This is a genomic window from Shimazuella sp. NTD247, assembly GCF_059510415.1.
Map to the genome: position 1 here is coordinate 1 of NZ_JCAJZU010000010.1, position 56,664 is coordinate 56,664.

Below are 56,664 nucleotides of genomic sequence, written 5' to 3' on the forward strand. Positions count from 1 at the left end.
AAAATAAAAACCTACCGTTTACGGTGGGTTTTTTGATTTTAAGAAATTGTAGTTTTATCTGTTAGATGGTATGGAGCAATCCTGAGTGGACAGAAGAAACTAAATATTAATACAGTATTGATAAAGTTAAATTTAATTGATAAGTTAAAAAGAAGGCATGACTTTTTTATAGAGAAAAAAGCACACTATAAGAAGTGATCTGGTTAAGAAATGGAAGATAGATTCTCCGACAACAATAAACGGAATTCACCTCGTTTATTGTTGTGAAAATAAGATACTAATTTGTACAGTAAAACACAAAGAACAGACTATCCATTAATTTATTTGGAACATACTTGTTCGAGCATAAATAAAAAATAATAGAGATAATTAGGATCATACAGCTTATTAGACTCATATTTAATCATTTTGCATTTTTTAGAGGTTTCCTATACAATTAGTGTAGACTGAATAATCAGTCTTTTTTGGAGAGAAAGGATTTTCTCATGGCACTCGTTCCATTTTTCCCTCCAAATAATAAAAAACAAACATGGAGGGTTTGTGGAAATGATAGGATTAGATGGGGTAAACCTTCTGATCGACGATTGATCCCATCATTTTCGAGTAAATCAAAAAGTTCTTTTTACTATGCAATCCGCATCACATCAAAAAGTGTAACTGTTTATAAAGTGCTGATTAAGGGAGATGTAAAGAATGTGATCAAGGTAGTTACAGAAAGCTCTTTTCCTCCTGGTAAAAATAAAGTATTGGTTAACGAAAACAGTAATCCGAGAAGTCTTCTAATCTGCACAGTGGAACGTTTGCTTGATACTGATAGTGTTGCGAAGGGAATTGAGGAAATCTGGATTCATTCAACTACAACAGAGATAAAGAGTTAATGAAAAGTTGCCTAGATGATAATTTGTCTAGGCAACACTAACGTTTGTAATTTGAATAGAGCATATTGTATGGTTTGTTGATTTGCTCTATGAAATTGTCTACATACTAAAGAGAATATTATTAATATTCTCATATAAATAATTGATCCATTTGAAATCACTGTATATAATATATAAGAGGATGAAATTCATCCCATTTAGAAGAACAGGAACACATCATGTTTACTAGGTTTAAAAAGATCCCCCTAAAGTATTCGGTGCAGAATTTTTGGGCTCTTGAAGTAAATACAAAGATAAAGTGGGGGGGAATCAGTGCTTCTAATCTCTCTGTATCTCCCCCTCTCGGCATGTATGCTATTTGTCTTCGCGATGATTCTGTGACTGTTTATGATGAAGGATCCAGAGAACTTAAGCTCTTTGATCAGAATACACCTCTGAATCAGGAGATTGTTGTTTACCAAGACAATGATCCACAAAAGATGCCAATCTGTAAGATTAAACGGCTGGCGAATTGTTCAGTCTCTAGAAAAGGATCTTGTTGGGTGTTTGGTAAAAAGTAATCGCTTTCTTGTCTGGGCAACACCTGTTGTCCAGACACCAATGGGAATAAAATGAATGAGATTTTATTTCATATGTCAGTATGTTATGAAATACATATAAGTTAATATTTTTCAAAAGTATATTGGAATCCGCTATGTATCTTAATAAAATCTATTCCCTCTGTTAAAATTAGCATTAAATCATTATCAATTACATTTGAAGTGATGTCTTTATATGCTTCTTCATCTTTATAGTAAACTTGTACTTGCAGGTAATTTTTATTACTCTCTACTTGGTGCAGTTCTGGGGTAATGGTCATCTGTGTTAATTTCGTCACATCGGCTTTGACGACTCCAGGCAATAAAAGAACTTTTGGAACTACTTCCTCGACTAAAAACTCCATATATTCCATTAAATCCATTGAGTTTGCCTCGTTACTCACAATATGTACCACTTGTTTAAACAAATCCAAAACCCCTTTTTACTAGTTTTCGCTAATTTCTTCTATTATTTAATAAATAAACCCAGATATCAACAAAAAGTTGATCAACTAGACCTAATTTTCTAATTGTTGTTAACAGTTTAGTGAATTCTTTTGGGAAAACCTTTGTATTTTTTTAGTACATAAATGAATAGTAGTCAGTCAAATAGCTCAATAATTATTGGTATTAAAAATGGATATTATCTCCTATTTTGAATAGTTTTCGTGTGTGAAAACATATCTATCTATGGAATAAAGTGCGTTTTCACGAACATTAAAGGATCAATATCCTTTAGTCGTTCGTTTTTTTGTTTGACTTGGTTTCCAAAGGTTGATACACTAAACATGTTGTAAATGAAGCTAACACTACCTAAATAGGATAGGATTTCGCGAAGCAAAGAATAAAGCTTCTGGAATGCACTGTTTGGGTTTTTTTATGGAGGCGAATGATGGTACGTGTTGGAGTAATTATGGGCAGTACTTCGGATTGGCCAACAATGAAATTAGCTTGTGATGTACTAGAAGAATTACAAATTTCTTATGAAAAAAAAGTAGTGTCTGCACATCGTACGCCGGATGAGATGTTTAGCTATGCTGAATCTGCGATGGACAGAGGAATCAAAGTAATTATCGCTGGCGCAGGTGGTGCTGCGCATTTACCGGGAATGGTAGCAGCGAAGACCATACTGCCTGTGATTGGCGTGCCAGTAAAAAGTTCTGCATTAAGTGGGATGGATTCCCTTTTATCCATTGTGCAAATGCCTGGCGGTGTGCCAGTAGCAACCGTAGCAATAGGAAATGCAGGGGCTACCAATGCCGGATTACTAGCAGCACAGATCATTGGAACATTTAATGAAGAAGTACAACAAAAACTACAAAATAGAAGACAACAAACAAGACAAAAGGTACTTGAAGAGGGGGAACTAACATGAGTAACCTCTTACCAGGGCAAACCATCGGAGTTTTAGGTGGTGGGCAATTAGGCCGAATGGTAATCCTAGAAGGCAGAAAGATGGGTTATCGTTTTGTCACCCTAGACCCTGCGAAAGATGCTCCAGGAGTACAAGTTTCCGATCATCATATTCAAGCATCATTTGATGATTTAACAGCAGCAGACCAATTAGCTTCTTTATCAGATTTAATCATTTATGAATTTGAAAATATTGATCCGAAAGTGGTACAACGTTTAGAAGCACAGAAGCCAGTACCACAAGGCAGTAGATTATTAGAAGTAACAAGGCATCGTTTAACAGAGAAAGCCGCAATTGAGCGTGCTGGAGCGCCTGTTGCACCTTATGCCGAAGTAGCGTTTGTGGAAGAACTACAAATGGCAGTGGATAAAATTGGATTACCTGCAGTTTTAAAAACAGTTACTGGCGGCTATGACGGAAAAGGTCAATGGATTTTTCACTCCACAGATGATGTGACTGCTTGGACAAAAGAGAACAATATCGAGTCCCAAACCTATATCTTAGAAAAATTTATCCCTTTTCTAAAGGAAATTTCCGTTGTCGTGGCAAGAAGTGTTACTGGGGAAATTCAAGCATTTCCACCAGCTGTTAATTTACACCGAAATCATATTCTTCATCTTTCTATTGCACCAGCTACGGTTACAGATGAAACGCGTCAGCGAGCTGTACGTTTAGCTACACAGATCGCGGAACATATGGAGATCGTAGGACTCTTGGCAGTTGAGATGTTTTTACATGCTGATGGACATCTCTATATCAATGAATTGGCTCCACGTCCTCATAATTCAGGTCATTACACGTACGACGCTTGTAATCCTTCGCAATTTGAACAGATGATTCGAGCAGTTATTGGCTTACCACTTATTCAACCTGCACTTTATCAATCCGCTATTATGATGAACTTATTAGGCGAACATCAAGAAGCTTTTTTCCAAACGTTTGGTGACATACCCACAAATATGAAATGCCATTGGTATGGCAAAACAGAAGCAAAAAAAGGTCGAAAAATGGGTCACATCACACTTTTAACAGAAAATATTGCTGAAGGCTTGTCACAATTAGATCAATTAAACATATGTCCAGCCTTATCAGATAAAGAACAAAAAGCAGTTTGGACCAAAGAAAAGGGGTATACCGTTGATTAACCGTTATTCTCGTGAAGAAATGGCTTCCATTTGGACAGATCAAAATCGTTTTCAAGCTTGGCTAGAAGTAGAAATCTTAGCATGTGAAGCATGGGCTGAACTCGGTATTATTCCGAAAGAAGAAGTAGTGCTGATCAGAAAAAATGCTGCATTTGATGTAAACCGCATCTTGGAAATCGAACAAGAGACTCGTCATGATGTGGTTGCTTTCACACGTGCAGTATCTGAAACGTTAGGAGATGAATCCAAATGGGTTCATTATGGCTTGACTTCAACGGATGTTGTAGACACTGCACTATCTTATTTATTGCGTCAAGCTAATGAAATTTTGCTCAAAGATGTCGATCGTTTGATCGAGGTGCTTGGCAATCAAGCAAAACAATATAAATATACCGTGATGATGGGTCGTACACATGGTGTGCATGCTGAGCCTACTACTTTTGGATTGAAAATGGCTCTTTGGTATGAGGAAATGAAACGCAATCGTGAACGTTTGGTTGATGCGATCGAGACAGTGCGAGTCGGTAAAATGTCTGGCGCGGTTGGAACGTATGCAAATATTGATCCATTTGTAGAAAAATTTGTATGCGAACATCTTGGCTTGGAGACGGCATCCATATCCACACAAACCCTGCAGCGTGATCGCCATGCAAACTACATGGCAACATTAGCACTAGTTGCTACATCATTGGATAAGTTTGCTACCGAAATACGCGGCCTTCAAAAAAGTGAAACGAGAGAAGTGGAAGAACCTTTTGGCAAAGGACAAAAGGGATCTTCTGCAATGCCTCACAAACGAAATCCGATTGGCTGTGAAAATATTTCCGGATTGGCTCGTATTGTGCGTGGTCATATGGTGTCTGCTTATGAAAATGTTCCGCTGTGGCATGAACGAGATATATCTCATTCATCTGTTGAACGTGTCATTCTTCCAGATGCGACCATTTTACTAAACTATATGTTGAACCGATTTACAAATATTATTCGCGATATTCGAGTGTTCCCAGAAAATATGAAACGTAATATGGATCGTACTTTTGGACTTATTTATTCGCAACGTGTTTTACTTACGCTAATTGATAAGGGATTAACAAGAGAAAAAGCATATGATCGGGTACAAGCATTAGCGATGCAAGCATGGGAAGAACAAACTTCTTTCCGCGGTCTTGTGGAAAAAGATGAATTTATCACGGGACACCTATCAAAGGATGAAATTGCAGATTGCTTTGATTATCGACATCATTTAGCCCGAGTTGATTTCATATTTGAACGGCTTGGACTATAGGGGGACTACTGATGGGAGTGCTAATGTACGAAGGAAAAGCCAAAAAACTTTTTTCTACCAAAGATCCAAATGTATTACTCGTGCAATACAAAGATACTGCTACTGCATTTAATGGAGAAAAAAAAGAAGTATTGGACGGAAAAGGTGCATTAAACAATAAAATTACCAGCTACTTTTTCGAACTTCTCGCAGAAAACGGAGTAGAAAGTCATTTCTTAGAACGCCTCTCAACATTGGAGCAACTTGTAAAAAAAGTAACCATCATCCCTTTGGAAGTTGTTGTCCGTAATATTACTGCGGGTAGTTTTGCAAAAAGATTAGGCTTAGAAGAAGGAAAAGCCTTACCCTTTCCGATTGTAGAGTTTTATTACAAGGACGATAGTCTCGGAGATCCTTTAATTATCGAAGATCACATTTATGCGTTAAATATTGCTACAGAAGAAATTGTAAAGCAATTGAAAGAACAAGCACTTTTGATCAATAAAATTTTGTCCAAGCATATGGAAGAACGCAGAATTCGTCTCGTTGATTTTAAATTGGAGTTTGGTATCGATCAATACAATCAAGTTTTACTCGCTGATGAGATTTCCCCTGATACTTGCCGGTTTTGGGATTTAGATTCTGGTGATAAGTTGGACAAAGACCGCTTTCGGCGTGATCTAGGTAATGTGTTGGAGGCATATCAAGAAATAGATAAACGATTGGGAGGCGGGCAACATGTATAAAGCAACAATATATGTGACGTTAAAAGAGAGTGTGTTAGATCCACAAGGAGTAGCAGTAAAAGGGTCGCTTCACACGATGGGATATACCGAAGTATCTGATGTGCGGATTGGGAAGCGTTTGGAAGTATCACTAAACGCGAACGATCGAGCAGCAGCAGAAAAAGCAGTTACTGCAATGTGTGAAAAATTGTTTTCGAATCCAGTGATTGAAAACTTTCGCTTTGAACTAGAGGAGGTTTAAGCATGCGATCCGCTGTTGTAGTGTTTCCAGGTTCCAATTGTGATATGGACTTAGTACATGCAATCGAAGATGTATTAGGAGCAGAAGTTCAGCCAGTATGGCACCAAGAATCTGATTTATCTTCCTATGATGCAATATTTTTACCTGGTGGATTTTCCTATGGGGATTATTTACGCTGTGGATCACTTGCTACTTTTTCTCCTGTGATGGATGCTGTGAAAAAAGAAGCAGTGGCTGGGAAGTTAGTAGTTGGCATCTGCAATGGATTTCAAATCTTGACAGAAGCTGGATTGCTTCCTGGTGCATTGATGCGTAACGATCATTTGCAATTTCGTTGTGAAATCGAACCTCTTTCTGTAGAAAGTACAAATTCTCCATTTACCAAACATTATGTGCAAGGAGAAACAGTACAAATTCCGATTGCCCATGCAGAAGGAAACTATTTTTGTGATGAGACAACACTAAAGCAACTCGAAGAGAGTGGGCGAATTTTATTCCGTTATGCAGGGAAGAACCCAAATGGGGCAATTGCTAATATTGCTGGTATCATCAATGAAAAAGGAAATGTATTAGGAATGATGCCGCACCCGGAAAGAGCGATAGTCGATTGGATGGGTTCCGCTGATGGAGCGAAATTATTTACTTCAATGTTAGCTTACTGGAAGGAGAATCGTGCATCATGATGGAACCTACCGCTGAACAAATTCGCGATCAACAACTATATAAAGAAATGGGCTTAACTACAGAGGAATTTGAAAATATTATCGGGCACTTAGGACGTTTGCCTAATTGGACAGAAGTAGGTATTTACAGTGTGATGTGGTCCGAACACTGTAGTTATAAAAATTCGAAGCCACTCTTAAAGAAGTTTCCAACGACAGGTGAAAAAATATTGCTCGGTCCTGGTGAAGGTGCAGGAGTAATTGATATCGGCGATGAGCAAGCAGTTGTGTTTAAAATTGAAAGTCATAACCACCCTTCTGCTGTCGAACCTTTCCAAGGTGCTGCAACGGGTGTTGGGGGAATCATTCGTGATGTTTTCTCCATGGGTGCACGTCCAGTAGCATTATTGAATTCGCTGCGATTTGGAGACTTGGATTCTTCGCAAGTACGTTACCTGTTTGATAACGTTGTTGCAGGCATTGCACACTACGGCAACTGTATTGGTATTCCGACAATCGGTGGAGAAGTTGTATTTGATAACGCATATGATGGCAATCCTCTCGTAAATGCAATGTGTGTTGGTATTATCAATCATGGTGATTTACAAAAAGGTGTTGCTGTAGGTACTGGTAACCCAGTGATTTATGTGGGTGCGAGTACAGGCCGTGATGGTATTCATGGAGCAACTTTTGCATCAGAGGAGTTAAACGAAGAATCCGAAGAAAAACGTTCAGCTGTGCAAGTTGGCGATCCATTTATGGAAAAGCTCCTGTTAGAAGCATGTTTAGAAATGGTAGAACAAAACATGTTGCTTGGAATTCAAGACATGGGTGCGGCAGGTCTTACTTGTTCCAGTGCTGAAATGGCAGCAAAGGGAGGACAAGGGTTAGATTTAAATTTAGACCTTGTACCACAGCGAGAAACAGGCATGACTTCCTATGAGATCATGTTATCGGAATCCCAAGAGCGGATGCTGTTGGTTGTGGAAAAAGGTAGAGAATCAGAGGTTATAGCAATTTGTGATAAATGGGGATTACAGTCTGCAGTAATTGGTCATGTAACAGATGGCAATCAGTATCGTTTGTTCCAGCATGGTAAATTGGTAGCAGATATTCCTGTGAACACACTTGTGGATGATGCACCTATTTATGTGCGGGAAGAAAAAGTTCCAGCTTACTATATAGAAAACGAAACAGTTGACCCAGTAGCTTCCTTGCAAAATATCGATGCTCAAGAAGCATTGGTGAAAATTTTACAATCTCCAAATATGGCGAGCAAAAAATATGTATATCAGCAGTACGATTTTATGGTGCGGACAAGTACAGCAGTGCGCCCAGGATCAGATGCAGCAGTTGTAGTCATTCGTGATACTGAAAAAGCTTTGGCAATGAGTACGGATGGAAATGGACGATATGTTTACCTTGATCCAGTAAATGGTGGGCGGATTGCTGTTGCTGAATCAGCGAGAAATGTAGTCTGTTCTGGTGCACAGCCGTTGGGAATCACCGACTGCTTGAATTTTGGCAGCCCAGAAAAGCCAGAAGTTTATTGGCAGTTGTCGAAAGCAATCGACGGAATGAGTGAAATGTGCCATGAACTCCAAACACCAGTAGTTGGTGGTAATGTAAGTTTGTATAACGAAACCAAAGGACAGCCGATTTATCCTACTCCTGTCGTGGGCATGGTTGGATTAGTGGAAAAACGAGAACATATAACAACTGGGGCATTCAAGCAAGCAGATGATGTTTTACTCTTCTTAGGAGATACAGAAATAGAACTGGGTGGCAGTGAATTACAGCAGGTTTATGCAGGTGTAATCAGTGGTCGTTCCCCAAAACTCGATAGTAAAAAAGAAAAAGCTTTGCAGCAAGCAGTGCTCTCTGTAATCCGCCAAGGATTGGTGCAATCGGCACATGATGTTTCGGAAGGCGGTATTGCCTTAGCAATTGCAGAATCTTGTATAAGCGGAAATCTTGGAGCAGAAGTGCATCTAGAAACAGCAGAAGACGTATCGCATTATCTTTACAGCGAAACACAATCAAGGGTATTACTCTCTGTATCCAAAGATAAAGTATCCCAAGTAATTGCTGTGATGAAGCAGTTTGATGTGCCTGTTCAAGAAATCGGTAAAGTAACAGATGGAACCCTCACCATAAATGTAAATAAAAAGCTTGTGATTGATCATGCTGTAGCATCATTAACCAATCTTTGGGAAGAGGCGATACCATGCAAGATGACAGCATCTTCGACGAATTAAATGAAGAATGTGGCGTATTTGGCATAGTAGGTCATCATGATGCAGCTAGACTTACTTACTATGGGCTGCATGCATTACAGCATCGTGGACAAGAAAGCGCTGGTATTGTTACAACGGATGGACAGAAGTTTCATGTTCATCGTGACATGGGTTTGGTTACAGAAGTATTCAGTTCGGAACGAATTGCTGGATTAAAAGGTTCGACTGCGATTGGACATGTTCGCTATTCAACTACTGGAGCGAGTACACTAGCAAATGTTCAGCCTTTGGTGTTCAACTATGCCAAAGGGGAAATAGCAATTGCCACAAACGGAAATTTGGTTAACGGGGACAAACTGCGCAAAGAATTAGAAGCGAATGGATCTATTTTTCAAACGACTACAGACACAGAAGCAATTGCGCATTTGATTGCAAGATCGACTGCTGACACATTGGAAGATGCAGTCAAGGAAACATTAAACCAGCTTGTCGGGGCTTATGCATTATTGATTTTAACCAATGATCAATTGTTTGTTGCGCAAGATCCACATGCTTTGCGGCCGTTAGCAATTGGCAAGTTGGGCGATTCCTATGTGTTTTCTTCTGAAACATGCGCTTTCGATACAATTGGAGCAACCTTTATTCGTGAGATTGAACCAGGAGAGTTGTTAGTTATCAGCCCTGATAACGAAATGAGAGTGACAAGATTCTCGGAGCCAAAAGAAACATCTATCTGTTCCTTTGAATATATTTATTTTGCTCGTCCAGATAGCGATATTAGTGGAATCAATGTACACACTGCCCGCAAACGTCTAGGCAGACAATTAGCAAAAGAAGCATTTGTGGAAGTTGATGTCATCACAGGTGTCCCTGATTCAAGTACATCTGCTGCAATTGGTTTTTCCGAAGCAACCGGTATTCCATACGAACTTGGACTTATTAAAAATCGTTATGTTGGACGAACGTTTATTCAACCAAGCCAAGAGTTACGTGAGCAAGGTGTCAAAATGAAGTTAAGTGCTGTTCGAAAAGTAGTGGAAGGTAAGCGGGTTGTTATGGTGGATGATTCGATCGTACGGGGAACCACCTGCCGCAGAATCGTGAACTTGTTGCGGGAAGCTGGAGCTACAGAAGTACATGTGAGAATTAGTTCACCGCCTGTTAAAAATCCTTGTTTTTATGGTATTGATACAGCTGATCGTGATCAACTGATTGCCTCCAATCACACAGTGGAGGAGATCTGCGAAATAATCAATGCTGATTCGTTGGCTTTTTTAAGTGCCGAAGGAATGATAGAAGCGATTGGCAGACAATCCAATGAAAAAAATCGTGGTCATTGTTTAGCCTGTTTTACAGGAGAATATCCTACAAAGTTGTATGAAGCGACCAAAGCGGAGGAAATCGTATGAGTGAAGCATACAAACAAGCTGGTGTAGATATCGATGCAGGAAACGAAACAGTAGAACGAATTCGTGCTCACGTAAAACGAACCTATCGTCCAGAAGTATTAGGAGATATCGGCGGGTTTGGCGGTGCATTTGCACTTGGAAAATATGAAAATCCGATCTTGGTTTCTGCTACAGATGGAGTAGGAACAAAGCTGAAATTAGCTTTTGCTACTGATCTTCATGATTCTATCGGCATTGATTGTGTTGCAATGTGTGTCAATGATCTCGTAGTTCAGGGAGCAGAACCGCTATTTTTTTTGGATTATTTGGCGACGGGAAAATTGCAGCCTGCGCAGGCAGAAGCAGTGGTCAAAGGGATCGCTGATGGATGTGTGGATGCTGGATGCTCCTTGATTGGTGGAGAAACAGCTGAAATGCCAGGGATGTATGCCAAAGGAGAGTATGATATCGCTGGATTTTGTGTAGGCGTAGTGGAAAAGGATAAATTTATTGATGGTTCTAGTATAAAAGCAGGAGACGTGTTAATTGGACTTGCCTCCAATGGATTGCATAGCAATGGTTTTTCGCTGGCAAGGCATGTGTTATTTGCTGATGGAATCGATTTGGAACTTGCAAGAGAACTGTTGACACCAACACGTATTTATGTCAAAACACTGTTAGCTCTGATGAAAGAATTTACAATCAAGGGTGCTGCGCATATTACTGGTGGTGGTTTGATAGAAAACGTACCTCGCATGCTTCAGAAAGGATTAACTGCACAAATCGATCCTGTTGCTTGGGATGTTCCAGAAATATTTGGTCGAATCCAGCATTCAGGGGATATTTCTAATGAAGATATGTTTCGTACCTTTAATATGGGGATCGGTATGGTCATTTGTGTCTCAAAAGAAGAAGCAGAAAAAGTGATGATGAGGGCTTCCGAACTAGGGGAGACCGTTGATCGGCTTGGAGAGATTGTCGAAGGACAAGCTGGGTTTCAATGGGCAGGTGAAAATAACAAATGAGCATTGCTGTTTTTGCCTCAGGAAGTGGTTCCAACTTTGAAAGTATTGTTACACAGTCGAGACAAGAAAAATGGGAGCAGCCAGTATCCTTATTGATTACAGATCGAGAAGGTGCAAAAGTATTGGATCGTGCGGAGCGATTAGATGTCCCGCATTTTCTCGTATCACCAAAATCATTTCCAAATAAAGAGGCATATGAGCAAGCGATTCTCGATGTTTTGCAGGAAAAGCAAATCGAATGGATCATTTTGGCTGGTTATATGCGTTTGATTGGTTCTACACTCTTATATCAATACAAAGGGCGGATTGTTAATATTCACCCGTCATTATTACCTGCTTTCATCGGAAAAGATGCGATTGAACGTGCATTTGCATATCCCGTGAAAGTTTCCGGAGTTACGGTTCATTTTGTTGATGAAGGAATGGATACTGGACCAATTATTGCCCAAGTTCCAGTATCGATAAATCCAGAAGATACGCTTGTGACATTTACACAAAAAATTCAAGCTGTGGAACACAAACTATATCCAGAAGTAGTGAAGCAGCTTATTACTAGGAGGATATAAAATGTCTAGCGTGCGTCGTGCACTTATTAGTGTTTCTGATAAAACAGGTATTGTCGATTTAGCCAAACAACTTGCTGAGTTAGATATACAGCTTATTTCTACTGGTGGGACATATAAATTGTTGCAACAGGAAGGGCTGGCAGTAACACAAATATCTGAAGTCACCGGTTTTCCCGAAATCCTGGATGGCAGAGTGAAAACATTACATCCAAAAGTTCATGGAGGATTGCTTGCTGTTCGCGATAAATCATCTCACATGCAGGCTTGTGCAGAAAATGACATTGAAATGATTGACCTCGTTATTGTCAATTTATACCCTTTTAAAGCGACGATTAGCAAAGAAGGATTTACGTATGAAGAAGCAATTGAAAACATTGATATTGGCGGACCATCCATGCTTCGTTCCGCAGCTAAAAACCACAATGATGTGACAGTGCTTGTAGATCCTGCTGATTATAAACAAGTATTAGAGGAGATAACTGCAACTGGTGAAACAACCCTTGCTACTCGGAAACGATTAGCAGCGAAAACTTTCCGTCATACTGCTGCATATGACTCTTTAATCGCCAGTTACTTGACCGCAGAAGGCCAAGAAGATTTACCAGAACAACTTACACTTTCCTATGAGAAAGTTAGTACTTTGCGTTATGGGGAAAATCCTCATCAAGAGGCTGCTTATTATCGCGAAGCATTAACTAAACCAAATCAGTTGGTATCAGCAAAACAACTGCAAGGAAAAGAACTATCCTATAACAACATTCAAGATGCGAATGCTGCAGTTGAAATCGTCAAAGAATTTACAGAGCCAGCAGTAGTAGCAGTCAAACACATGAATCCCTGTGGAGTAGCGATTGGAGAAACTGTTTTTGAGGCATATACTCGCACCTATGAAGCAGATCCAATTTCCATCTTTGGTGGAATTATTGCTACCAATCAATCCATCGATGCAGCAACTGCTTCCGAAATGAAAAAAATCTTTTTAGAAATTATTATTGCTCCATCATTTAGCGAAGAAGCAAAACAAATTCTCAGTGAAAAGAAAAATCTACGTCTATTAGAATTACCTATTTCTCCAGATTTGGCAGAGTCCACTTGGAAAACTACGTCCATTGATGGTGGAATACTGATTCAAGAACAAGATACCAAAAAAATTACCCGGGAAATGTGTACAGTAGCAACTGATCGTACACCAACAGAAGAAGAATGGAAAGAATTGTTATTTGCTTGGAAAGTAGTGAAACACGTTAAATCCAATGCGATAGTGCTAACAAAAGATAACAAAACGATCGGAGTTGGAGCAGGGCAAATGAATCGCGTCGGATCAGCAGAGATTGCCATTCGTCAAGCAGGAGAGGCTGTGCAAGGTGCAGTTTTGGCATCGGATGCTTACTTTCCAATGCCTGACACGGTCGAAAAAGCTGCTGTTGCAGGTGTTCGTGCGATTATCCAGCCAGGTGGTTCCATTCGAGATGAGGAATCTATCGTAGAAGCAAATAAACACGGAATTGCCATGATTTTTACTGGCGTGCGCCACTTCAAACACTAGGAGGAACTTATGCGGGTATTAGTAATTGGCAATGGCGGTCGTGAACATGCGATTGTACACAAGTTGGTGCAGAGCAAACGTGTATCGAAGATTTATTGTGCTCCAGGAAATGCTGGAACGGGGTTAATAGCAGAAAATGTTGCTATTGGAGTATCTGAACAAGAAAAACTAGCCCAATTTGCAATTGAAAATAGTATCGATTTAACGGTTGTCGGTCCAGAACTACCATTATTAGAAGGACTTGTAGATACCTTTGAAGAATTGAATTTACCGATTTTTGGTCCAAATAAAGCAGCTGCGGCGATTGAAGGCAGTAAAACATTCGCCAAAGAAATGATGAAAAAGTATCATATTCCTACAGCAAAATATGAAGTATTTACCGATAGTGAGGAAGCATTAGCTTATGTAAGACAAGCGGGTGCACCGATTGTTATTAAGGCAGATGGTTTGGCTGCTGGAAAAGGCGTAGTTGTTGCGCAAACACTGGAAGAAGCGGAGTCAGCAATCATCGAAGCAATGGATAAAAAAGTTTTTGGAGATGCAGGGGACAAAGTGGTTATTGAAGAATGTTTATTTGGTCAAGAAGTTTCTTTAATGGCATTTGTAGATGGTGCGAATTTTTCTCCTATGGTGATTTCCCAAGATCACAAAGCAGTGTATAACGGTGATAAAGGGCCAAATACTGGCGGAATGGGTGCTTACTCACCAGTTCCACAGATTCCCCAAACGGTAATTGATGAAGCGATTGAAACGATTATCCAACCGATGGCAGACGCCTTTCAGCAAGAGGGTATTACATACAAAGGAGTTTTGTATGCTGGTTTGATGATCACGTCAGACGGACCCAAGGTTATTGAATTCAATGCAAGATTTGGTGATCCAGAGACACAAGTCGTCCTTCCTAGGTTGAAAACAGATTTGGTAGATGTGCTGCTTGCCGTTGTGGAAGGGAACTTGAGCAAACAAAAAATAGAATGGAAAGAACAAGCCGCTGTTTGTGTAGTAATGACTTCACCTGGTTACCCTGGGAACTATCCCAATGGGTTGGAAATTCATTTTCCTGAAAAAGGTGAAGATCATACCGTCATTATTCATGCTGGTACCAAAGAAGTTAACGGAAAAATCGTTACTGCTGGAGGCAGAGTACTAGGAATTACAGCATTAGGTGATACGATTGTTGACAGTTTAAAACTTGCCTATCATACGGTAGAATTGGTTCGTTTTGAAGGAGCACACTATCGTACAGATATTGCGAAAAAAGCAGTTCAATAAACATAAGTAGAGGCTACCACATGGGTATCCTCTTTTTTATTCAAATATAGTGATTTAAACCCTAATAGGGATTCAAACCGATGGATCACTACCATGCAATCGGCTGGCGATTGCGAAAATAACCGCCATTAGGCTCGTCTTCCTGCAAAGTTGCTAACCAAACAGCAGTATCTGCTCCCTCTGCCACGGTGCTAGGTGCATCAGCACCTCCCATATCGGTTTTTACTCTTCCTGGGCATACTGCATTCACTTTAATTCCAATATCTGCTCCCTCTTGAGCTGCTAAACACGTTAAGGCATTTAGCATTGTTTTTGAGATTCGATAAGCTGAAGTTGATCCGCCCATTTGAATAGCACCTTGCCCGCTTAAAATTTCAAAAGCTCCTAATCCAGAAGACAGATTGACGATGCGCCCGTAATTTTGTTGTTTCATAATAGGAATAACGGCCTGTATAAGCCGTAATACACCAAAAAAATTAGTCTCAAATGTTTCTTTTACTACTTCCTCCTCTACTTCTAGTACAGATACTCCTCTATCAAGGATGATGCCAGCATTATTTACAAGTACATCCAGCCTCCCGTATTCACTTTTTATTTTATTTACTATCTTTTTGATGCTTGCCGCGTTATTAACATCGATTATTTGCAGATCTGCCATTAGTCCAGTAGTTTTTATTTCTGTAACTACTAGTGCGCCTTTGTCTGCATCTCTGCTGCCGACAAGTACGTGGTAACCTTTGACCGCTAATTGGCGGCATATTTCTTTGCCAATCCCTCTATTTCCCCCTGTAACAAGGGCAACTCGAGGAGTTTGTTTATTTGTTGGATAAATCATTTTAGAATCTCCTTCACATAGTTGAGAATGGATATTTCTATCGTCTTGGTATCACCATAAACTATCACATCATGTGAAGGTCAAGCCTGATTATACGATTATATAAATTAGTTTCGCCCACACATAAATTTGTGTGGGCGAAATGATCAGGAGACTTCCTGATCTACTTCACTATGCTTCTAGACTTTCTTCCACCAATCGGAGAGTGGGACAAAACAGAGCTCGAAAAGCTTGGTAAAATCGATCGTCTTATAATTTCGAACGTGAATCGTTTCTCGCCCCTTTTTGATCTGGACACCAAATTCGAATTCTACTTTATCTTCAAAACGAATAAAGGTGCCGTCATTGGGAGTAATCAGTTGGAAAGCAGATGCATTTGGAAGCGGAGCGATTCCATTCGAGCGAACATATTTGATTTCCAAGGTAGCGCCATATACAAAAAAGTCAATCCCGCTGGCAGTTGTTTCTTTTACGTTTCCCTTGAGTTCAAAGGAATGTCCCTTATTGTACGATTCATCCGTACACAATTCGAAGGTTGCTTCCACTTTCCCTTTTTTCTGATTGTAGGAAGGGGTGGCAAGAAGGAAATTGTCGAACATCATGCTCCTTAGGATGGGAGTGTTCAAGGAAATTATATAATAGTCAGCTAATTTGTGGAATTAGTAATTTTTCGGTGCTAGTTAATAATTATGGGGAATTTTCTTATTGGCAGGAGATCAATGGATAATCTTAGTTTGGAAGTCGAAGTGTAGCATAATTACTAGCTAAGCCAAAAGAATTCCCAAACTAAAAAAAGCTATTCTTTTTTGGGGATTAAAAGGAAGGATCGCGTAGGATAATGATTGCGAACACATGCAGAAAACAGGAGATCATCCTCCTGCTTTCTTATTCATTGAAATGTTTTGCTTTTTTCTCTTGTTGGTACAACATCCAACTCACGATCAACATGTATACTACTGTTACAATGTGAACCCATGATAGTGTTTTATCTACTGCATTTTGCAATACTACAGTCGCATCAACTACAGGCATACCTGTTGCAGCTAATAAAAATACCATGGATGCTTTTCTCATCCGAAGCACCATCAAAGCTAGTAAAAATACTCCCATGAATAAATCACGGTCCGCTTTAATCCAAACAACGGATTTGTCCACGGCATCTTTCAATGGCAGGCCAAAACTTTGTATTGCCGTTTCTGGAGTAAGAAACCCTTCTACTCCTATATACAACATCAATAGTGTAACAACGCCTACCAGCCAAAACGTTACAGCCTTTGGTCCCCAATAGGATGGACTCATTTTGTCGATCTCCTTTTTCTGCTCTACTATATATTTAAAATAATTGAAATATAATGTGAAGTACCGCATTTTAAAGTACGGTACTTCTATGAAGGAATTTTTTCGTCAACGCTTATTTCGATCTACTTAATGATAGACTTCAACCGTAAAATTACATGGTGCTTCAACATAAAACGTTCATGTATGCAATTTTGTTGGAGGTATTACTGAAAATCCATCTTTTTTAAGCGTTGATTGATCTGATTCACTTGCTTTTTGCATTCTTGACCAAACCCTCATGAAAGTTATTGGAAATTGAACCGATGATTCACCCGATAGAGTGAGGTGAAGGATAAACTATTGATTCTTTTGATTGGCTCTTAACTGAGCGACATAAACATGGAATTCAGGAAGATTAGCAAAATCGAATGCTGCATACCGTTTAGACAGAGTTGCTACAACTTCATCTTTGGTTGTTTCTGCTAAAGCGAAGACAGGCGGTTTTGTTGGTATGCGAAACTGTGTATGATCATGTGGCAAAACAGTGACGATGGTTCCAAGTGGCTCATCCGTTTCATGCTCATACAATGTACTCCACATGCAGCGATACTGATCTGTTTCCTCTGGGTTTGTTCCCCATTCTCTCGAAATTTCCATATCACCAGGGAGTCGGGTAGAAACTCGCAGTCCAGCATCTTTCAACTGGGAATGGATTTTTTGGTAGAGAAAGTTTAAATAGGTTCCATACGAAGGTTCACCTACGGTTGCAAATGCATGGTCCAACTGAGCTTTCTTCTCAGTTAAGATAACATCCCAGTTTGCGGTTACATGATCTTCTAGAAATTGGCCAACAGCAAAAATCTTGGCTCTATTTTGATTTTTTTCAAGATAGGAAACAAGTGTTGCAGTCATGACACATCACTCCTGTAAGGGATTGGCGTTTCCGCCTCTTCTGTCTACCAATGAATGATAGCGACAAGAGACAGCAGGAATGAATGATAGTTATTAATCACTAACATTTCAAAGTAAAAAAAATTAGGTGATACCACGGCAATAGGTTTGCACACAATGTTGGATAAAATCTTCCTTTGAATCCGTAATAAATTGGTTTTCTAGGAATGTGAGTGAAGCAAAATATCCAAAAAAGAAAGTTAAGAAAGAGATTGCTTGTTTATCTGGGTCTTCGATTTTTACTTTCTTTTTTTCACTCATCACTTGAAAATAGTGAGCTAAGGATTGTTTTAGTTTTTTTGGATTATTTGAGACATGATGACTTAACTCTGGCATTGTCGTTCGCTCTTGGACAGAAATAAGGAAAATAGAACGGTTTGCTTCCATTTGATCCAAATAAGTCGAAGCGATGAGATACAAATCTTTTTCCAGATCCCACGTAATTTGGGTTTCAAAAAGATTTTGGAATGACGTAACAACGGAGTGTTTTTCAATTGCGGTCTCCAATAACCTTTTTTTCGTTTCAAAATACCGGAAAATCGTCATTTCGCTTACTTGTGCATTTTGTGCAATTTCTCTAATGGTAACAGCTTTAAAACCTTTGTCCTTCATCAGTTGTATGGCTGTCTGTAAAATGCGGTCTGCGGTCCTTGTTTCTGATTTCTGCATCATTCCACCACTCTTTAATGTTAGTTATTAGTAACTATCACCATCATAGCACAATATGGAAAGAAGTCAAGATATTGAATTCAATGTGGGTTCTCAGTTTGATTTTTTCAAGTGGTTATTTTTTTCATTGCACTGACATACGGCGGTATTACTACATTCATCCCATTATTCACTCAATCGATCAAAGTCAATTCAGGCACTTTCTTTTTGATATATGCGATAGCTCTGACGTTTACACGACCAGTTGCTGGGAAATTTGTAGATCAATATGGCGAAGAAATTATTATTATTCCATCTTTCTTGCTTCAGCTCAATCAACACTTTAAATAGCCATAATCAATATGGTTTCTCCTTCGAAGAGAGGAGTAGCTAATGCATCTTTTTTCACAGCATTTGATTTAGGCATTGGATTGGGTTCTATCGTATTTGGGTTGATTTCGTAATACTTCGGTTACTCCTTCCTGTTATGCGGTTTGTATTGTATCAGCAATCATTTCTTTGTTGATTTTCAGCATCTTTGTAAAGAAAAAGTTAAATACTAATAAAGATGAAACGATATATGAAATTTAGTAGTGAAATTTGATTTAATAAAGGTGGTGACAATGTGTTAGCAGTTGTTTTATAGCAGAGCTCGTTCGTGAGTTCAGTCCATAAAAATTTCTGATTGAAGTAATGCCAGGAGGCAAAACGATGGAAAGATTAAATATTGGGATTGTATTAGGAAGTACCCGTCAAGGACGTGTAAGTCCCCAAGTAGGTAATTGGGTAAAAGAAATAGCAGATAAGCGTGAAGATGCAAATTATGAGATAGTTGACATAGCAGATTATGATTTGCCATTTTTTGGGGAAGGCACTGGGGAAGAAACCGGATTAAAAGCTTGGACAGAAAAAATTTCAAGTTTGGATGGATTTGTATTTATTGTAGCAGAATACAACCATAGTATTACAGGCGTGCTAAAAAATGCGCTGGACTCTGCACGTGATGAATGGAATCATAAAGCTGCGGGCATTGTGAGCTATGGTTCAACTGGAGGTGCTCGTGCAGCTGAGCATTTACGTGGTATCTTAGGAGAATTATTGGTAGCGGATGTTCGAGTACATCCAACACTATCCTTATTCACAGACTTTGAGAATTTTACTTCGTTTAAACCAGCTGATCTACATCTTGATAATGTCAATGTTATGTTAGATCAAACAACCGCATGGAGTGAAGCATTAAAAACTTTGCGAAAAAAGTAACTTAGATTTTGCTAGTGTCCGTCTATTATCTTGATTCTATGTTCGACACCAAGTAAAATTGCATGCCTATCAAGCTATCTTGTTTTTAAACAGAGATAGCTTCTTTTTTCGATCTAGTTCTGTTTTAAGATCTAGAACAAAGTGTCCCACTTTAATATATTCAGATAATTTGAAAAGGGCAATAATAAATTATCTATATAACTTTGCATTGATTTTTCGGTTAAATACCAATACAATTTTCCAATTAAAAAAATTTGAATGTGATGGGAGAGAAAACATGCAGAGGAGAATACCGCAAAAAGAGGATAGTGCATCTTATATAAAAATGAAAATCTATTCTTGTGGATGAAAAAAAGGTGGTTAAGCACTGCATAACCTCCTTCATAAAGGGTTCCTTATAGAATTGGAAAACCAAAACGGGACAGGAGGTATGATTAAGGGTAACCTCCTAACGAAGAAAAGAACGTTTACATTTAACAAATGGTGGTCGTTTGCTTTTCTCCAGCAATACTCATTGCATGAACAGGAATCTGAAACCACCATGCGCCATCTTTTCTACGGATAGGTTGAAAGCCTGCTTTTTTAAGAGTTCGAGCAACCGTCCAACTGGCCGTATAAACGGTGGCAAGGTTTGTGGATTCATCAAACTGGATTACAGTTTCTTTTTCTTGCTCGCTTAGTGACATTATCTTTCACTCCTCCATCCGATCAGCGATCGTATGTTCTTGTTTTTCATTCACCATTATAAGCCCATTGACTCCGAATTGCCACCTTCAGAAACTAATAAATTCTTAACTGTCTTTTTCGACGAAATATGACAATATGCCTTCTTTTTTTTGAAAAAAAATTGTCTTTTTCGCCAGAAAATTTTCAGGGAACCAATTAGCTTAGAAATGCCGCCAGTTTTGAAACATGTACTTGGAGCTGAAAATTTTTGATTAAACCGATCGTTAGATTTATTAGCAACAAATATGACATATATCCTACTATCTTGAAAACTATTATACAAAAAACTCAGAAAACACGCAATAGATAAAGTTTCACATTTAAATAGTTTTTCTTAACAAAGAACAACGTGCGATCATTTGTTCTTATTAAGGTTATAACATACCAGAAAAAGTTTGGCAAGTATAAAAGATTATTAAATATTTACGAAGATTGTTTTTCGCTTTTCCTTTTAAAAAAAGCAAAAGCGAAAAACAATATCGATAATGATAAAAATTTATTTGCATACGCTTTCATTATGGACTGTGATGAAAGTTATATCAAGCTTTTAAACAGATTTCGTACATATGATTGCAAAGGTAAATGACATGATCTTTTTTACCAACGACAAAAATGATGAGGAAAGAAGTTATTTATCTTCTTCATAGAGTGCTTTTAAAGGGCAGAACCGTGTTACTCCTTCTGCTACTTTCATCGCAGACATCATCGCGATCATAATACCGATTGGCGACCAACATCTTTTACTCATTTTCGCAGTACTCCAAGCTAATCCAGTTAATCCACACGTAATACGCATAATCGCTTCTACAAGGGACAAATTTGGTTTCATCTATCTTACATCCTTTCGAGTTATTTGTCTTCTTAGTTTAGTCATAAACTATAACTTGATATGTGAGTTAACTCTTGGTAAACGAGAAATTACTTGGATTCTACAAAGCGTTTTTTCGTAAAAATGTAGAGTAATCTTCGACAAACTGTCATATGTTTGATAAAATAATGCGAGCGTAATAGCGGAATCTATGCAAGCTAGGGAGAGTTCCCCTTTGAAACATTTACATAAACGACTAATTGAGTTGTTATATTTATCTATTTTGTTATCACCATTTTTCCCTCCAGTGGTTTTATTAGTTATTGCTATCGTTACCGTTTCCTTTTATCGGACACACTGGAGATTAAAAGCATGGCCGGAAAGCTTTTTTCTATTTCTTATTGTTATTTCATGTATTAGCTGGTTAGTTGATCCATCGTGGTTTAATGGGATACCCATTGTCGTTATCGTAGTGCTCTTATTTGGCTTATATTATCTTTTGGCGGTATGGGTTCGCAATGCACTTGATTTCCACTGGATGGACGTTCAGAGGCTCTATTTATCTTTTTGGATTGGTGGTATTTATCTAGCATTTATTTGCCTTGTCCAACAAGTAGAATGGCCATGGCTGCTCAACTCACCAATTGGTGCTCTTTTGCAATTTTACAAAGAGTATCGATTTCAAACCGAATCGGTTCGAAGTTTTGGGACGGCGGGTAATTCAAATCTGACAGCAGCATTATTAATTTGCTTAGCACTCATCAGTATTTATGCAGCTTCTGTTCTCAAGCTGAAATGGCAAAAAATAGCAGCTTATTTGATGTTTTTTTTATTTTGCTACTCCATATGGCTGACTGGTTCCCGTGGAGCTTGGGTAGGTTTGGTTGTCGGTTTAGTAGTTCAACTCTGGATGACTGGTGCAAGGAGATGGACAGTTGGAATTTTCTTGGGTTTAGTGGGATTAGTAACATTTTTTCCTGATTTAATCCCTAGACAAGAAACGATCATAAGTACTATCCGAGTGAGATTAGAAGTTTGGTTGACTGCATTGGAAATATTTAAAGAGCATTGGGCTTTTGGTGTTCTGCCATTACATTTCGGACAAATCTTTGAGCAGAAACAAAATTTTTCCGTCGTCCATGCACATAATATCTTTTTAGGTGTCGCGTCTGAATTTGGCGTCTTTGGATTTATAGCTTTCCTTGCCCTAATCTTTGTTACGATCCAGCGTGCCAGACGATGGAGGAAAAACGCTAACCTAAAAGAAGAGAAACGGTTGGCGGGTATGCTCTTATCGCAAATGGTTGCATTGCTTGGACATGGGATGTATGATTACCCGATTCTTTCTCCACAAGTCGGTGTATTATTTTTCTTAAGCACTATTATTATTCATACACAATATGAACGAAGGTGTCTGAATCGACCAGAGTGGAGTGAACCAAAGCAAACGGCAGTTATAACAGAAGATGAATTACAGAGCAAGGTAGCAGTTATCACAAAATAAATAGGTATAATCCTGCTTGTCCCAGTAAATGATGGAGAAAGATTCGCATTCATGGGCAAGGAGGATATTTGTTTTGTTACAAAAAGTATTTCTTACTTTCTGTGTGGCGTTGAGTTTATTCGTCAGTATACAAGTAAATGAGACATTTGCAGAAAATCTACAAAAAATACATGTACATCGCGGAGATACATTATATTCCATTGCAAAAAAATACAAAGTGACAGTTGCTCAATTGGCAGAAACAAATGCGATTAGAAACGCTGCTTTGATCCGAGTGGGTCAAACACTAGTTATCCCATCAGTGGGAAAACAGCAACGAGAAACAACAGTTGCAAGTAATGAAGTGGAACAGGCGACTACGAGTTTTTCCAGGGGAAAATCACTCGGTTCTTTTACCTTAACCGCATATACCTCCGGTTATGAGTCTACAGGTAAAAAACCGAATGATCCTTATTACGGGATTACCTCCAGTGGAGAACCTGTAGAGGATGGTGTAACAGTGGCTGTTGATCCCAAAGTAATACCTATTGGCTCCCGTGTCTATATCGAAGGCATTGGCTACCGCATTGCTCAAGATGTGGGCGGTGCAATCAAAGGGAACCATATCGATGTGTATATTTCTAATTTACATACAGCAAGAGCGTTTGGAGTAAAACATGGAAAACAAGTGGAATTAGTGAATTAGCGCAGTTAAGCAACAGCGGAATGTATTTTTCTGCTGTTGCTTTTTATTCTTCAACGATCCATTGAAATAGTGGTGTAGTTTTTTCTTAATAGAGGTGGTAAGCTATTACCATTAGTCTTAATGTAAAGGAGAAATTACTGTGGCGAAGTCAAAGAAAAATAAAACATCAGAACCTCGTATAGCTGCTGTTAATGAAATGGGCGTTTTAAAACGAGATATCGGTAGGATGGTATTTTGGATTGTTATATCAGTTGCCGTTGCAGCATTAGTAGCAGTTGGAGTGGAAAGTTACTTGGTTTAATTTACATAATTTAAAAAGAGAGAATGTTTTTCTCTCTTTTTTTTTGTTTACTATACTATTAAATGTGAAATGAATCTCTGTGGTCTAGGCGTATGGAACACCTAGACCCTACTGGTTTATTAGAAGTCAGCCCTAGAAAAGTTCACCTTCCCAGCCTTCGGGAACTCGAATCATTATGGTGGGATCATCCGGATGGCTGTCGGTTGAAAGTCCGGGGTTATCCACTTCTGCGTAGGAGTAACTGCTATTTCCCCTCTCGAACATAAACCAGCGCGTTTCAGTGGAGCCAAGGCAGTTTACAATCTCTCGCTGTACCTTGTAGAAGCGATCGGGTTGGTTTGTACAGAGTGTTTCCATATCGCAGACCCATATGGGGACATGCAGCTCGACACTCTTCAAAACCTGTTCGGCGGTCTTTTCGTTTGCCATTTTCAGCAGCCTTCCAGCAATTAGACGAGATATTCCACTAATATCAGTGTAGATGATGTATTGTTTTATAGCAAACTGTTGCTTATAGTATCGTCCAAAGCCAAGTGTGATTTATTGCTTTCAAGGATGAAAACAATGACTTTAATCGTTTATAATATATATGTCCCTTATGGATTGAGAAGAGGAGCGTCATGGTGGAATACTCCATCCACGATATTATGAGAGACCCTCGGTTTATTCCCCATTGGGATAAGGTGGCTTTGAAGTCAAAGGAACTTGAAGATAATGCGTTGGAGAGGTATCCAAATCATAAGACTGCTTACATTGACACTTTCCAAGCTTTTGTTGAAGATGGATATGTAATCACAAAAATCACAATCAAACTGAAACCAGATGATATCTCCGTCACAGGCGAAGTCCGAACAGATCTGAAAGAACTCGGTCTTTGATTCATTTGTTTTAAATTGATTAAGACCTTCTGCTGAAAATACCATAAGGTTAAAAATCCCCCTTGTAAGACATCTGTTGAGATGACTGACTAGGGGGACGTGTTTTTAATATAAATGAATTAGTGGTTTGGACACCAAACTTCAGCGTCCAAACCTTCCCTCACTTCTACGTTACCTCTGGCGAATCTGAAAAAGTTTCGTTGGTTCAGTGAATTCAGCCTTCTCTGGATTAGTACGCGACCTCAAATTCTCAATAATCTTATTGCTCTTCAAGATCACAACCTGTTCAGGGAATGGTCGAATTTCATAATCTCCAATAAAGAAATAACCCTTAACTGTTTTTATAGAACTCCGAGTATCGGAAGCAACCCCAATTACCCAGATTTTAGCAAGGTCTGTGGGGAGATTAAGGTGAATGTAACTGCTCATGTGAAATCCTTTTCTAAGGGGACAGACTTTTCTGTCATTTTATATGATAAGAGAAATGAAGCAGAAATTCAATTTATTTATTAGGGTAGAATGTTTTTAGATGAGAACCAGATTTAAATATAAAAAGCCCTCTATTGATGTTATCCATTAGTATACATCGAGAGAGGGCATGAGCGTTTTATGTTTCAGTCAATTTCCATGTTTATAATCCAATGTTTAATAAGAACTAGTTTGACCTGAGAAATGCCACCAGTGTCCAGCAAGAGAGTAGTAATAGTTGTAGTAAGCTTTAGCGTAAGAAGTTACACCATAATCATAAACCATTTTTGTATAGCAAGAGGTTCCGCCATCAGGGACAGTACAAGTATATTCTCTGCCATCGCTATTTCGGTGAATCGTTGCTTTATTGGTGTTAAGACTATCGGTGTTTTGCCAGTTAGAATTGATGGTTAATCTCGCCCATGCGGTATGGCAGGCAAAACTATAACGAATTTCTATGACACCACCGGGATAAGTAGTATTTTGATTGGGATCCCATAAATTAGCAGATCGTATGGTCGTGGCATCATTTGCACAAGAGGTTGCCGTTGGAGATACACCATCATAACTGCTAGCAGCATGAGAAGTTGGGACTACGAAAAAAAAGCTCAATAAGAGAACGCTAACAATACTGAATGTACGGAATCTTTTTACCAGAGCCATCATTCATTCCCCTTTAGCGGTATGGTATACAATCCGATAATAGAATAGATTGTATATGAAATATATCATGAATCATTTCATTAATATATAAAATTATTAATTGAAAATAATAACAGTACGAGTAGATGTGGTTTCACTAACTCAGACGAAGGCGGCAAATTTGCATTTATCATGCATGACAGAAAAGATGGGCAATGATTCGAGTTGATAGACTTGCGGATTTATGGGAATTTTGAGGCCCTATTGACCGACTTATCATACATATCAGATAATTTTTATATTGATTTTACAGAGGTGATTTTTCGGTAAAGCCTTTAGCGGCTCCTTTATCGATTATCAATACAGCTCGTTGAAAAGAACTGCATTTAATAGTGAGCAGTTTATTAATAATGGGAGTCGTTATAGCGTATGGAATGTTGGCAACTCCAGCTGCGAGAATGGGCATGTTTAGAATGTGGCGTTCACCATGATCGAGACATCAGTGCAGCTAAAAACATATTGCAAGAAGGTAGAAGATTACTTGCTGTGGGGCTTACTTGTACCAACACCCCAAACTTCAACAGCTTGACCATTTTCCACACGGAATATTTCCATTATCATTGGATGAGGTGCTTGTGGTTCTAAAGGAATTCCATGAACAGTTACGCGTATAGCAAACTTGTTGCCATCTTCCACCAAATCTTCTACAACGAAACGCTTGTTAGGAGAAGTTTTATATAACTGAGTTAAATAATTTTTTATATTTTCGATCCCTCTTATTCCAGAAGCGTGACTATAAAAATTGGGAGAGAAAAGTTCATCTACTGCCTCTAAGTTTCTTGTATTAAACGCTTCGTAAATTCGATACCCTAGAGCACTTTTATTTATTTTTGTCATATGAATGCCCCTTCACTGCTTTTTTTAAATTAATTTTACCCTGCACCATCTTTGTCCTGATTAGCAGATATATTATTACGCATCTTCTCCAGCACATTTACCATGATTTCCTGTTCTTCTTTGGTGATCCCAGAAAGAAGTTTTGCTTGAAATAAACTGTGTGCTTCGATGTGCTTAGCAACAAGTTGTTCCCCCGAGGCTGTCAAAGAAACGAGCGTATAGCGATTATTTTGCGGATCGATCCGACGACGGAGGATTCCTTCCGACTCAAACTGTTTGACTATACGGGTAATCGTAGCCCCGTCAAACGATAGTTGTTGTTTTATTTCTGCATGGCTGATCTCTCCTTGTTGTGTTACAAGTGTTAGAAGCCGCATTTTTTGCTGACTTACACCGATGTGGTCAGCAAAGGCTTTTTTAGATTCAGAACATACATGTGCGAGTTGATGAAAGAGATTATCTGTTACGTTTTTCATAGTGATCCTTTCAAGGGAAATGTTTTCGTTATAACAAGTCAATATTGAAAATTTTAATTTAGAAGATAGAACCTGAATTCGGAATGGGGTAAATGAAACTCGTCTTTCCTATGTATATTTATATCATCAATAGTTGACATAATCAATGGTTGATCCGTGAAATAAATAGTTATAATCTCTATGCTCTTGAAAGAGTTAGATTCCTCTTTAGAGTTGAAAGGCTAACTCCTCCGAATGTTGTTCAAACGATTAGTAATATAGTTCATATTGATCATAGCCAAATTAATTTGAATACGATTAAGTACGATGCTGCGTTGACAATGGCTGATCTTGAATAGTAGGAAGAGAAATGAAGAAGAAAATAGGAGAAGAGATATAAATTAAATTTTTGGTTTATTGTGTCAGAAGAAATAAGTAAATAAAAATCAGGCGGGCGGACTGGAGACCAGTCCGCCCAAGCCATCAGTTGTCGGCGCCGTCGGAGGCATTGTACAGCAGGAACTGCGCCCGACCCCTGAGCGGAATACGCTGCTCCAGATAGAAGAAGTTGAGGACGGGCCACAGGATCTCGGTGTCTGGATCGGCGAAACTCCTCAGAATGTCGAGGTCGACATCCTCTCTTTCCAAGAACTTTTCGAGCGTCAGGAAAAGCTCTAGACGCACGGGAAACATCTCAGACGTCCACCGGTTGAGAAAAGGTTCCAGGACCTTGTTCATTCGGTCGGCGAAGGCCCTCAGACGGTTGTCGAGGTTGCCCTCGCTTTTCTGGAGTTCTTCGAGTGCCTCGGACAGCTCCAGGTTCAGGTCGCTGTCGGGCTGCACGGGCTGCTTGATGACAGAGCTCACGGTGCTCTCCTTCTGATGGTCGGATCTAAATTATATCATTATGCGCATTATTGTGATACTGAGACACAAGCATAATCTAGGGAATTTGTTCATACTATCACAATCTCTCCAACATACCAGACAACATTCGCTTGCAACTGCTTGATCTTTCTCGATTTTTGCCCATCTTAGGCATATATATTTAGCCATCTTGTTTGGCGAGACTATGAAGATATAGCTATTTTCGTATTCAATCAGTCTGGTCACATATTGGGATCATAGTGCGGTGACCCAACTCCATTGCATTTGATATTAATTGAAAAGTCCAATAATTAACTTCGTTATTTTCAAGCATCTTTATGATCCGTATAAACGACTTCATAGAGAGTCGGGTCATAATTTTTTGCAACTTGTGCAGCTTGCTTCATATGAACCGTTGCCTCTGGATTTTTTAGCATGGCATAAAAAGATGGTTCATCTTTCCATTGGGCGTAATTTGTTACTTTCGTTCCATCCAAACTTTTATGAAAGTTTGCTGAAATATATTCTGGAATCTTATTCATGACCGTTTCTGTTGCATGAATTAATATCTTTAATAATTCATCTTGTTTTTCAGGTTCTACCGTAAAGACGTTGACTAAAGTAATACATGGATTCTTTGTTCGTATAGTTGTCATTTTGCTTCTCCTTTTTTGATTAAGCTTTCCTTTAATCTAAAAATCTGTTAATATATAGCTTGTTATCAGTATGCTGACATTATATCAGCATACTGATATAATGTCAAAAGGGGACCTATATGATGGATATATCAATTGGTTATTTATTAAAAAAGGCTCAACATGCTTTACGGACTGCCATGGATAAAAAATTAATGCAATATGGATTAACCACTCCTCAGTATTCTGTTTTAACTGCATTGGAAAAAGAACCGGGTTTGTCTAGTGCAAGCTTAGCTCGTCGATGTTTTGTTACTCCACAAACCATGCATAAAATCATTCTTAATATTGAAAAAATTGGATGGATAAGAAAGAAACAACATCCAGAGAACAATCGTGTTGTACAAACGTATCTAACGGAGCAAGGAAAAGATGTCCTAAGTCAATTTCACAAAGAAATTATGGAAGTAGAAAATGAAATGGAAATATCACTGTCACAAGAAGAGAAAGAGAATATGGTGGACATGCTAAATCGTTGTATTCAATCACTAGAAAAGTTGAAAAAAAATAACCTTTCTTAATAAAGAGTATGGGGTATATGGATGATTTGAGGAGTGTGTGGCCACACATCCAAATGACAAGGGGACGGTTTTTTGTCCCAGTTAAAGTTTACTGCCGCCAAATGTAGTGCAGACTATTCAAAATATGTACCACATCGACCGCAGTCAAGTGAATTTTGCCTATGATCAAGGAACCATACAGGCAACAATGACATTGGATGACATAGATGATGAAGACGATGGCGAGGAAGATCTATAATGAATGACTGGAAAACGGCTAGGATGATGATAGATATTACATCCTAGCCGTTTTTAAATACATTCCTTCCCGCACACCAAACAATATCCATTTGCATCTACTTGATCCCCATCGATTTCCCCGCATTTAGGGCATAGGTAGCTAGCCATGTAAGGAAGAGTTTCCTAGCTTCATCTGTTTGTTTAAGCGGATGTGGAGTGCTTCTAACGCTTTGTAGTCTCCAAAATCGATTACAGCGATTTTTTCTTGGTCTTGATCGATGATGGTAGGATGTTTCTTTGCCTCGGGATGATCATACGTTTCCCACATCCATTTGATATCCTCAAATAAATAGGGGATGTGTCCAACAAACATAAAACCAGAACAGTTAACACCGACAGCTTCTTTTTCTCTTATGAGATCTACGTTGATCTTTTTCTCTTCCATATCCCAAAGCTCACAAAAGAAATCGATGGAATGTTTTGGAAATCCAAGGGTATGACCTAGTTTCTCACAGTATTCCGTTGAATTGATGCGTACACCTTTCATTGTTTGGAGATACGTTTGTTTGTCTGTTTCCTTGTGAAAGAAGATATAACAATCGCCAAGTATATTCATCGGGAAGACATATGGGTAGTTTCCGGTTTTTAAACGATCCAGCCAAGGTTTTAATCTTGGATTTCCTTCTTGGCAGATGCAAGAGGGTTTATAACCCAATAGAAAGGCGTCTTCTGGAAGTAGATCCACAAGTAATATCTCCTTATCATTTAGAGATAGCCCTTGTCTAATAAGGGCTGGATTAAAAAATTTAGTGGTTAAATGGTCGCTTACAACGATTGCAGTACCACCAGTAGTTGCTGTCATTGTTTTGCTCGACTCTGTCAATTTGCCCGCAAGTAGGACATGGCGGAACCCAAGCATAACGATAAAAAGTATTTTTCATTCGCATCGAAACACTCTCCTTTCCAGATTTACTAAAATATAGTTGATATCGGGATATTACACAATATTTAAAATTATCATCCTTTTTATCGCAGAAGGTTGATTTCTTTGGATAGATGAAGGCCATTTGGAGAAATTTGCAATAAGTGAGCAGCTTTTTTTAGTAAAAACGAAAAGGGGTAATGGAATCAAAAAAATCGCCCACTTATTTGTGGACGATTCCTGTATTTTAACTTAGATGAATATGCTTGCTAGGTAATTTTATTTTATTAATGATTTCTAAGTATCCTCAGGATTAACTCCATCAAAACGGATAACATTGGGATACATGATGTCACCATCCAGTCTTGATCTGTCTATAGTTGATTTCTAAAATAGAATATATCAATCAAAATATAGCAACGTCAAACTTTGAGGGCAGAAGATTTTGGTTTTTTGTACCACGTCCAATAAAATTTTTCTAGATAGGTCTGAAATTGTTCTGTATCATTAATTTGTTTGAAACAATAACAGAGATCAGCAGATGTATCAAGGTATGAGAGAGCAGGGTGTTTATCAGCAATCGACTGTGATTCTAAAAATAAATTTATGGCTTCTTGATATTTTGTTTGATTCATATTCCACTTAGCTAAGTTAATTAGTGATTCTACAAGATCACGCTCATCTTGTTGTGTTTTACTGATTGTAATACATAAATCGATAATTTTTTTTGCAAATACCCAGTTGTTTTTTTTCATGAGTAGTGTAGCGAAATCTTTAAAAGAAAACGGAATGTAATTTTGAAATTTAATACTTGGTTGTACATCAAGTGCTTTAGAAAAAAATTCTTCAGCTAGAGTTATCTCATCTATTTCGAGATAAATACTTCCGATTTGGCTCCAGATTAAAAATAAATTATCTAGATCACGATTAGCTTTGGCTATTTTCTCACCTTTTTTAGCGTACTCCAGAGCTTTTTGAGGCATACCTAATTTAACAAGTGTTGTAGCATAGAGAAAGTACATTGTATTTTTTAACGCAGTTCGTATCTCTTCTTCTTTATTTTTTGTAGAATTTACATAATCATGAAGTACTTCTAAACATTGAAATGCTTCTTCATACAGTTTTAACCCTTCTAAATAAATACACTGGTTTAAAAGTAACAACGGATAATTTAATATCCGTTCTCCCTCAAGAGAGAAATTGGTAATCCCTAGTCTAACTAGATTTAAAGCTTCTTGATAGTTACCTTGACGGTGTTTGATAATACTTAATTCATTATAACAAGCTGGTAATAAATTAGTGCTATTAAGCTCAGGAAATTTTGCTGTACTTTCTATACTATAACGAAAATATTTTTCTGCATTCTCCCAATTTTTCAAAACGAAGTTTGCTTTCCCTTTTAAAAAGTGAACAAAAGGACGGAGAACACCAATATACTCAATTTTTTCTTCTTTGTTTAGCTTGGTTAACTTCTTTAACGCTTCTTTTGGATTGGCAAATACAATCTCTTCGATTATTTCTAATTTATGCCGCAGCCGTAGAATGCGTTTTTCTGCTTCCTCCACGATGCCAAATAAGTTTCCCATGCCTACTGCTTTTGCATAAGCAATTCGTTTTTCTTCGCTTACATTTAGTATACCTCGTTCAATCGAACTGATGGTGGATGCACCACAGCTTAGTTCCTCTGCGATCTGTTCCAGACTCTTGCCTTGTTTCTTTCGCTCTGCCCGTAAAACACCACCGATTTGCACCAAATCCATGTCCATCACCTTTTTTGCAAAAAAATGGATAATCTTTATTGTGATTATGGAAGATTATGTCGGAAAAAGCAATAATAATTACTGAATTGCGATAATAGTAATTAATATTTTAATATTTGTAAATATTTTCTATCAATTTTATAGTGTAAGTAACAAGGTAAGGGGTGAGGAGATGGGCGGAAAAGCGGACAATTTCCATGTGGTTTCCTTTTTTCAACGGGTGAAGAAAGATATTCGTCTGCATTTGGAAAGTGGAGAAAAGATCGATATCCCTTTATGGGATACGCAAATGATCGACATGGGCAATGGGCATGTGTTTGTGATTGGCAAGGTGGTGGAGCAGGATACTGATTTGCTTATCGAAGATCATAGCTCTCATGTGCATGTCACCCAATGGAAGCGTTAAAAGTTTTGGCTTGGCACTTGGTCAATTATTGTGATGAACAACAGCTCTATCATAAATTAGCTTCTGGTGAACGGATGGATCGAAAATCGTTTGTCCAATGGGTGAATATTTGCTTACACCATAGTGAGTCCAAAAATTCTGTTCTCACCCAAAGTCACTTAGATGAGATAAGTAATTTTTTGTCGCAAGTGGATGAAGTGCAGTGGAGAAAAGTATATCTTGCGTTTGCTTATTTTGTTTTAATTTTCGGTATCAAGAAAGGTGAAACTAGGTTGGAACGTTTAGAGGAATAGATCGATATATTAGAGTCTTATATAATATAAAAATCGGATGTCATATGGAAGGTTAAAATATTCATAAGAAGGAAACAATCGTACCGTATCGGTACGTTTTTTCATTTCACGAGATTTAGGAACGATAACTCATTCTTTGAGAATTTGTTGTATTTGTATGGTATTTTTATGACACCACTTGAATTGCAAATTCATTTTTATTTATGATAAAAATCTATCTTCTGCGAACGTTTTCCTTGCTTTATTCGTCCTTTATTAAAACAGATAGATAACAAAAGGAGATGATTCCATTGAAACATAACAAAAATGTGTTTATTCCAGTTATATTGGTTTCGATTATTTTTCTTGCACTTGTTGCCTTTTCCTTCTATAAAACATCCCAAAATCCAATAGGGAATCATCCTAGTGGTCCGCCAAATGGTATACATAAACCAGAAAAAGAAAGCGGGTTTGATTTCACCCTCTTTGGGAACCTAGCCATAGCACTTGGTGCAATCAGCTATTGGTGGCTGTTGTTCAAAAAAAAGTTGGCCTCTCCTTACAAACCTATAAAAATATGGGGGAAAAGATTATACTCCATCCACACTTTTACTGGATGGTTTGCATTGGTGTTTGTCCTTATTCATGGAACTTATTACTTATTTACAAAGCTTAACGATCCTAAAATTTTTACTGGTCTTGCAGCCTTTTTGATTTTGTTGATTTTAGCTGTCTATGGCTGGTTATACCAACGTGTAAAAAATAAGTATATCCGCACCTCTCATTTCATTTTAAGCCATATTTGGCTGGTTGCTTTACTTATCCATGCAGGCGGATTTTTCTTCTTTATGGCTGCGGTTACGGTTGTATTATGGGCACTCATTTGGATTCTAGACAAGAGAAAGAATCAAGAGAGTACAGTTTAAATAAGCTGATGATGCCCTTGCCATTATAACATTGCGAGCGAGAAAACCCACGGTTTCAATCGTGGGATGAAAGCGAGCGTTGAATGAGGGTAAGGAATTTTCCTTCACTAGTTCAACCTTTGGAAAAAAGCAAACTTACAAACATATATTCCCATGGTAATATATGTATAGTCATGACAGACGAAAACCAAGTTTGCTCGCGGCAAAGAAGAAATCAACAAACATAAACCGTGGGGCGCACGGGGTTAGCTTGGTCATGAAATAGTCATGAGGCTATCGTCGCAAGAATCCAACGGCTTTAGCCGTATGGAGTTGTCAATCATGTGATAAGTATGTTTAGGAGATCAAACCTTCACTGAAATCGACGCTGCAGTAAGTTTTTAAAGCTGTCAGCTCGATTCCTTTTTCTATCCCATAGAGAGTACAAGCTAGCTTACAGAAGTAACAGATGAAGCCTTTATGTATGATTTTTCAAGAATATTTATCGCATGCTGCAATATAGATCGATATAAATGCAAAGATGAATAGTCTTTATAATCGATTGTGGATATCTGTTGTATGTTTTGGTGTTGATATCTGATTTGCAGCTTGTCCAGCTCTCGAAAAGGATATTGATTCCAAAGCCAGTTTACATCCTCTACAAGGGTAGCGATAGAACTTGTGCAGTGGATGCCACAGTAATATAGACCAACACTTTGTAACAATAATGTCGTTTTATCAGGTGAAAAATGCATAGAAACATAGTGATCCACCGCTTTTGGTGGGAATCCGAGGGTAAGACCTAATATTTTGATGTGTTCTGGGTTATTCGGATTTGGTTTCCAGTTGACAGTATCCATAAACTCCGTTAACTTGGTTTGATTTTGAAAAAATAAATACTCGTTAAAACTGGCTCTTTCTTGAAGGGTATAAAATGGGTATTTCTCTTTTAAGTAGGCAATCATCTCATAGCGATCTGTAGTCATCACAGCAGGTTTGATTCCCATAATAAACGCTTGTTCTGATAAAAAAGTGTCCAATACAAAATCGCTCCTTTATATAGAAAAAGGAGACAGCTTGTGCCTCCTATTTATTCTTATCGAACTTCTGCACCGCAACCCCAATTTGTACACTGATAGTGATTTCCATTCCATTCGAAGTTAGTCAACTTACCACATTCAGTACAATGCCCAGTGTATGCTTCTTTCTCGTTTTTTTTATTTTTTTGGTTTTCGTCATTTTCTCCCCAAAACATTACAGTGAAATTCATTTTACTCACCCCTTGTGAAAATGTAAGTAGGTGTGAAAAATTTCATTAGAATTATGTTAGAGGATAAGTTTCATAAGCATTGTCTGTTTATTGTTATAAACCCTTTTTTATTATAGTTGATTTGCATATTCAAAAGGAAGGTATATCCAAAAGGCATTTTATTTTTTCATTTATTTTGGTTCAAGCAGTTCCTGCGACAAGGGGACGGTTCTCTTGTCGCAAATGTAAATCTTAAATCAATTACGAAAAAGGATTGTCATATCATTTGTACATCGTTTCCAAATCATATGATCATAGTCTTTGCCCCAATAATCCTTTAGTAGATAATCAGATTGCCCAAATTTTTTCAGCCAAATTTTCTGGGCAGAACGATATCCGCTATCTAAGCAAAATTCATCAATTCCTCTACTTAGAAATGTAAGGAATATCATATTTAACAGTAATGTTCCAATCCCTTTTCTTTGATAATCAGGATGTACAAATACTGTTCCTATCTCATCTAATCCTGTGTATGTTCCCTCTGTGCAATTCTGAATCAGCTTACTGGCAGGGCCATATTCAATTGTGCCGACAACTTTGTTGCAATTTTTATCAAAAGCGATTAAAAAATATCGTTTCTTTCCATTGCTTTCTAAATCCGCTTTCAAATATTGTTTTTTACTTTCAAATTCATTTTCTATATCTGAATGCAGCTCCAATAAGTTTTCCCTGGCAAATGTATTTGTTATGACGGTATGAAAAAAAGTGGTGAGTTCTTCAACATCTTCTGCTCTTGGTCTTCTAATTTCTATGTTTAACACTTTGGTATCTCCTTCTAAGTAAGACAACAAGGGTATCTTTGGTAATGTGATCAAACTTACCTGAGTCTATTATCTGTGATACTCCAATCGAAAGATACACTCACCATAACATCAATTTTTTCACTCTTTGATGCGAAGTCTAATGAACTACATCTTTTATCATTGCAACAGCTTGATCAATCTGCTCATATGAAACAATTAATGATGGTAAAAGTCGTAATACGTTTTTCCCAGCAGGTAAGGTAACAAGACCTTTTTCAAGCAGTTCTTGAATGATAGGTGCCACAGGTTGGTTTAACTCTATGCCAACCATCAGACCAATTCCTCTTACAGCTATAACATCATCATTTCCCGCTAATGCTTTGTTAAGCTGCTTATAGAGATAGTTTCCTTTTTTCTTTACTTCATGCAGAAAGTGTTCTTGTTTGATTTCTGTTATTACTGCTTTTGCAACCGCCATTGCCAAAGGATTGCCTCCAAAAGTGGTGCCGTGTGTCCCAGGACTGAGAATGGGTTTTAACGAATCTTTTGCAAGCATTGCTCCAATTGGGAATCCATTGCCTAGTCCTTTTGCTAAAGTGATGATGTCAGGTTGAATAGCATAATGCTGAAATCCAAAGATTTTACCTGTTCGTCCCATACCTGTCTGCACTTCATCGATGATTAGGAGAATGTTTTTCTGTTTGCACCATTGCACCAATTCGTCTACGAAGATATCAGATGCAAGATGGATGCCGCCTTCTCCCTGTACAAGTTCTATGAGGACGGCCGCTGTTTTGAAATTTGCTGCTTGTTTGACTGCATCCATATCTTCGAATGGAACTGTATGAAAGCCGCGAGGGAGAGGATCAAAGCCCGCCTTTACTTTTTGTTGACCTGTTGCAGTTAATGTTGCTAGTGTTCGACCATGAAATGACCCTTCAAAAGTGATGATTTCTGGTTCCGCGATGTGTTTGGTATCTTTGGCCCATTTTCGAGCTAATTTAATTGCTGCTTCATTGGCTTCGGCTCCGCTGTTACAAAAAAATGCGGCATTTAACCCGCTTTGTTCACAGAGCAAGGAAGATGCTTCTGTTTGAAGCGGGATCTGATAGAGATTGGATGTATGCCATAGTTTTTCTGCTTGTTGCAAGAGAGCAGCGTTTACTGCTGGATGCTGGTGTCCTAAATTGGTAACACCTATGCCAGCGCTAAAATCTAAATATTGTTTTCCCTTATCATCCCAAAGTGTTGCTTTGTTTCCTTTGACGAAAGCTACTTCTTGTTTCAAATAGTTAGGAAAGAGTGACATGCGATTCTTCCTCCTGTTCTTGAACTAATTTTGTACCGACAAAAGGTTGTTCGGAGTTTGCAGAAAGAACAAGGGATGAGGCACCATTCACAATCCAAACTTCTTTTACCGCATGTTGCAGAGCTTCGATTCCTGAGCGGGCTTTGGGGATCATTCCACCAGAGATCTCACCTGTTTGAATATAGCGTTCGATTAAATGAGGGGTTGCTTCGCTAAGAATCTTTTTCTTTTCTCCTGTTCCTGTATAGATACCATCTACATCACTCACTAGGATTAATTGACTTGCATTCATTGCTCGGGCGATTGCAGAGGCCATTTCATCAGCATTGATATTGTAGTGTGTGCCATCCGTTCCAATGCCTACAGACGCGATTACAGGCACCCAGCCTTGCTGTAAGAGGCTATGAATGGCAGTGCTGTTTACTGCTGTCACTTCACCCGCATATCCTAGCAGAGGATCACGTTGTTTTGCTTGTACAAGTTGCAGATCGATCCCGCTCAATCCAATCGCAGGCAGACTAGCAGAAATAAGCTGACTCACCATATGTTTGTTCACTTTCCCTGCTAGTACCATTTCGACAAGGCTGAGCGTGTCGTCATCTGTCACCCGATATCCGTTTAAAAAGGTTGTACTTTTCCCTGTTTTCTGAGCCCACTCGGAAACGAATGGCCCCCCGCCATGTACAATGATGAAAGGGATACTCTGCTCGCGAAGTTCTGCACATTGAACAAAAAAGCTAGAATGCAAATGGGTTAAGACACTTCCTCCTAATTTCATTACAATCACAATAATCCTCCGTTCTTAAGTCCGATAGCTGGCATTGATTTTGACATAGTCATAGGTGAGGTCACATCCCCATGCAGTCGCTGTCTGTTCCCCCTGACAGAGATCGACGAATATTGGTACTTTTTCTTGTTTTAAAACTTGTGTTGCTTTGTTTTCGTCATATGCAACAGGCAATCCTTGATCGACTACCAATATCGAGCCTAGTTTTACTTGTACTTGTTCTGTACGAATGAGAGGTTCACCATAACCAGCCGCACTTAAGATTCGTCCCCAATTTGCATCAGCTCCAAAAACTGCTGTTTTTACTAAGTTTGAACCGACGATTGCTTTTGCGACTTTTCGAGCCGTTTTGATTGCCGGGGCGCCTGTGACAAGTACTTCAATTAATCGAGTAGCACCCTCGCCATCACTGGCGATTTTTTTCGCAAGCTCTTGGCAGACAAACGTAAAACCTTTCTGAAAGGCAGCCCAATCGGGATGATGAGGATGAAGCGGATCATTTTTTGCTAATCCACTTGCCATGACCATGACCGTGTCATTGGTGCTACAGTCCCCATCAACAGTAATCATATTGAAGGTTTTGTCGGTAGCATGCCAAAGCAAAGTTTGTAGGTGATGCGGATCAATCGCTGCATCTGTTGTAATAAAACCTAGCATTGTCGCCATATTTGGATGGATCATCCCAGAACCTTTTGCGACACCTGCAATGGTTACTGTTTTTTCATCTATTTCAATACTGACTTGTACTTGTTTCGTAGTGGTATCCGTTGTCAAAATGGCTTCAGCAAATTTTTCTCCTCCTGCTTCATTAGCTGAGAAGACGACTTCTTCTAAACTCGGAAGTATTTTTTCCATCGGTAGAAATTGTCCGATGACACCAGTTGAAGCCACGGATACTTGGTGTTCTGGAATATTGAGCAGTTGAGCAATTTTTTCTGTTGTTGTTTGGGCATCTGTTAACCCTCGGCCACCTGTACATGCATTGGCAACACCACTATTGACAACAATCGCTCTTAATTTTCCTTCAACTCCGATGTTTTCTTGTGAAACGATTAGTGGGGCTGCTTGAAAGGCATTGGTTGTATAAACAGCCGCTACTGTAGCTGGTACCGAGCAAATAATTGCTCCCAAATCCAATTTTCGTTTTCTTATACCAGCATGAACTCCTGACGCTACAAAGCCCCTTGGCGAAGTGATACTCGCTTTGCTGCTCACTTTAAATAATGAAGCTGGGACGATAACACTCATCAGCCATCTCTTCTCTTTTCTCTTCTTTTCATAAACTAATGAACTTAATTTTGGCAATGTTCAGCTATCAAATGATGTACTCCTAATACTTGGGCACCAGTTTTTCTGTGTTATGCGCAAACAGTAAATATTGGTGAGTCTTTTGTCTTTCTATCTGTAAATATTCAAGGGTAAATCGGTGAAAATAGCAGTCCTGTTGTTTCTGGTATTTTTAGGAGGATGTTAGCATTTTGAATGGCTTGTCCCGCAGCGCCCTTCATCATGTTATCAATTGCCGACAAAAGGATGACACGCCCTGTTCGTTCATCCGCATGAAATCCGATATCACAGTAGTTGCTTCCTTGTACAAACTTGGTTTCCGGCCATGTTTGACCTTTTAGACGAATAAAAGGCGATTCTTTGTAGTTCGAATGGTATAAATCAAATAAATCATCAAATGTATAATTATGCATGTTGTCTGCATAGATGGTGACCAAGATTCCTCTGCTCATCGGGACTTGCTGGGGAACAAAACTGACTTTGATATCTTGTTGTGCAAAATAGCTTGCAAATTGCTCGATTTCAGGAGTATGTTGGTGCTTATCTACTTTGTAAGGGCGTATGTTTTCATTTACTTCGCTAAATAACATCGCCTTATTCACACTTCGACCTGCACCAGTTACTCCTGATTTTGCATCGATGATGATAGAGGAAGGATCGATTATTTTTGCTTGAAGTAATGGAATAAGTGCCAGTAAAGTAGCAGTTGGATAGCATCCAGGATTGGAGACTAGGGATGTGTTTTTGATTTCATCTCTAAACCATTCGCTTAGTCCATATTTGGCTTGACTTAGATAGTTCTTAGGTGCAGCTGATTTTTGATACCATTCTTCATAGATTTGTCGAGAAAATAAGCGGAAATCTCCTGATAAATCTATTACGTATTTTCCCATCTCCAGTAGAGAGGGGGCCCATTTGCTACTAACCCCTGATGGAGTAGCAAAAAAGATAAGTTCCATTTCCTTTTCAGCGATTGCCTCGATAGTGAGTTCTTCTAAAATGAGATTCGAATCGAGATGTGGGTAGATAGAGTCCAGCGGTTTTCCTATTTGAGAAGAGGAAAAAACAACTTCTAGTTCAAAGTAAGGATGCTGTTTTATTAAACGAATCAGTTCTGCTCCGCTATATCCGGAGGCTCCAACAACAGCTACTTTCAATAAAAATCACTCCTGACAGCGCAAAAATGAATATGAATTATTATACATATATATTTATATTTATACAACCCTTTTTTTGGAATTTAGGAATGTGTCAATTTATAACATTGCGAGCGAGAAAACCCACGGTTTCAATCGTGGGATGAAAGCGAGCGTGAACGAGGGTAAGGAATTTTCCTTCACTAGTTCAACCTTTGGAAAAAAGCAAGTTTACAAACAAACATTCCCATGGTAATAGATGTATAGTCATGACAGACGAAAACCAAGTTTGCTCCCGGCAAAGAAGAAATCAACAAACATAAACCGTGGGGCGCACGGGGTTAGCTTGGTAATGAAATAGTCATGAGGCTATCGTCCCAAGAATCCAACGGCTTTAGCCGTATGGAGTTGTCAAATCTTTAATCCTATTGATCTTTGGAGAGATCTATTTAGAAAAAAATTTCATAGGTATTTTTAGGGTAAGAGGAGTTAGGTTTACACCATTAGGACTAGAGTAAGGATAGAATACATGTGGAGATTCAAAGAAGAAAAACAACAGAATTCAGAGTGATTTTGGTAAAATGCAGTGGGAGTAGTAAAGCAGGATGTCAGCAGGGTGTTTTTTTATGTTTAATGTGTGATATTACGGCAGTTCAGTTGGTTTAAGTTCAGATACTTAGACTAGACGATTGATGGTTTGGACACCGTATTCGATGTCCAAAACTTTTTTGTCTCTACTTCTTTATGATCTTACACACCCCAGAAAGTTCATATGGTTCTTTTAATTCCACATGATGAAGCATTTTTAACACGATACCTCTTGGTTGTTTTGGTGTTATTTTTTTAATAATAATGCGGTCTGGGTAGGTGAAATCAGTGACAATTCGATATGCTCCAATCAGGTAGGTATTACCCTTTGAGATGCAGGATATATTTGCTGGAACCAAGATCTCCCATTTGTCTGCGATGATGCCTTTAAGAGCAATTTTTGTATAGCGACTCATGTATGTTCCTTTCAAATGGGGAAGTTCATTTTTATGATATAACGAAAAGGTGCATGCTGCAAAACTTTCTATCGAGTTGTTCATGATATAATAAGTGGAGTAATTATGCCTACAAATGAAGGGATTTCTCGTGTTTCGTACAAAGTCTTATTCTGAGATCATGCATAAGATCGGAAATCAGGTTCTTTACATCCAGTGGAATGGATCGAACTGTGAGGCAGTATTTCTCGGCGGCAATGTAGATGGAGGCGTGCTAAATAAGCTTTCACTCCAAGAACAATCCTCTGGAATCATGGATGGATCAAGGATTTATGTAAATGATACCACTGTTCTATTCTGTCATATGCTCAATGGTCCTGTTTTGTTTAACGAGACAGAACTGACCGAGGAAACTCGACTGAACCCTGATTCTTATCGAATCGTGGAAGATGGAAATAAGATTCATCTGAAGAAGAGGTAAAATCGCCTGAAATTTGTGGGTCTCCCTACCGTTTTGGGTAGGGAGATGCAAAAATATTAATAAGTTGGATCAGCGACATGTACCAACTGCTTGCCTATATTTTCTCCAGCGAATAACCCAAGAAATGCTTGAATGGTATTTTCAAATCCTTCTATTACATTTTCCCGATATTTTAATTTTCCTTGTTTCAGCCATTTTGCTAGTTGGGCAGTGCCTTCTTCAAATCGATCTGCAAATTCCCCAACAATAAAACCTCTCATCATCGCACTATTGATCAGCAGCTGGGCTTGAATACGAGGACCGATATCCATATTTTCTTTGTTATACGAAGAAATCAGGCCGCACAAGGGGATGCGTGCTTTGTAATTGAGTTGAGATAAAACAGCATCCGATATAACTCCACCTACATTTTCAAAGTAAATATCGACACCATTGGGGCAGGCTTCTGCAATTGCTTGTTGTAAGTCAGACGTTGTTTTGTAATTGATAGTGATATCAAAACCAAGTTCATCTTTGAGATAACGGTTTTTTTCCTCTGATCCAGCAATCCCCACTACTCTGCATTCTTTTATTTTGGCGATCTGTCCCACCACTGAACCTACTGCGCCCGCTGCACCTGATACAACAACCGTTTCCCCCTTTTTGGGCTGACCAATTTCCAATAGACCAAAATATGCAGTGAGACTAGGCATTCCTAAAATTCCAAGAGCAGTAGAAATCGGTGCAATATCGGGATTAATTTTTCTTACTTGATCAGAATTAACAATAGAGTACTTTTGCCAGCTTAAATTTCCGAGTACAATGTCTCCCTTTTCTAAATCAGTTGTTCGTGTTTCAATGACTTCTCCTACCACTCCGCCAGTTATTACTTCATTTAGCTTGTATGGAGGAACATAAGATTTTTGATCATTCATCCTTCCTCTCATATAAGGGTCTACGGATAAGTACAAAGTACGAATAAGTGCTTGACCGTCGGCTGGTTCTGGTACAGACAGTTCTACGAATTGAAAGTTGCCTGCTGTGGGCATTCCTTTTGGTCTGCTAACGAGAATAATTTGCTGGTTTATTTCTGATGTCATTGGGATCATTCCTTTCGTCTAAGTTAGTATTACCTGTGTATATCGGAAGTAATGCAAAAATGTTTAATAGTAATGGGTAATTTGCAATAAAAAATCGACACAATGTTATGCAACATTTGCCGATTGTACTATTTTATTTGATTTTTTGGGCGACGGATGATGTCCCAATGACATCATCCGTCGATCGCTTTACTGACTTCGCAGACTGATCAGGAGAATTCGCATTGCTGCTGCGCTGTATTCTTTCTGCCGCAGCAGCTGCTTAGCTCCTTCAGGATCTGTCATAGCTACCTGCTTGACTTCGACGTAACCATTGTATCCGCCGTTGCCAGAGGCACTGCGAATCTGCTGTACTGATGCGGTCATGAGCGCTGTAACTACGGCGCTGAGCATCTCATCACTAGGCATTTCTGCCATCATCTTACCCTTCTGTGGGAGTTATCTGGATGAAAGTGAATCAACATGTCTCTAATAATTGTATAAAAAAATAAGAATGTTTACAATGCAAAAAGTGACATCAGGATTATTTCCCTGTTGTCACTTTTTGTTGTGATTGTAGTTCATTTATTTGCTCGGGACTGTAGAGAACACTTCTTGGGTAGGCAATATGAATATTATGCTGGCGCAAGATTAATACACTTTCTTTACGCATCTCTCTTTCTAAGTTCCAATATTCATCTGGATCACTGAGTGCAGTGATGGTGAACTGTACTCCATTTTGATCAATGTTAGTGACACCAACAACTTCGGGCTGTTCTACTAGATTTTCTTTAAAACGTTCTCCAATTTTTGTGACCACTTCTTCTAGTGCTTTCGAGACCACATCCAGGTTGGATTCGTATGGAACAGTGATTGGTACGATGGATCGCATTTTCTCACGGTTATAGTTGGTTACTTGTGTGATTGTACCATTCGCCAGATAGTGGAGTCGTTGGTTGTATTCACGGATTTTCGTAATTCTCAGTCCAACTTCTTCCACTGTCCCGCGTATAAATCCATTGATTTCAACAATATCTCCTACTTCTAATTGGCGTTCAAAGATTAAAAAGAATCCAGTGATCACATCTTTTACCAAGCTTTGCGCACCAAAACCGATTGCTAAACCAAGTATCCCTGCACCTGCCAAAACGGGACCAAGATTGATGCCGAATTTGGAAAGCACAGTGAGCAATGCGATAAAGTACAGTGTGTAATGAACGACTGACTTGATTAATTTCCGTAAAGTATGTGCTTTGTTTGTTTCTACTTTGCTCCATTTAAAGGTATGATCCACTACTCGATCCAGCACTCTTACCGCAATATAGGTGAGTACGAGTACAAAGACGATTTCCAGCAGCGGAAAAATTAGATTGGAAACCGGATCTTTTACTACGGCATTAAATAAGTTCTTTGTATGTTGGATCATCAAATCCAGCATGTTAGCCGTCGTTAAAAATATGAACATTTTGTTTCACCTCGTCACAAGTATAGCTTATTTTATTCGATTTTCAGCTCTTTTTTGTGCTTGTTTATCACTGAGCCAGCCTACAAAAGAATAAACAATGTCATAGTTTTGATCAAGGTGTGCTATGGCTACAAAGGGAAACTGTTTTTTATGGAAATACCGTACATCCAGCCATTTTACCTCGTAACCATTTTCTTTTTGGGTTACTTGCGGGTATCCATAAGAAGTAAAAGATAAAAAAGAAGCAACCGCATGGCATTCTTTGGATTTTACAGTCGCGAGATGGGTTTGATCATCACGGGAAATGCTACCTGTCCATTCCAAATGCTTATCCCGAATCTCCCCCATTTGAACTTTGCCTTCCATCTCTACAATTACATTCCAACCATTTAAACGATAAGTAGGTATGACAGTAAATTTACCCGTTTCACCTGATTTCTGAATCACCCATTTTGTGATGTGATAATGGACAATGCTCCGCCATACTACGTACACGATGAGAAGACTATAGATTACAGCAAATATATAGCCTGCTGATGATGGTGAGAAATACCAACCGATAAATCCAACTAAATGGAGTCCAAATATAATGGGATCAAAAATATTGATGATATTTAAGGAAATCCATTTTTTTTGAAATGGTCGAAGAGCTTGTGTTCCGTAGGTGTTAAAACAATCGATAAAAATATGAATGAATGTAGCAAGAAAAGTCCATAACCAAAGGGTAGTGAAGGATGAAACCGGTACAAAAAGTGAGATGATCAAAGAAAGAAAAGTAGGCCAAATTAAAATCATAGGAGAAGAGTGTGTCCAACCTCGGTGATTGCGTACATAAGTAGCGTTTCCTTTTAGCCGATAAAGTGTATCCAAATCAGGTGCTTGTGAACCAATTACTGTACCAAGCAAAGTAGCGTAGAGCAAGTCTGGGTTCTGTGTTACTGTTGGATCGAGGTGTGCCAATCCATATAATCCAATACCCATGACGAAGTGAGTACCCGTATCCATATTCTCCCCCTTTTCTATATAAAGAAGGTGCTCCAATGATTTAGTATTATAAAATGTTTTAGCTTTCATACCAGTCATCTTGAAGCACATGTATGATATAAATATAATTTTCAAATAACTTGATTTTGGATTACGTACTTATTTTCTATCATTAACGTATTCTCCGGTATCGTGCAAGGTTTAATTTCAGGATTATTAATGAAAGAAATTACCTGATTTATAAATTAATCCATTTTTAGGAACCTTCAGTACATATATTTCAAATTTATTGAGTTTGCTAATATTACAATTGGGATTGTATATTCAATTTTTGTTATTACATTCATGTTGAGTTATTTCGGGCATGATAGATCGTATTTTATTTCGTGCCAAGTGTTCTAAAACATAGTCACGTGATTAACAAAAGGAGCCTTTGTCAAACACCAGTTTTTCTCTCAAGATTTAAACCCGTGGGTTTCCTCGCCAGCAATGTTATAATAAATTTGAGTTAGATAGAAAAGGATGTAAAATAAATGGAAATAGATTGCAAAACAATACCTGATATTCAAGACGGACTATTAAAGTGGTATGCAGAACATCAACGTGATCTGCCTTGGAGAAGACACAAAAACCCGTATTATACATTGATTTCAGAAATCATGCTGCAACAAACAAAAGTAGCTACGGTTATCCCTTATTTTGAACGGTTTATTACAAAGTTCCCGACAGTATATGATTTAGCGGAAGCGAGTGATGACGATGTCGTAAAATTATGGGAAGGATTGGGTTATTACTCACGAGCAAGAAACCTTCATACAGCTATTAAAGAAGTCGTAGCTTCGTATGAAGGGGTAATCCCTAATGAGAAAGACAAGATTTCCAAACTAAAAGGAATTGGACCATACACAGCAGGCGCCGTACTGAGCATCGCATATCAGCAAAAAGCAGCAGCTGTAGATGGCAATGTAATGCGAGTATTTTCTAGATTATTTGCCATGGAAGATGATATTGCCAAAACAGCTACTCGAAAAAAGATGGAACTCATTGCAGAACAGATTATTCCTGAACATAATCCTGGAGATTTTAATCAAGCATTAATGGAATTGGGTGCTACTATTTGTACACCAAAATCACCCGAGTGTCTGTTTTGTCCAGTAAAATTATATTGTAAAGCATACGAGGAAGGAAAAGAACAGCAACTTCCAATTAAAACGAAGGCAAAAGCTCCTGAAAAAACATCTATTATTATGTATGCAATCACATACAAAAACAAACTTCTAGTACAAAAAAGGCCAGCTAATGGTTTGTTAGCAAACATGTGGGCCCTTCCTACAGATGATCGCATAGAAGAAATGACACATTTTAGTCAAACGGAAGAATATTGTGATATCAATAACTATTCTGCTAAAATTTCAAAAGATATATATCAATTTGATCATATTTTCAGTCATCGTCACTGGAAGATCGTTTTGATATCCATAAAATTGTTAGATGATCCAAAAGTTATGCCAAAACGTTCGATCTGGGTTGATAAAGAGAGTGTTCTTGAATTTGCATTTCCTAAGGTATATCAAAAAGCATTAGAAAAGTTGGGATTTGGAAACTAAGGGAGAGAGAACGGTGACCGAGAATAAGTCGAAAGAAGAAGGAGTTACAAATCGGGCAGCAAGTGGTCAGTCGGAAGAAAGGCAACTAGTATTATTTCAAGCCCCTGCAATCATAGAGAGTGAAGAAGAAAACCAAAGTAGGTTTTTACTATGGTTTGGCCAGAAAAAAGTTTTGCTTCCTGCACTTATTTGTATGTTTTTCTTTGTGGGTAGCTTTTTTGTTCTCTTTTCCTATAAATGGATACTTGTAACGATTGCAGATAAGCAAAAAAATATTACCCAAGTGAAAAATTCGGCATTTATTATTCTTCATGGCAAAAATAAAGATTTTACATTAAACCTTATGGAAATTGGCTACGATGGGAGTCATGTGGAAACGATTGATAAACTAGAACTTCGAGATTGGCTTGAACAAGTGAAGAAAGAAGTGACGGTGTATCCTAAAAATGCGGATTTAGATAAATTAGGCAATGCAATAGTGCCAGAAAAAAACGGCTACACAATCAATGATGAACAAATAGAATCTTGGTTGAGAAATCCCAAACAAATTATTAATAAGCCTCAAGAACTTTCACTAACCGTTTTGAAACCCTCAATAACAAAAAATATGTTATTGAGGGTTTCAAAAAAAGAAATTGCTAGCTATACAACATATTATGATTCGAAAAATAAAAATCGCACGATTAACTTGAAGGTTGCTTCGCAATCTCTCAATAATGTAGTGCTATTGCCTGGTGAGATATTTTCGTTCAATCAAACCGTTGGAAAGCGAACCATACAAAAAGGATACCGTATTGCTCAATTGATTGTACAAGGGGAATATAGTGAAGGAATTGGAGGAGGAATATGTCAAGTCTCCTCAACGCTTTTTAATACTGTTGATCAAATCGGATTGAAAATCACTCAACGTTTTTCTCTCAGTTCCAAAATAACCTTTGTTCCGCAAGGAAGAGATGCTACAGTTGCATGGGACGGACCTGATTTTCGTTTTACGAATAATCTGCATATGCCTATTCTTATACGTGTTCAACTGGCAGGAGGGAAATTAACAATTAAAACCTTTTCCGTTCCAGAAGCAAAGATTACAAAGAAAAAAGTAGAGAACGCTCCAGCTAAGATTTCACAGATGAGTGTGAAAAATGTTCCAGTAAATGTTAGTGCCAATCGGCGAACATAAAATAAAAACCAACCAATTAAATGTAACAATAGTTGGTTGGTTTTATTTTTTAAGCGTGATCATGTGGTCCCCTTTTCATAATTTCATCAATTACTTGATGGTGCAGATTAACTCCTTGTTCATTGATGAGGGGAGACATTTGCGACAACATATAGTGATGATATGATAACTCATCAATTTCCCAGTCTTCGATGGGAATTGTACTCAATTCTTCCAAATCTCTGCCAAAATACATAAATTTCATCACCTCTTATTTACAGTATGTGAGATAATATAGGGAGATCATACAGAAAAATTTTCACAAAATAGGTATAATAATCTGAAAACATCGGAAAGAATAGTAAAAGTAGGAAGGGAGAGGTTCGATGAAAAGTAGATTAGAAGCAATTGTAGAAAACAAAACATTCTTTCTGTGGAGTCTTCGTACCTCTGCTTGTTTTGTATTTTTATCCGTTTTTCCAATCCTTTTTGTGCTAGTAGATGCTTGTCGTGGAACGATTGCCGAAAGGTTTACGTATATTTCCAAAAATTCGCTCCTCGTTCAGGTCGGCTGGAGCTTGACTTTTGCTGCCCTTGTTGCAATTTTCTTTGTATTTACGATGTTATTTTTTCATCTAAATAGAAGTTATCGGCCTATTTTGCAATGGGCATGGTTTATTAGTGTAGTTGCGCTGTGCGCAAGTACTCTCTACCATTTAATTGAAATGGTCATGATGCCAAGTCTAATGCAATGGACAATGATGATCCCGAATGAATCAACTCATAGTACAGTCCTTGCATGGGATGAAGTGTTGTCTCATCTCAGTGGAATTTTTATTCCGACGAGTTTAGCGATAGGCGGGTTGATTTACACTGCAGTGATGTTCCGAACAAAGGAAATACCCAGTTTATGGAGTTATTGGTCTTTCTCTATTTGGTTTATGGTTTTACTTGTCAGCCTATTTGTTTCCTATCTTGGTGTATTTATTTTATTTTTTCTTTCAATTGCCATTTTGTTATATGTTCCTTGGATTTGGCAAATAGGAAAAATAGTGAAAAATTCTTGACGAATAGATAGAGAAGTGTTCATAATAAGTTTTAATACAATTAAACGTTTTGCGATGATAAAGGCTAGTAAGATGAGCGTTGCTTTGTAAAGAGAGCAGACATACAGCTGAGAAGTTTGCCAAAGCACTCACCAGAACCCACCTTTGGAGTAATAGGAAAAACCTACGGTTTAAGCTTCCGATATCAAGCTGTTGAGGTGTCTTTGACACAAAATAAGGTGGTACCACGTGAGCAAACTCTTTCGTCCTTTTCGATGAGAGGGTTTTTTTATTATTCGAGGAGGGGTACAACATGCGTATTGGTTTTATCGGAGCAGGTGCAATTGCAGAAGCTTTACTTGTGGGCATATTGAATCATAAAGATGTTCGATCCGATCAAATAGCTTTTATTAACCGTTCTAACAAGCAACGCTTAGAATATTTAACAGAAAAATATCATTTACTAAGCATCAATCAGCAACGAGAGATGTTGTTAGATTCAGATATTATAATTCTTGCTGTTAAGCCCCAAATAGCAAACCAAATGCTTGAAGAATGGGGAAATAAGTTTTCCAAAAAACAACAGATTATTTCAGTTATTGCTGGAGTTACTACTTCTCACATTGAGTCATACCTAAAAGAAGACATTTCTGTGATCCGATCAATGCCTAATACTTCTAGCACGATTGGCATGTCTGCAACAGCAATTACAGCAGGAAAATATGCCAGCTTAGAAGATATGGATAGAGCAAAGCAGATATTTGAAGGTGTAGGGACAGTAGTTTCTCTAGAAGAACATTTGATGGATGCTGTTACAGGATTATCTGGAAGTGGACCTGCTTATTTTTATTTAATGGTTGAGGGACTAGAATTAGCAGCTCAAAAAGTAGGATTGCCTAGAGAAGTGTCCCGTCAATTAATTTTGCAAACCTTAATCGGAGCATCTCATATGTTGATGGAAACAGGAAAAAAACCTGAAGTGCTGCGGAAAGAAATAACTTCAGAAGGAGGGACAACTGCTGCTGGTTTACAGGTGATGAGGGAATATCAATTTATAGAAGGGCTGGAGAAGACCATCGAAGCTGCAACTGCTCGTTCTAAGGAAATGGGTAGAATAGTTTGTGAGAAGGAGAATTATCATCATATAAGCAAATGATGGCTTAATCATGGGATGGAATCCAGTATTGAACGAGAGGAGGATATATTTCGCTTACAAGTTCAATACTTTTCAGAAAATGAAATCAAGAATATACAATCTATCAATATACTGTCATTTTGGAATTATCGGATAAATGGACTCGCTGTGTTAGGTTGGCAATGAGCGCTTAGGAGATTTGACGTTCCAGCGGTTTTAGCCATATGGAGTGTAAAAGCAAATATACATTATTGAAGCTTAACTCAAAAAAGCGCGAGTTAAGTTTTTTTTTGTTTGAAAAAAATAATTCTGATTTTTAGGTTTTAGAAACTTGTGTAATTGGAAATAAAGAGACTAAAGACATAACTAGGGAGAGACAAAATGATGATTCCATTTCGAGTGGGTGAGGTAATTGACATAAACAGTTATAAGCATGGCGGTGAATTTCATCGACAGTGGAAAGGATCAAAAGTTTTATCATCCGATGAAATTCTGATTGTTTCCAACTATCATCCAAAAGTAACAGAATCCGATGGTAGAATTCATACTTATCCAGGTCTTTCTATTGCTCTGTTTTTTCCAGAAGAGTGGTGGAATATTGTCATGATCTATCGATACAATAAAAAACTTGTTTCGTATTATTGCAATATTGCTTCGCCTTTTCAAATTAATCGAGACAATGGGTGTATCGAGTATGTGGACTATGATATAGATTTGATCGTTAGACCGAACAGAAGTTTCAAAGTAGTCGATGAGAATGAATTTATGGAAAATAGCCAAAAGTATTCCTATCCAAACTCTATTCTAAAGAGAGTCGAGCTAGCTGTGAAGCAGCTGTCTGTTTGGGTAAAAAGCGGAAAAATTCCTTTTACCAATCAGTTTTCTTCACACTGGTATCATCAATATCTGTCCCTTCAATTTTCAGGGGTGAATGGAAGATGCAACATGTAGGAACTAAGCGTTTTTTTCTATGGGGAGTGGGATTTCTTCTCCTATTAATTCTTGTCATACTGATAAATCAGTATGTGATATCCTTATCTATAGTCAATGGTACGTCCATGCGACCAACATTGCAAAATGGGGATCGATTATTGGTGAATAAGTGGGAGTTATTATTTGGAAGGCCTCACAAAGGTGATGTGATTACATTTGAAGACCCAAATGAAAAGGGAAGATTTTTAGTCAAAAGGGTTGTGGGGATTCCTGGGGACACCATACAAATAAGGAATGGAAAATTATACCGTAATGGTAAATTGACCCAAGAGCCTTACATCGATGTTTCTATTGAAGATGGTGATTTTGGTCCCACGAAGGTTTTAGCAGGTACTGTTTTCGTAATGGGCGATAATCGCCACCGCTATGCGAGTCGTGATAGTCGCTATGATAGTGTAGGCTTGGTTCCATACGGTTTAATTAGCGGAAAAGTGGAAATAATCTTATGGAGACCATCACTTTCAACATTCCTTTAAAAATATTGGTCAAAAATAAGAAAATCAAGTGAAATTCAAAAAATGTTCACAAAAACTGATTTGCCTGATCCACCAAATAACGGATAATGGTGTAGGTGTAGTGGGTCGAAAAACTCAATAATTCAATTACCACAACAAAATTTTTCCATAAAATATTTCGGATGACGACATATTTTATGACGAAATAAATAGTAAGGGTAATGGTTAACAAGGAGGAAAACACATGAATTTATTAAGTAAAACACGTAGAATTTCAAAAATACTTCAAAAAAACGCGGGTCATAATCTTGTTGATTTTGATGAGGTAGCTCAAGCGTTGTGTGATGTGATTAGCTCCAATATTTATGTGGTTAATCCAGAAGGAAAAATGCTTGGGCTTGCTATCAACCACGAATTCGATAATGATCGCATGAATGATTATATAGAAAAGCGGATGTTTCCAAGTGAATTTGCTTCTCTATTAATGGAAGTTAACAAAACGATGTCTAATTTAGGCATTGATAGTCCATATACTGCTTATCCAACAGAGATGAAAAATCAGTTTGGAAAAGCGTACACGACTGTTGTCCCAATTATCAGCGGTGGAGATCATCTTGGTACACTCTTGTTATCTCGAGTAGAAGAAGAGTTCGTTGATGATGATTTAATTCTCGCTGAGTATGGTGCAAACGTAGTTGGAATGGAAATCTTACGTGAACGTGCAGGCCAAGTGGAAGAAGAAGCTCGTAGCCGTGCAGTAGTACAGCTTGCTATCAATTCTCTATCCTTTAGTGAGTTAGAAGCAGCTGAACATATCTTTAATGAATTGGATGGATTAGAAGGATTGCTTGTTGCAAGTAAGATTGCTGACCGTGTTGGCATTACTCGATCTGTTATTGTAAATGCACTTCGTAAATTGGAGAGTGCTGGCGTTGTAGAGTCCCGTTCGCTTGGAATGAAAGGAACATACATTAAAATCTTAAATCCAAGATTGTTGCCGGCTTTAGAAAAAGCTCGTCACTAAAACCAGTTTGATATAAAAATCCCTGTTGACGATGTTGACGGGGTTTTTTGATTCAAAAAGGAAATGTGATTGCTAACAATTTTGACAATTAAATAGCTAATATGTGTCTAATTTACGAATTATTTGTTGCCTGATCATGGAATGGAGTTGTAAATTCCCGTTCTTTGGTCTTTTGTGTTTCGTTCATCTCTTGCGATTATGAAATGAATCATCTAAAATGATGATGATATTAGGCGTGTATTTTGTTTTGTCCCATAATTTTCTAGGGGAATGTAAATCACTAGCCATATGGCTGTGATATTACATTTTTTGTATGTTATAACCTAATTAACCAATTCACTTTGCCTTGTGTTTCTTGGGAAGGAGGTATGAATGATGGAAAGATCCGCTGAACGTTATATAACCCCGCATACACTAGCCGATATTTGGAAAGATTTTATAGATATAACCAAACCTGGAATCAATGCTTCTAATTTACTCGCAACTTTTACAGGATATCTGTTAGCGGCAGGGTATACACACACTTTCGGGTGGATGGTATTTATCTATACGATGGTAGGAACAGCATTGGTTATTGCAGGTGGATGTACCTTAAATAATTTTTACGATAGGGATATAGATCCCCATATGGAAAGGACGCGTATAAGAGCAGTTGCTAGCGGGAGAATGAGACCGCGCACAGCACTGATATACGGTATTATCCTAACGGTTATAGGTCATTTGGTTTTAGCCTTTGGAGTAAATATATTAGCAGCAGTACTTGGTTTTATAGGATTTGGTGTTTATTTGTTTATCTATACGATGTGGTTAAAGCGAACAAGCACTTGGAACACAGTTGTAGGTGGGATTTCTGGTGCAGTTCCTCCAGTTATTGGCTGGGTTGCGGTAACGGGAAGATTGGACTTAGCAGCTTGGGCGCTATTTTTCATCCTTTTCCTTTGGCAACCTCCTCATTTCTTTGCACTTGCCATGCGCAAAGCAAAGGAATATAAAGCTGCTGGAATTCCAATGCTACCAGTAGTAAAAGGTAATGCCGAGACCAAGAAACAAATACTCATCTTTACCATTTTATTATTACCTGCTTCGGTTCTCCTCTTTGCAACAGACGCTGTAGGATGGACTTTTCTTGTAACAGCTATTATTCTTGATATTATCTATCTGATTTTAGCTATCAAAGGTTTTTCCAAACAGCAGGATGAGGATCAGTGGGCAAAACATATGTTTTTGTATTCTCTGATTTATCTTACTCTGATTTTATTTTTGATGATGGTAGATGTATTAGTAAGGCAGATATTTTAGTATGTGGTAGAAAGTGAGGTTTGGCTGTGGAAAGACTTCGACTATGGCGCATAGGACTTCTCATTTCTCTTGTAACGCTATTTCTTGCTGGGTGTAGTGGTGACCCGACATTAAGCGTTCTCGATCCAAAAGGTTCAGCTGCGAAAACTCAGTTGAACCTGATCTATTGGAGTTTGGGTCTTATGACCGTCGTTTTTGTAATCGTTATTACTATTTACATTTATGTCTTGATTCGCTATCGGAAACGAAAAGGACAAGACAGAATGCCTGAACAAGTGCATGGTAGCACAAAGTTGGAAATCATCTGGACTGTCATTCCTATTGCAGCACTTATTGCTCTAGCTATCCCAACAGTGCAATATACATTTGATTTGGCACAAGAGCCCCCTGCCAAGGACACAGTTATTGTTGATGTAACTGGTCATCAGTACTGGTGGGAATTCTCGTATCCACAGTATGGTATTACTACTGCGCAAGAATTACATATCCCTGTAGGGAAAAAGATTCTTTTCCGTGTACATGGGAAAGATGTCTTGCACTCTTTCTGGATTCCCTCGCTTGGTGGGAAAGTGGACGTAGTCCCAGGTCGTGTAAATACAGTTATTCTTGATGCAAAAGAACCTAATGTCTATCAAGGAAAATGTGCAGAGCTCTGTGGTAGCAGTCACGCTTTGATGGATTTTAAAGTATTTGCTGAAAAACAAGCTGATTTTGATAAGTGGAAAACGAAGATGAAGCAGCCTGCTCCTGCTGTTGCTACAACTTCATCAGAAGCAAACGGTGAAAAAATCTTCCGTCAAAACTGTATGGGTTGTCATGCTGGTGTGAACCCAAATATTCAAGGACCTAATTTGAATAAATTCGCAACACGCTCGATGATTGCTGGGGTACTGCCTCATAACGATGAGAGTCTAAAAGTTTGGCTACGAAATCCACAAGCTGTTAAACCGGGAACTTTGATGCCCAAAATTGATTACTTAAACAAAGATGAGTTGAATGATCTTATCAAGTACCTAGATAGTCGGAAATAGGATCTCTGTTCAAAAAGGAGGGACTTTATTTGGGAACACTGATATCTCTATTAGTTCTTGTACTGTTTTTAGGCTTTATCTTTACTGGTGGTTACAACAAACGTTTACGAGAACTGCTACGAAATAGTCGTACGTGGGATTGGATTACTACCGTAGACCATAAAAAAATTGGTATTCTTTATTTGATGGCTGGTTTACTATTTTTTCTCATAGGTGGAATTGAAGCGACATTTATGCGCTTACAATTGTTTGCACCGGGAAATGACTTGTTTGTTGGTCGCACCTTTAATGAATTGTTGACCATGCATGGAACAACCATGATTTTTCTAGCCGCAATGCCGATGATTTTTGCGATAATGAATGCGGTTGTTCCATTGCAGATCGGTGCAAGAGATGTTGCTTTTCCATTTGTAAACGCACTCGGTTTTTGGTTGTTTTTCTTTGGAGGATTACTTCTTAATTTGAGTTGGATCTTTGGTGGTGCACCAGATGCTGGATGGACATCGTATACTGGGCTTGCTCTAAATCAATATAGCCCTGGTCCTGGGGTTGATTTCTATGTACTTGGATTACAGATAGCTGGTATCGGTACATTGATTGGGGGACTAAACTTCCTCGTAACAATTATTAATATGCGTGCGCCTGGCATGACTTTTTTACGTCTACCTCTGTTTACTTGGACTGCTTTTGTTACATCTGGTCTTATCTTGTTCGCATTCCCTGCTCTTACTGTAGCTCTTTTGATGTTGATGTTTGACCGCATTTTTGGAGCAAATTTCTTTGATTACACGATGGGTGGAAGTACGGTAATCTGGGAGCACTTATTCTGGATATTTGGTCACCCAGAAGTATATATCGTTATTCTCCCTGCATTTGGTATTATGTCTGATGTAATCAGTACTTTTTCCAAAAAGCGATTGTTTGGTTATAATTCGATGGTTTTCGCAACAGTACTGATTGGTTTCTTAGGATTTATGGTTTGGGTGCACCATATGTTCACAGTAGGATTGGGTGCCATTTCTAACTCTGTGTTTGCGGTTGCAACTATGGCTATTGCAGTGCCAACTGGTATTAAAATCTTTAACTGGTTGTTTACGATGTGGGGCGGAGAAATTCAATTTAAAACACCGATGTTATGGGCTGTTGGATTTATCCCAACCTTTGTAATGGGTGGGATGACTGGTGTGATGCTAGCACTTCCACCTGCAGACTATCAATATCAAGATAGTTACTTTGTTGTTGCTCACTTCCACTATGTGCTTGTTGGTGGTACAGTGTTTGGATTATTTGCTGGCATTTATTACTGGTGGCCCAAAATGTTTGGAAAAATGTTGAATGAGCGTTTAGGAAAATGGCACTTCTGGACTTTTGCAATCGGATTTCATCTGACATTTTTCCCGCAGCACTTTTTAGGACTATTTGGGATGCCACGTCGGGTATTTACATATCAATCGAATGTTGGCTTAGAAAAATTAAATGAAATTAGTACCATCGGAGTAGCTGGTATGTTC

General features: G+C 38.4%; 64 protein-coding genes and 2 pseudogenes (1 of these 66 only partly in view). 36 read left to right on the forward strand and 30 right to left on the reverse strand.

The window, feature by feature from the left end; all coding sequences use genetic code 11:
* The first annotated feature begins 485 nt into the window (after positions 1–485).
* Positions 486–878: a hypothetical protein gene (locus AC5WOC_RS19730; protein WP_496057135.1), complete on the forward strand. Its 393-nt coding sequence runs from the start codon at positions 486–488 to the stop codon at positions 876–878.
* A 661-nt stretch (positions 879–1,539) separates the two neighbouring features.
* Here the strand turns inward: AC5WOC_RS19730 and AC5WOC_RS19735 are convergent.
* Positions 1,540–1,884, reverse strand: coding sequence for a hypothetical protein (locus AC5WOC_RS19735; RefSeq protein WP_496057136.1), 345 nt, complete (start codon positions 1,882–1,884; stop codon positions 1,540–1,542).
* 461 nt (positions 1,885–2,345) lie between these two features.
* On the opposite strand from AC5WOC_RS19735, the gene purE reads away from it, so the two are divergent.
* Genes purE through purD form a run of 12 tightly spaced genes read left to right on the forward strand, consistent with a single transcriptional unit; the run spans position 2,346 to position 14,962 of the window.
* Positions 2,346–2,831 (forward strand): 5-(carboxyamino)imidazole ribonucleotide mutase, encoded by a 486-nt coding sequence (gene purE, locus AC5WOC_RS19740; RefSeq protein ID WP_496057137.1) that lies wholly within the window; start codon positions 2,346–2,348, stop codon positions 2,829–2,831.
* A complete protein-coding gene (purK, locus tag AC5WOC_RS19745) occupies positions 2,828–4,015 on the forward strand; it encodes a 5-(carboxyamino)imidazole ribonucleotide synthase (RefSeq protein ID WP_496057138.1) in 1,188 nt (395 codons plus the stop codon). Before purE ends, purK begins: the two co-directional genes overlap by 4 nt.
* On the forward strand, positions 4,008–5,300 hold the full coding sequence (gene purB / locus AC5WOC_RS19750) for an adenylosuccinate lyase (RefSeq protein ID WP_496057139.1): 1,293 nt from the start codon (positions 4,008–4,010) through the stop codon (positions 5,298–5,300). Before purK ends, purB begins: the two co-directional genes overlap by 8 nt.
* Positions 5,301–5,311: 11 nt before the next feature.
* Positions 5,312–6,025, forward strand: a complete 714-nt coding sequence (gene purC, locus AC5WOC_RS19755; RefSeq protein ID WP_496057140.1) for a phosphoribosylaminoimidazolesuccinocarboxamide synthase — start codon at positions 5,312–5,314, stop codon at positions 6,023–6,025.
* A complete protein-coding gene (purS, locus tag AC5WOC_RS19760; protein ID WP_496057141.1) occupies positions 6,018–6,266 on the forward strand; it encodes a phosphoribosylformylglycinamidine synthase subunit PurS in 249 nt (82 codons plus the stop codon). The genes purC and purS overlap by 8 nt, the downstream gene beginning before the upstream one ends.
* Positions 6,267–6,268: 2 nt before the next feature.
* Positions 6,269–6,949: a phosphoribosylformylglycinamidine synthase subunit PurQ gene (gene purQ / locus AC5WOC_RS19765; RefSeq protein ID WP_496057142.1), complete on the forward strand. Its 681-nt coding sequence runs from the start codon at positions 6,269–6,271 to the stop codon at positions 6,947–6,949.
* Positions 6,946–9,186 carry a phosphoribosylformylglycinamidine synthase subunit PurL gene (purL, locus tag AC5WOC_RS19770; protein ID WP_496057143.1) on the forward strand — a complete coding sequence of 747 codons (2,241 nt, stop codon included), beginning with the start codon at positions 6,946–6,948 and terminating at the stop codon, positions 9,184–9,186. The genes purQ and purL overlap by 4 nt, the downstream gene beginning before the upstream one ends.
* Entirely contained in the window at positions 9,156–10,574 is a 1,419-nt protein-coding gene (purF, locus tag AC5WOC_RS19775; protein WP_496057144.1) for an amidophosphoribosyltransferase, read from the forward strand. Before purL ends, purF begins: the two co-directional genes overlap by 31 nt.
* The gene (purM, locus tag AC5WOC_RS19780) at positions 10,571–11,578 is read left to right on the forward strand and encodes a phosphoribosylformylglycinamidine cyclo-ligase (RefSeq protein WP_496057145.1); all 1,008 of its coding nucleotides are present in this window, start codon (positions 10,571–10,573) and stop codon (positions 11,576–11,578) included. Before purF ends, purM begins: the two co-directional genes overlap by 4 nt.
* On the forward strand, positions 11,575–12,144 hold the full coding sequence (gene purN / locus AC5WOC_RS19785; RefSeq protein ID WP_496057146.1) for a phosphoribosylglycinamide formyltransferase: 570 nt from the start codon (positions 11,575–11,577) through the stop codon (positions 12,142–12,144). The genes purM and purN overlap by 4 nt, the downstream gene beginning before the upstream one ends.
* 1 nt (position 12,145) lies before the next feature.
* A complete protein-coding gene (purH, locus tag AC5WOC_RS19790) occupies positions 12,146–13,690 on the forward strand; it encodes a bifunctional phosphoribosylaminoimidazolecarboxamide formyltransferase/IMP cyclohydrolase (RefSeq protein ID WP_496057147.1) in 1,545 nt (514 codons plus the stop codon).
* Between the two features lie 9 nt (positions 13,691–13,699).
* Positions 13,700–14,962, forward strand: a complete 1,263-nt coding sequence (gene purD, locus AC5WOC_RS19795) for a phosphoribosylamine--glycine ligase (protein ID WP_496057148.1) — start codon at positions 13,700–13,702, stop codon at positions 14,960–14,962.
* Between the two features lie 88 nt (positions 14,963–15,050).
* Here the strand turns inward: purD and AC5WOC_RS19800 are convergent, their stop codons facing one another.
* From AC5WOC_RS19800 to AC5WOC_RS19820, 5 genes are all read right to left on the reverse strand, one after another.
* On the reverse strand, positions 15,051–15,797 hold the full coding sequence (locus tag AC5WOC_RS19800; RefSeq protein WP_496057149.1) for an SDR family oxidoreductase: 747 nt from the start codon (positions 15,795–15,797) through the stop codon (positions 15,051–15,053).
* Between the two features lie 179 nt (positions 15,798–15,976).
* Entirely contained in the window at positions 15,977–16,399 is a 423-nt protein-coding gene (locus tag AC5WOC_RS19805; protein WP_496057150.1) for a hypothetical protein, read from the reverse strand.
* Positions 16,400–16,682: 283 nt separating this feature from the next.
* Positions 16,683–17,096 (reverse strand): DUF4267 domain-containing protein, encoded by a 414-nt coding sequence (locus AC5WOC_RS19810; protein ID WP_496057151.1) that lies wholly within the window; start codon positions 17,094–17,096, stop codon positions 16,683–16,685.
* Between the two features lie 336 nt (positions 17,097–17,432).
* On the reverse strand, positions 17,433–17,987 hold the full coding sequence (locus AC5WOC_RS19815; RefSeq protein WP_496057152.1) for a DUF6022 family protein: 555 nt from the start codon (positions 17,985–17,987) through the stop codon (positions 17,433–17,435).
* 123 nt (positions 17,988–18,110) lie between these two features.
* Positions 18,111–18,698 (reverse strand): TetR/AcrR family transcriptional regulator, encoded by a 588-nt coding sequence (locus AC5WOC_RS19820; protein ID WP_496057153.1) that lies wholly within the window; start codon positions 18,696–18,698, stop codon positions 18,111–18,113.
* Between the two features lie 108 nt (positions 18,699–18,806).
* Between AC5WOC_RS19820 and AC5WOC_RS19825 the strand changes: the two are divergent.
* Both AC5WOC_RS19825 and AC5WOC_RS19830 read left to right on the forward strand, forming a co-directional pair.
* Positions 18,807–19,135 (forward strand): annotated as a pseudogene (locus AC5WOC_RS19825) (MFS transporter); the annotation flags it as partial.
* A gap of 250 nt (positions 19,136–19,385) precedes the next feature.
* The gene (locus tag AC5WOC_RS19830) at positions 19,386–19,934 is read left to right on the forward strand and encodes an NADPH-dependent FMN reductase (protein ID WP_496057154.1); all 549 of its coding nucleotides are present in this window, start codon (positions 19,386–19,388) and stop codon (positions 19,932–19,934) included.
* A 473-nt stretch (positions 19,935–20,407) separates the two neighbouring features.
* On the opposite strand, the gene AC5WOC_RS19835 is transcribed toward AC5WOC_RS19830, so the two are convergent.
* Both AC5WOC_RS19835 and AC5WOC_RS19840 read right to left on the reverse strand, forming a co-directional pair.
* Positions 20,408–20,620, reverse strand: a complete 213-nt coding sequence (locus tag AC5WOC_RS19835; RefSeq protein WP_028778373.1) for a hypothetical protein — start codon at positions 20,618–20,620, stop codon at positions 20,408–20,410.
* Between the two features lie 668 nt (positions 20,621–21,288).
* The gene (locus AC5WOC_RS19840) at positions 21,289–21,489 is read right to left on the reverse strand and encodes a YgaP family membrane protein (protein WP_496057155.1); all 201 of its coding nucleotides are present in this window, start codon (positions 21,487–21,489) and stop codon (positions 21,289–21,291) included.
* 214 nt (positions 21,490–21,703) lie between these two features.
* On the opposite strand from AC5WOC_RS19840, the gene AC5WOC_RS19845 reads away from it, so the two are divergent.
* From AC5WOC_RS19845 to AC5WOC_RS19855, 3 genes are all read left to right on the forward strand, one after another.
* Entirely contained in the window at positions 21,704–22,972 is a 1,269-nt protein-coding gene (locus AC5WOC_RS19845; protein WP_496057156.1) for an O-antigen ligase family protein, read from the forward strand.
* A 73-nt stretch (positions 22,973–23,045) separates the two neighbouring features.
* On the forward strand, positions 23,046–23,657 hold the full coding sequence (locus AC5WOC_RS19850) for a 3D domain-containing protein (RefSeq protein ID WP_496057157.1): 612 nt from the start codon (positions 23,046–23,048) through the stop codon (positions 23,655–23,657).
* A gap of 139 nt (positions 23,658–23,796) precedes the next feature.
* A complete protein-coding gene (locus AC5WOC_RS19855; protein WP_496057158.1) occupies positions 23,797–23,958 on the forward strand; it encodes a hypothetical protein in 162 nt (53 codons plus the stop codon).
* 132 nt (positions 23,959–24,090) lie between these two features.
* On the opposite strand, the gene AC5WOC_RS19860 is transcribed toward AC5WOC_RS19855, so the two are convergent.
* Positions 24,091–24,387 carry a hypothetical protein gene (locus AC5WOC_RS19860; RefSeq protein ID WP_496057159.1) on the reverse strand — a complete coding sequence of 99 codons (297 nt, stop codon included), beginning with the start codon at positions 24,385–24,387 and terminating at the stop codon, positions 24,091–24,093.
* A gap of 191 nt (positions 24,388–24,578) precedes the next feature.
* On the opposite strand from AC5WOC_RS19860, the gene AC5WOC_RS19865 reads away from it, so the two are divergent.
* On the forward strand, positions 24,579–24,836 hold the full coding sequence (locus AC5WOC_RS19865) for a hypothetical protein (RefSeq protein ID WP_496057160.1): 258 nt from the start codon (positions 24,579–24,581) through the stop codon (positions 24,834–24,836).
* 645 nt (positions 24,837–25,481) lie between these two features.
* Here AC5WOC_RS19865 and AC5WOC_RS19870 read toward each other — a convergent pair.
* Positions 25,482–25,967, reverse strand: a complete 486-nt coding sequence (locus AC5WOC_RS19870; RefSeq protein ID WP_496057161.1) for a DUF2690 domain-containing protein — start codon at positions 25,965–25,967, stop codon at positions 25,482–25,484.
* Positions 25,968–26,375: 408 nt separating this feature from the next.
* Between AC5WOC_RS19870 and AC5WOC_RS19875 the strand changes: the two are divergent.
* Positions 26,376–26,432: pseudogene (locus AC5WOC_RS19875) on the forward strand (hypothetical protein); the annotation flags it as partial.
* Between the two features lie 51 nt (positions 26,433–26,483).
* Here the strand turns inward: AC5WOC_RS19875 and AC5WOC_RS19880 are convergent.
* The 4 genes from AC5WOC_RS19880 to AC5WOC_RS19895 all read right to left on the reverse strand — a co-directional run bounded on the left by AC5WOC_RS19880 (position 26,484) and on the right by AC5WOC_RS19895 (position 28,821).
* Positions 26,484–26,843: an ester cyclase gene (locus tag AC5WOC_RS19880; protein WP_496057162.1), complete on the reverse strand. Its 360-nt coding sequence runs from the start codon at positions 26,841–26,843 to the stop codon at positions 26,484–26,486.
* A gap of 35 nt (positions 26,844–26,878) precedes the next feature.
* A complete protein-coding gene (locus AC5WOC_RS19885) occupies positions 26,879–27,319 on the reverse strand; it encodes a MarR family winged helix-turn-helix transcriptional regulator (protein WP_496057163.1) in 441 nt (146 codons plus the stop codon).
* 462 nt (positions 27,320–27,781) lie between these two features.
* Positions 27,782–28,165 carry a hypothetical protein gene (locus AC5WOC_RS19890; RefSeq protein WP_496057164.1) on the reverse strand — a complete coding sequence of 128 codons (384 nt, stop codon included), beginning with the start codon at positions 28,163–28,165 and terminating at the stop codon, positions 27,782–27,784.
* 326 nt (positions 28,166–28,491) lie between these two features.
* Positions 28,492–28,821: an antibiotic biosynthesis monooxygenase family protein gene (locus tag AC5WOC_RS19895; protein ID WP_496057165.1), complete on the reverse strand. Its 330-nt coding sequence runs from the start codon at positions 28,819–28,821 to the stop codon at positions 28,492–28,494.
* Positions 28,822–28,940: 119 nt separating this feature from the next.
* Between AC5WOC_RS19895 and AC5WOC_RS19900 the strand changes: the two genes are divergently transcribed.
* Complete coding sequence (locus AC5WOC_RS19900; RefSeq protein ID WP_496057166.1) at positions 28,941–29,381, forward strand: MarR family winged helix-turn-helix transcriptional regulator; 441 nt, start codon at positions 28,941–28,943, stop codon at positions 29,379–29,381.
* 106 nt (positions 29,382–29,487) lie between these two features.
* On the forward strand, positions 29,488–29,619 hold the full coding sequence (locus AC5WOC_RS19905) for a hypothetical protein (protein ID WP_496057167.1): 132 nt from the start codon (positions 29,488–29,490) through the stop codon (positions 29,617–29,619).
* 141 nt (positions 29,620–29,760) lie between these two features.
* Here AC5WOC_RS19905 and AC5WOC_RS19910 read toward each other — a convergent pair whose 3' ends face one another.
* The 3 genes from AC5WOC_RS19910 to AC5WOC_RS19920 form a co-directional block, all read right to left on the reverse strand.
* Positions 29,761–30,345 (reverse strand): hypothetical protein, encoded by a 585-nt coding sequence (locus AC5WOC_RS19910; protein WP_496057168.1) that lies wholly within the window; start codon positions 30,343–30,345, stop codon positions 29,761–29,763.
* A 61-nt stretch (positions 30,346–30,406) separates the two neighbouring features.
* On the reverse strand, positions 30,407–30,547 hold the full coding sequence (locus AC5WOC_RS19915) for a hypothetical protein (protein WP_496057169.1): 141 nt from the start codon (positions 30,545–30,547) through the stop codon (positions 30,407–30,409).
* A gap of 397 nt (positions 30,548–30,944) precedes the next feature.
* The gene (locus tag AC5WOC_RS19920) at positions 30,945–32,282 is read right to left on the reverse strand and encodes a helix-turn-helix domain-containing protein (protein ID WP_496057170.1); all 1,338 of its coding nucleotides are present in this window, start codon (positions 32,280–32,282) and stop codon (positions 30,945–30,947) included.
* Between the two features lie 172 nt (positions 32,283–32,454).
* Here AC5WOC_RS19920 and AC5WOC_RS19925 point away from each other — a divergent pair, with 172 nt between their 5' ends.
* The 3 genes from AC5WOC_RS19925 (at position 32,455) to AC5WOC_RS19935 (ending at position 33,886) form a co-directional block, all read left to right on the forward strand.
* Positions 32,455–32,688: a hypothetical protein gene (locus AC5WOC_RS19925; RefSeq protein ID WP_496057171.1), complete on the forward strand. Its 234-nt coding sequence runs from the start codon at positions 32,455–32,457 to the stop codon at positions 32,686–32,688.
* Positions 32,676–32,981 carry a hypothetical protein gene (locus AC5WOC_RS19930; RefSeq protein ID WP_496057172.1) on the forward strand — a complete coding sequence of 102 codons (306 nt, stop codon included), beginning with the start codon at positions 32,676–32,678 and terminating at the stop codon, positions 32,979–32,981. Before AC5WOC_RS19925 ends, AC5WOC_RS19930 begins: the two co-directional genes overlap by 13 nt.
* A 290-nt stretch (positions 32,982–33,271) precedes the next feature.
* Positions 33,272–33,886 carry a hypothetical protein gene (locus AC5WOC_RS19935; protein WP_496057173.1) on the forward strand — a complete coding sequence of 205 codons (615 nt, stop codon included), beginning with the start codon at positions 33,272–33,274 and terminating at the stop codon, positions 33,884–33,886.
* A 428-nt stretch (positions 33,887–34,314) separates the two neighbouring features.
* Here AC5WOC_RS19935 and AC5WOC_RS19940 read toward each other — a convergent pair whose 3' ends face one another.
* The 8 genes from AC5WOC_RS19940 to AC5WOC_RS19975 all read right to left on the reverse strand — a co-directional run bounded on the left by AC5WOC_RS19940 (position 34,315) and on the right by AC5WOC_RS19975 (position 41,440).
* On the reverse strand, positions 34,315–34,905 hold the full coding sequence (locus tag AC5WOC_RS19940) for a hypothetical protein (protein ID WP_496057174.1): 591 nt from the start codon (positions 34,903–34,905) through the stop codon (positions 34,315–34,317).
* A gap of 56 nt (positions 34,906–34,961) precedes the next feature.
* Positions 34,962–35,135, reverse strand: coding sequence for a hypothetical protein (locus AC5WOC_RS19945; RefSeq protein WP_496057175.1), 174 nt, complete (start codon positions 35,133–35,135; stop codon positions 34,962–34,964).
* Positions 35,136–35,371: 236 nt separating this feature from the next.
* Complete coding sequence (locus AC5WOC_RS19950; RefSeq protein ID WP_496057176.1) at positions 35,372–35,935, reverse strand: GNAT family N-acetyltransferase; 564 nt, start codon at positions 35,933–35,935, stop codon at positions 35,372–35,374.
* Positions 35,936–36,074: 139 nt separating this feature from the next.
* Positions 36,075–37,226, reverse strand: coding sequence for an acetylornithine transaminase (argD, locus tag AC5WOC_RS19955; protein ID WP_496057177.1), 1,152 nt, complete (start codon positions 37,224–37,226; stop codon positions 36,075–36,077).
* Positions 37,210–38,004 (reverse strand): acetylglutamate kinase, encoded by a 795-nt coding sequence (gene argB, locus AC5WOC_RS19960; protein ID WP_496057253.1) that lies wholly within the window; start codon positions 38,002–38,004, stop codon positions 37,210–37,212. The genes argD and argB overlap by 17 nt, the downstream gene beginning before the upstream one ends.
* Positions 38,005–38,028: 24 nt before the next feature.
* Positions 38,029–39,261 (reverse strand): bifunctional glutamate N-acetyltransferase/amino-acid acetyltransferase ArgJ, encoded by a 1,233-nt coding sequence (gene argJ, locus AC5WOC_RS19965; RefSeq protein ID WP_496057178.1) that lies wholly within the window; start codon positions 39,259–39,261, stop codon positions 38,029–38,031.
* A gap of 164 nt (positions 39,262–39,425) precedes the next feature.
* Positions 39,426–40,457: an N-acetyl-gamma-glutamyl-phosphate reductase gene (argC, locus tag AC5WOC_RS19970; RefSeq protein WP_496057179.1), complete on the reverse strand. Its 1,032-nt coding sequence runs from the start codon at positions 40,455–40,457 to the stop codon at positions 39,426–39,428.
* A gap of 713 nt (positions 40,458–41,170) precedes the next feature.
* Positions 41,171–41,440 carry a hypothetical protein gene (locus AC5WOC_RS19975; protein ID WP_496057180.1) on the reverse strand — a complete coding sequence of 90 codons (270 nt, stop codon included), beginning with the start codon at positions 41,438–41,440 and terminating at the stop codon, positions 41,171–41,173.
* Between the two features lie 130 nt (positions 41,441–41,570).
* Here AC5WOC_RS19975 and AC5WOC_RS19980 point away from each other — a divergent pair, with 130 nt between their 5' ends.
* Complete coding sequence (locus tag AC5WOC_RS19980) at positions 41,571–41,900, forward strand: hypothetical protein (RefSeq protein ID WP_496057181.1); 330 nt, start codon at positions 41,571–41,573, stop codon at positions 41,898–41,900.
* 56 nt (positions 41,901–41,956) lie between these two features.
* Here AC5WOC_RS19980 and curA read toward each other — a convergent pair whose 3' ends face one another.
* The 4 genes from curA to AC5WOC_RS20000 all read right to left on the reverse strand — a co-directional run bounded on the left by curA (position 41,957) and on the right by AC5WOC_RS20000 (position 45,428).
* Positions 41,957–42,979, reverse strand: a complete 1,023-nt coding sequence (gene curA / locus AC5WOC_RS19985) for an NADPH-dependent curcumin/dihydrocurcumin reductase (RefSeq protein ID WP_496057182.1) — start codon at positions 42,977–42,979, stop codon at positions 41,957–41,959.
* 189 nt (positions 42,980–43,168) lie between these two features.
* The gene (locus tag AC5WOC_RS19990) at positions 43,169–43,345 is read right to left on the reverse strand and encodes a hypothetical protein (protein WP_496057183.1); all 177 of its coding nucleotides are present in this window, start codon (positions 43,343–43,345) and stop codon (positions 43,169–43,171) included.
* 157 nt (positions 43,346–43,502) lie between these two features.
* On the reverse strand, positions 43,503–44,423 hold the full coding sequence (locus AC5WOC_RS19995; RefSeq protein ID WP_496057184.1) for a mechanosensitive ion channel family protein: 921 nt from the start codon (positions 44,421–44,423) through the stop codon (positions 43,503–43,505).
* A gap of 27 nt (positions 44,424–44,450) precedes the next feature.
* The gene (locus AC5WOC_RS20000) at positions 44,451–45,428 is read right to left on the reverse strand and encodes a metal-dependent hydrolase (RefSeq protein WP_496057185.1); all 978 of its coding nucleotides are present in this window, start codon (positions 45,426–45,428) and stop codon (positions 44,451–44,453) included.
* Between the two features lie 512 nt (positions 45,429–45,940).
* Here AC5WOC_RS20000 and mutY point away from each other — a divergent pair.
* Positions 45,941–47,014 (forward strand): A/G-specific adenine glycosylase, encoded by a 1,074-nt coding sequence (gene mutY, locus AC5WOC_RS20005; protein ID WP_496057186.1) that lies wholly within the window; start codon positions 45,941–45,943, stop codon positions 47,012–47,014.
* Positions 47,015–47,027: 13 nt separating this feature from the next.
* Positions 47,028–48,191 carry a VanW family protein gene (locus AC5WOC_RS20010; protein ID WP_496057187.1) on the forward strand — a complete coding sequence of 388 codons (1,164 nt, stop codon included), beginning with the start codon at positions 47,028–47,030 and terminating at the stop codon, positions 48,189–48,191.
* A 49-nt stretch (positions 48,192–48,240) separates the two neighbouring features.
* Here AC5WOC_RS20010 and yfhS read toward each other — a convergent pair whose 3' ends face one another.
* A complete protein-coding gene (yfhS, locus tag AC5WOC_RS20015) occupies positions 48,241–48,426 on the reverse strand; it encodes a mother cell protein YfhS (protein WP_496057188.1) in 186 nt (61 codons plus the stop codon).
* Between the two features lie 130 nt (positions 48,427–48,556).
* Here yfhS and AC5WOC_RS20020 point away from each other — a divergent pair, with 130 nt between their 5' ends.
* From AC5WOC_RS20020 to ctaD, 8 genes are all read left to right on the forward strand, one after another.
* Positions 48,557–49,237 carry a hypothetical protein gene (locus AC5WOC_RS20020; RefSeq protein ID WP_496057189.1) on the forward strand — a complete coding sequence of 227 codons (681 nt, stop codon included), beginning with the start codon at positions 48,557–48,559 and terminating at the stop codon, positions 49,235–49,237.
* Positions 49,238–49,529: 292 nt separating this feature from the next.
* Positions 49,530–50,372, forward strand: coding sequence for a pyrroline-5-carboxylate reductase (gene proC, locus AC5WOC_RS20025; protein ID WP_496057190.1), 843 nt, complete (start codon positions 49,530–49,532; stop codon positions 50,370–50,372).
* A 360-nt stretch (positions 50,373–50,732) separates the two neighbouring features.
* Positions 50,733–51,302 (forward strand): DUF402 domain-containing protein, encoded by a 570-nt coding sequence (locus tag AC5WOC_RS20030; protein WP_496057191.1) that lies wholly within the window; start codon positions 50,733–50,735, stop codon positions 51,300–51,302.
* On the forward strand, positions 51,290–51,820 hold the full coding sequence (gene lepB / locus AC5WOC_RS20035; protein ID WP_496057192.1) for a signal peptidase I: 531 nt from the start codon (positions 51,290–51,292) through the stop codon (positions 51,818–51,820). The genes AC5WOC_RS20030 and lepB overlap by 13 nt, the downstream gene beginning before the upstream one ends.
* Before the next feature lie 223 nt (positions 51,821–52,043).
* A complete protein-coding gene (codY, locus tag AC5WOC_RS20040; protein WP_496057193.1) occupies positions 52,044–52,823 on the forward strand; it encodes a GTP-sensing pleiotropic transcriptional regulator CodY in 780 nt (259 codons plus the stop codon).
* A gap of 372 nt (positions 52,824–53,195) precedes the next feature.
* Positions 53,196–54,122 (forward strand): heme o synthase, encoded by a 927-nt coding sequence (gene cyoE, locus AC5WOC_RS20045; RefSeq protein WP_496057194.1) that lies wholly within the window; start codon positions 53,196–53,198, stop codon positions 54,120–54,122.
* A gap of 26 nt (positions 54,123–54,148) precedes the next feature.
* Entirely contained in the window at positions 54,149–55,153 is a 1,005-nt protein-coding gene (gene coxB / locus AC5WOC_RS20050; protein ID WP_496057195.1) for a cytochrome c oxidase subunit II, read from the forward strand.
* Positions 55,154–55,266: 113 nt separating this feature from the next.
* A protein-coding gene (gene ctaD / locus AC5WOC_RS20055; RefSeq protein ID WP_496057254.1) for a cytochrome c oxidase subunit I crosses the window boundary here: on the forward strand, positions 55,267–56,664 show its 5' portion. 429 nt of this gene lie beyond the right edge of the window; only the first 1,398 of its 1,827 coding nucleotides appear in the window; its start codon is at positions 55,267–55,269; its stop codon lies beyond the right edge, outside the window.

Excerpts from the sequence above, each read along its gene's own strand:
- AC5WOC_RS19815 (WP_496057152.1), bottom strand. The coding sequence starts at position 17,987 with ATGACTGCAACACTTGTTTCCTATCTTGAAAAAAATCAAAATAGAGCC.
- AC5WOC_RS19895 (WP_496057165.1), bottom strand. The coding sequence starts at position 28,821 with ATGACAACTATACGAACAAAGAATCCATGTATTACTTTAGTCAACGTC.
- purE (WP_496057137.1), top strand. The coding sequence starts at position 2,346 with ATGATGGTACGTGTTGGAGTAATTATGGGCAGTACTTCGGATTGGCCA.
- AC5WOC_RS19810 (WP_496057151.1), bottom strand. The coding sequence starts at position 17,096 with ATGAGTCCATCCTATTGGGGACCAAAGGCTGTAACGTTTTGGCTGGTA.
- AC5WOC_RS19925 (WP_496057171.1), top strand. The coding sequence starts at position 32,455 with ATGGGCGGAAAAGCGGACAATTTCCATGTGGTTTCCTTTTTTCAACGG.
- purK (WP_496057138.1), top strand. The coding sequence starts at position 2,828 with ATGAGTAACCTCTTACCAGGGCAAACCATCGGAGTTTTAGGTGGTGGG.
- AC5WOC_RS19870 (WP_496057161.1), bottom strand. The coding sequence starts at position 25,967 with ATGGCTCTGGTAAAAAGATTCCGTACATTCAGTATTGTTAGCGTTCTC.
- purS (WP_496057141.1), top strand. The coding sequence starts at position 6,018 with ATGTATAAAGCAACAATATATGTGACGTTAAAAGAGAGTGTGTTAGAT.
- purQ (WP_496057142.1), top strand. The coding sequence starts at position 6,269 with ATGCGATCCGCTGTTGTAGTGTTTCCAGGTTCCAATTGTGATATGGAC.
- AC5WOC_RS19840 (WP_496057155.1), bottom strand. The coding sequence starts at position 21,489 with ATGAAACCAAATTTGTCCCTTGTAGAAGCGATTATGCGTATTACGTGT.
- argB (WP_496057253.1), bottom strand. The coding sequence starts at position 38,004 with ATGAAATTAGGAGGAAGTGTCTTAACCCATTTGCATTCTAGCTTTTTT.
- proC (WP_496057190.1), top strand. The coding sequence starts at position 49,530 with ATGCGTATTGGTTTTATCGGAGCAGGTGCAATTGCAGAAGCTTTACTT.
- mutY (WP_496057186.1), top strand. The coding sequence starts at position 45,941 with ATGGAAATAGATTGCAAAACAATACCTGATATTCAAGACGGACTATTA.
- AC5WOC_RS19805 (WP_496057150.1), bottom strand. The coding sequence starts at position 16,399 with ATGATGTTCGACAATTTCCTTCTTGCCACCCCTTCCTACAATCAGAAA.
- AC5WOC_RS19865 (WP_496057160.1), top strand. The coding sequence starts at position 24,579 with ATGGTGGAATACTCCATCCACGATATTATGAGAGACCCTCGGTTTATT.
- purN (WP_496057146.1), top strand. The coding sequence starts at position 11,575 with ATGAGCATTGCTGTTTTTGCCTCAGGAAGTGGTTCCAACTTTGAAAGT.
- AC5WOC_RS19835 (WP_028778373.1), bottom strand. The coding sequence starts at position 20,620 with ATGTCACTAAGCGAGCAAGAAAAAGAAACTGTAATCCAGTTTGATGAA.
- AC5WOC_RS19880 (WP_496057162.1), bottom strand. The coding sequence starts at position 26,843 with ATGACAAAAATAAATAAAAGTGCTCTAGGGTATCGAATTTACGAAGCG.
- AC5WOC_RS19860 (WP_496057159.1), bottom strand. The coding sequence starts at position 24,387 with ATGGCAAACGAAAAGACCGCCGAACAGGTTTTGAAGAGTGTCGAGCTG.
- yfhS (WP_496057188.1), bottom strand. The coding sequence starts at position 48,426 with ATGTATTTTGGCAGAGATTTGGAAGAATTGAGTACAATTCCCATCGAA.
- codY (WP_496057193.1), top strand. The coding sequence starts at position 52,044 with ATGAATTTATTAAGTAAAACACGTAGAATTTCAAAAATACTTCAAAAA.
- purM (WP_496057145.1), top strand. The coding sequence starts at position 10,571 with ATGAGTGAAGCATACAAACAAGCTGGTGTAGATATCGATGCAGGAAAC.
- AC5WOC_RS19820 (WP_496057153.1), bottom strand. The coding sequence starts at position 18,698 with ATGATGCAGAAATCAGAAACAAGGACCGCAGACCGCATTTTACAGACA.
- AC5WOC_RS19730 (WP_496057135.1), top strand. The coding sequence starts at position 486 with ATGGCACTCGTTCCATTTTTCCCTCCAAATAATAAAAAACAAACATGG.
- argD (WP_496057177.1), bottom strand. The coding sequence starts at position 37,226 with ATGTCACTCTTTCCTAACTATTTGAAACAAGAAGTAGCTTTCGTCAAA.
- AC5WOC_RS20020 (WP_496057189.1), top strand. The coding sequence starts at position 48,557 with ATGAAAAGTAGATTAGAAGCAATTGTAGAAAACAAAACATTCTTTCTG.
- AC5WOC_RS19930 (WP_496057172.1), top strand. The coding sequence starts at position 32,676 with ATGGAAGCGTTAAAAGTTTTGGCTTGGCACTTGGTCAATTATTGTGAT.
- AC5WOC_RS19830 (WP_496057154.1), top strand. The coding sequence starts at position 19,386 with ATGGAAAGATTAAATATTGGGATTGTATTAGGAAGTACCCGTCAAGGA.
- purH (WP_496057147.1), top strand. The coding sequence starts at position 12,146 with ATGTCTAGCGTGCGTCGTGCACTTATTAGTGTTTCTGATAAAACAGGT.
- cyoE (WP_496057194.1), top strand. The coding sequence starts at position 53,196 with ATGATGGAAAGATCCGCTGAACGTTATATAACCCCGCATACACTAGCC.
- AC5WOC_RS19800 (WP_496057149.1), bottom strand. The coding sequence starts at position 15,797 with ATGATTTATCCAACAAATAAACAAACTCCTCGAGTTGCCCTTGTTACA.
- purF (WP_496057144.1), top strand. The coding sequence starts at position 9,156 with ATGCAAGATGACAGCATCTTCGACGAATTAAATGAAGAATGTGGCGTA.
- AC5WOC_RS19900 (WP_496057166.1), top strand. The coding sequence starts at position 28,941 with ATGATGGATATATCAATTGGTTATTTATTAAAAAAGGCTCAACATGCT.
- AC5WOC_RS20030 (WP_496057191.1), top strand. The coding sequence starts at position 50,733 with ATGATGATTCCATTTCGAGTGGGTGAGGTAATTGACATAAACAGTTAT.
- AC5WOC_RS19995 (WP_496057184.1), bottom strand. The coding sequence starts at position 44,423 with ATGTTCATATTTTTAACGACGGCTAACATGCTGGATTTGATGATCCAA.
- lepB (WP_496057192.1), top strand. The coding sequence starts at position 51,290 with ATGCAACATGTAGGAACTAAGCGTTTTTTTCTATGGGGAGTGGGATTT.
- purL (WP_496057143.1), top strand. The coding sequence starts at position 6,946 with ATGATGGAACCTACCGCTGAACAAATTCGCGATCAACAACTATATAAA.
- AC5WOC_RS19920 (WP_496057170.1), bottom strand. The coding sequence starts at position 32,282 with ATGGATTTGGTGCAAATCGGTGGTGTTTTACGGGCAGAGCGAAAGAAA.
- argJ (WP_496057178.1), bottom strand. The coding sequence starts at position 39,261 with ATGAGTGTTATCGTCCCAGCTTCATTATTTAAAGTGAGCAGCAAAGCG.
- AC5WOC_RS19885 (WP_496057163.1), bottom strand. The coding sequence starts at position 27,319 with ATGAAAAACGTAACAGATAATCTCTTTCATCAACTCGCACATGTATGT.
- AC5WOC_RS20000 (WP_496057185.1), bottom strand. The coding sequence starts at position 45,428 with ATGGATACGGGTACTCACTTCGTCATGGGTATTGGATTATATGGATTG.
- AC5WOC_RS19945 (WP_496057175.1), bottom strand. The coding sequence starts at position 35,135 with ATGAATTTCACTGTAATGTTTTGGGGAGAAAATGACGAAAACCAAAAA.
- purD (WP_496057148.1), top strand. The coding sequence starts at position 13,700 with ATGCGGGTATTAGTAATTGGCAATGGCGGTCGTGAACATGCGATTGTA.
- curA (WP_496057182.1), bottom strand. The coding sequence starts at position 42,979 with ATGACATCAGAAATAAACCAGCAAATTATTCTCGTTAGCAGACCAAAA.
- purC (WP_496057140.1), top strand. The coding sequence starts at position 5,312 with ATGGGAGTGCTAATGTACGAAGGAAAAGCCAAAAAACTTTTTTCTACC.
- AC5WOC_RS19975 (WP_496057180.1), bottom strand. The coding sequence starts at position 41,440 with ATGAGTCGCTATACAAAAATTGCTCTTAAAGGCATCATCGCAGACAAA.
- AC5WOC_RS19915 (WP_496057169.1), bottom strand. The coding sequence starts at position 30,547 with ATGCGAATGAAAAATACTTTTTATCGTTATGCTTGGGTTCCGCCATGT.
- AC5WOC_RS19990 (WP_496057183.1), bottom strand. The coding sequence starts at position 43,345 with ATGACCGCATCAGTACAGCAGATTCGCAGTGCCTCTGGCAACGGCGGA.